The organism is Citroniella saccharovorans, assembly GCF_035481615.1.
Lineage (GTDB): Bacteria > Bacillota > Clostridia > Tissierellales > Peptoniphilaceae > Citroniella > Citroniella saccharovorans.
Genome location: NZ_JAYKOT010000003.1, coordinates 346028 through 403698 on the forward strand (window position 1 = coordinate 346028; position 57671 = coordinate 403698).

Sequence of the window (57671 nt, forward strand, 5' to 3'; positions counted from 1 at the left end):
GAATACACTTATCCATGTATCTTTAGCAAAGAAGATATAAAAATATCAAAATAAAGCATTCCACCATCAACAACAATAAAATAAAAATAAGCAAAGGGAAGTATAGAAAAATTAAATCCTATACTTCCCTTTTTTTAATTCAAACAAAGGAGATAAAACATGATAAACGAAGAAATAAGCAAAGAAGCAGGTCAAGCAGCACAAACCATCATAACATACACAATAAAGGCAGCAAAAGAATCAATCAACTTAGACAAAGAAATAAGAAAAAAGATGACTGATACCTTAGAAAAAGCAAATGGCAACCTCAAGAGTCTTATGGGAGATGAAATAAAAATAAAAGACCTCTACAAAAAAGGACAACTAGAAAATATAAGCATAGATCAAAGCGACCTCAAAGACTTAAAAAAAGAACTAAACAAACTTGGAGTAAGTTTCTCAGTAATGAAAAACAAAGAAAGCAAAAACTATGAAATATTCTTCCAAGCCAAAGACATAAAAGTAATGGAATATGCCTTTAAACAAGTCATAGCCAAAGAAAATAAAAAAGAAAAAGAAAGTATCCTAAAGCAAATAAAGAAATACAAAGACCTATCCAAGAACAAGGATAAGACAAAAGAAAAAGTCAAAAGAAAAGTAAAACCAAGCAAAAAAGATATGACCAGAGAAATCTAAGGGAGTAACGAAAAAGTTACACCCTTAAATAACCACAATAACAAGACTTCCGAAAATCGGAAATCAAGAATTTCGATTATCGAAAATCAAGAAAGGAGCAGATATGGCAACAAACAAAAGATATTATTGGATAAAACTAAAAGAAGAATTTTTCACAGACAAAAGGATAAAAAGATTAAGGAAAATATCGGGAGGAGATACCTACACGATAATCTACCTTAAACTTTTATTACTAAGTCTAAAAGATGAGGGCAAACTATATTATGACGGAGTAGAAAGTGATTTTATAAAAGAGTTAGCACTAACCATAGATGAAACAGACGATGATGTAATGGTCACAGTTAATTATTTAATCAATCAAGGCTTATTAGAAGTTGTAACAGAAAATGATGAATACTACCTAACTGAAATACCAAACTTAATCGGATCAGAAACAGCATGGGCAGAGAAAAAAAAGAAGATACAGACAAAATAAACAGAGGACATTGTCCTTAATGAGTCCAACCCATGTCCGACAAGAGATAGAGATAGAGAAAGATATAGAGATAGATAAAGAGAGAGAGGGAGAGATAGATAAAAAGTCCACCCCCATCTTTTATGGAGAATACAAAAATGTAAGGTTAAGCAAAGAAGAATATAAAAAACTTAAAGAAAAATTAAACTCACACACAGAAATAATGATAAATAAACTATCCAGATACATGGAAAGCAGTGGTAAGACCTATCAAAACCACTATGTGACAATCTTAAAGTGGTATGAAGAAGATAAAGAAAAACTAACACAGAAAAGTTTAAATAAAAAAATGAACTATGATGTAGGAGAATCTTTATAGATAAAAAGAGGTGGAAAGGCATTATTAAAGACTTTAAGTCTAAAAAGGTATAAAAGTATGCCAGAGATAATAAAAATGTAAATATGACACTTAAAAGGTGATTAGAAAATTAAAGAAATTCTAGAAGACTTTTAGATGACAGTTACTAAGAGGGTCTAATTTTCACTGCTACTTATGCAGTGGGAATTGGACCTTTTTACATAAGCAAATTCTATTCAAAATTGGTTACCAAGAAAGGCTTCTTTTCACTGTTAAGTATAAGAGAGTAATTTATAGAATTTTGTTTCATCAAGATAAGTATTTTCTGATGGTTAAATTTTAAAAAATATTAATAACTCTCGATAAATTTTGAACCTTAACAATTGAATAGACCAAGACAAGACGTTAATTATTTTTGGAGCGTAATAACCTAGCCGCCAAGATCTTTCTGCTGAATAATTCGGCAAAACAAGTACTGCTAAGCTAAAAGCAAGGGAATAAGAAAGTGAGCGATAAGTAAGAGTTTGAATATAGGGAGGGATACCCTATCCGCTATGAAGAAAATGAGGATAATGATACTTCTAAGGTTGAAGCCGGCTCATCCGGAATAGAGGCGGAGGTGAGATTCCTATGTTGCTAATCCAAAGCACTTGTCAATGTCGTAAAACTTAATTAAACAAATAATTATTAGATATAAAACTTTAGAGAGAGGAGGTATATATTGGACAATGACTGGAATGGATTGGCTGATTTAATAGCAAATCTGATTGCAAAATATGCTGGTGTTTTAGATTTAGATAATCTGCCCGATCCAACGCCAGCAAAAAATCAAGAGATGAAAAATAGTTTTGACATGGCAAAAACACAAATTGAGACGGACTAATAAAAGTGTTATAATATACTTGAAATGATAGTCCAAACTTAAATTCAAAAAATTATATATGATATAGAAAAATTATATTGAGGTTAATGCTATGTTAAAAGAAAAAATAAAAGTATACCTCTATACACGAGTATCTACGTCAATACAGATAGAGGGGTATTCGTTAGAGGCACAAAAATCACGAATGAAAGCTTTTGCTATTTACAACGATTACGAAATTGTCGGAGAGTATGAAGATGCCGGAAAGTCTGGCAAGTCTATTGAAGGTAGAAAACAGTTCAATCGAATGATGGAAGATATAAAATCTGGAAAAGATGGAGTGTCTTTTGTTCTTGTGTTTAAGTTATCAAGATTTGCAAGAAATGCCGCTGATGTTCTTTCTACACTTCAGATAATGCAGGATTATGGAGTTAATCTTATCTGTGTTGAAGATGGCATTGATTCATCTAAAGATGCAGGGAAACTAATGATTTCTGTTTTATCAGCTGTGGCTGAAATAGAAAGAGAAAACATCCGTATTCAAACAATGGAAGGTCGCATTCAAAAAGCAAGGGAAGGAAAATGGAATGGTGGCTTTGCTCCGTATGGATATAAACTTGAAGATGGCAAGCTGTTTATAAATGAGGAAGAGGCAGTTGCCATAAGAACGATTTTCGACCAGTATGTAAATACTACGATAGGAGCCAATGGGATATCTAAATACTTAGAGAATCATGGAATTAGAAAAATCCCAAGACAGAATGGTAAGAATCCTTTGTTTGATGCAGGTCTTATAAGAAAGATATTAAAGAATCCCGTATATAATGGGAAAATAGCATTTGGAAGAAGAACTTTAGAAAAAGTTCATGGTACAAGAAATGAATATAAGCAGGTTGAACAAGATGAGTATCTAATATCTGAAGGGATACATGAAGCTATAGTTTCCGATGAAGTTTGGCAAGCTGCTCAGGTTAAGCTAAAATCTCAAGCAAAGAAATATGAACATGTGAATAAAGGAAAGGATACACGCACGCACTTGCTTTCTGGAATTGTAAAATGCCCTATATGTGGAGCGGGAATGTTTGGAAACAAGTGTACCAAGAAAAAGAAAGATGGCACAAAGTATAAAGATTTTTATTACTATGGTTGTAAACATAGGCAGATGATAAGAGGTCATAAGTGTACATTCCGTAAGCAAATTAGAGAAGAATTGTTAGATGATGCTGTTGCAGAGGTGATTGTGAAGATTGTAAGTAATCCGAAATTTGCTTCTATGATGCAAGAAAAAATCAACATGAAGGTGGATACCTCTGAAATAGAAAAAGAAATAGATAATTACCAAAAGGAATTGAGGAAGAGTCATTCTACAAAGTTTAAGCTAATTGAGGAAATAGATAATTTAGATGTTGAAGATAAGCATTATAAGAGAAGGAAACAGGATTTAGATGATAGACTATATCGTATGTATGACAAAATAGATGAATTAGAATCATCACTAATTGATGCGAAAGCAAAGAAACAGACTATTGAAGCTGAAAAACTCACAGGAGATAACATATATAAGGTTCTGATCTATTTTGATAAACTCTATAAAGTCATGAATGATGTAGAGCGTAGGCAGTTAATTACAGCTTTGATTTCTGAAATTCAAGTTTATGAAGAAAAACAACCTAACGGACAATGGCTAAAATCAATTACTTTCAAGCTCCCAATTATAGACGATGACTTGAATATAAGTTTGGACAATGATGAACAAGTTGAAGCTATAGCGTTGATACAAAAGATGTAAATTTAGAAATCTTGCATTTTAAGCAGTTTTATAAGCATTTTGTCTTCGATAAAGATGAAGAAGGATACGTCAAAAAAGACTCAAAAAAACTACATGGACGTGAGAGTAGTTTTGAGACTAGTATGAGGAAACACAAAAAATATAATTAACTCATTTTGTACTTTCTACAAGAGTAGCTTAAAAGGCTGCTCTTTTTTTATTGAAGGGAGTAAGGATTCGTTACATCCTTTTCAATATAATAAAATATCCATAAGTCAACTTTACATATTCGCTTTTATAACATATAATAAAAGCGTAAACGAGAGGAGGCGGATTATGAATACACTTAAAGAATATATACAAGAAAATTTAGTAATAACTAACAAAGAAGCAGAAGAACTTGGATATACTAGGCATAATTTATCAGAATTAACCAAAATCGGACAATTAGAAAGATTAAGACCAGGACTATATCAATTAAAAGGAAAAGTAATAGATGATTTTGTTCTAATATCATCCAATAGTAACCGAATTATATTTTCCCACCAAACAGCCCTATACCTCCACGACCTATCCGATAGGACTCCAAATGTATTTCATATATCTGTACCCCAAGGCTACAATGCAAGTCATATCAAGAAAAGATATGAAGATCTGCAAGTTCACTATGTAAAAAAAGACTTATACGAAATAGGAAAGGCAGAAATAAAATCACCACAAGGCAACCTAATTCCAGTTTACGATATAGATCGAACAATTTGCGATATCATAATCGACAGAGAAAAAATAGATAAGCAAATTTTTACAGAAGCCATAAAAAGATACTTTAAATCAGAAAATAAAAATCTAAGACGACTCATAAAATACAGTAAATTATTTAAAATAGAAAATGAAATTAGAAAATACATGGAGGTATTATCGTGATTAATATCGAGAGTATAAAGGGCAAGATAAGAAGTCTGGCAGAGAAGAAAAATACGTTCTTAAAAGCCTTTCTGTATAACATATTTGGGCTTTTTATTTTTGGTGTTTCTTATTTTTTGAAATATGATATAAATAAGACTCATACAAAAGAAATATTATTAATATTATTTCTATGTGAGGTTTGTTATTGGTTAACGGTTGTAATTGGATTATTGGTTATTAAGAAGTTAAAAGTTAAAAAATAAATTTTGGCACCTATTTTACAAAATGATAGGTGCTTTTTTGATTTCAGGAAATCAATGATGGGATATTGGCTAATATAATATGAAGTTGTAGAAGAAATATAGCAACGACACGAATGAGAGACTTTTACGCCCTATACACCCTCTACAAACTAAAAAAAGATGAGATAAACTATGAAACTTTAAAAAAAGCAATAGAAAGAGCCTAAAAGAAAAGAGGAAGTCAGGAGATAATGAAAGACTATGAGGAAATAATCGAGGACATAAAAGAAGATTCATACCTAAGATCCTTGTGGGAAGTATATCTTAGTGAAAATAAGTACATTGGAGATCTGAAGTTTGATAAAGTTGTTGATGTAGTTATAATTTTATCAAATAGAATTAACGAGATGTAATTTAACAGACACTGTCTGGCAAATTATAGATAGGAGAAAAGATTTAGAATATTTAAAACAAGGAGATACTGTGAAATTTTGGGAAAAGTAAAACAATAATTGAGAACCTTATAAATACATAGGAATGTTCATATTTTGTCTTCTAAGCTCTTAAAAGCAAAAGAACAAGTAAAAAAAGTCAAGAAAAGATAAAAAGTCCATATTAGGGCAAATAAAAAGCTTTAAGACGGATGATAAAGCTAAGTCAAGTAAGATAGACCATAGCAAAGGTGAAGAGTGGTAAATATCGGCAGCCTTCGGACTGTCTTTATTTTTTATTTGATTTAACGCAGTGAACCGTACAATTGAAAGGAATCTGTGTTATATGCTATAATTAGGTAGTTAATCTATACATATAGAAAGGTAAAATATAGAATTGGAGAATGATATGGGATTTTCATATAATAAATTATGGAAGTTATTAATAGATAAAAATATGAAAAAAACAGACTTACAATGTGCAATAGCAACAACTCCTAAGACAATAGCCAAGATGGGAAGAGATGAAAATGTAAGTTTGGAAACATTAGGAAAGATTTGTGAGTATTTTCAATGTGATATTGGAGATATTATTGAATATAAAAATGGAGTTAAGATAAATGATAAATAATACTCTTACCTATATTTCTTTATTTTCATCAGCAGGAGTTGGTTGCTATGGATATAAACAAGAGGTGTTTCAAGGGGAGGTGATAATTTGATAGTAAGTCAAAATTCAAAAGATGTAATTAAGATATTTCAAAATATAAAAGATATACCTATAAGTACAAATTTAGATGACGGGAATTTAAATATTTTTATGTGTCCAATAAATGCTAGGAAATTTGATTATAATCAAATTTCCTTAGTATTAGTAGATTCTGTAATTGATTATGCTATATCCAAGAAAAATATAACAAAATATCAAAATAAGCCTGGAAGATTATCACAAATTGCACGTAAAAAGTTTAAAGAATACTTGAATAATACAGGTGAATTAGGTGAATTGCTTTTATATTGTTTTTTAGAGGGTCATTTAAATGCCCCTAAAATTTTAACAAAAATGGAGATGAAAACATCTAACAAAATGTATGTCAATGGATCAGATGGAGTGCATCTTTTGAGTAATTGTGACGGAACATATAAACTTATATTTGGGGAATCTAAGTTATATAAAAATATATCAGATGCTTTATATGAAGCATTTAAATCTATAAATGATTTTATTAATGAGATAAATACTAGTGGAGAAAATAAAAGTGGTATAAATTATGAAAAAGATTTAATATCATCAAATATTGATAATTTTGAGTTGAGTGATGAGGATAAGGCTATATTAGAATTTATAATATATCCATCTAAAAATGAGAAAAAATTGCACATAGACGATGCTTTTTCTATTTTTATTGGTTATGAAATAGATATATCAGAAGAGACGAAGAAATGTACTAGCAGTGATTTTATTGATGAAGTTAAGAAAAAAATTCTCTTGGAATTAGATTCTTTTGAAAATAAGGTATATAAAAAAATTAATGACAACAATTTATTAGGGCATACTTTTTTTGTCTACATTGTTCCATTCACTGATATAGATAATACAAGAAGAAAAATTTTAGAGGATATTTTAACATGAATAATCTTATTGCTGAACTTTCAGAAAAAGCATTTAAAGACGAATATTTGATCAATTTAATATACAATTTAGAAAAAAATTATTGTAATAAATTATTAGATGAAGAGTTTATAATTAAGTTATCAGACAAAGAATTGTTTGATTTAATGAGATTTGCCGATATACTATGTAGATCGTCTGAAGCTGAACATAAAAATTTATCATTAAAAATAGTAAGCCTTGTATATGAGTTTAAAGAACTTTTACAAAATCAGTTTATAAAATTAAGCATTATGAATGTGCTAACCAAATTAGGAAATTTTCCTTCTATTAATCTAATTTGGAATAAATTTGAGAATACTGGAATTGATGAAATTGATTTGGATTTAATAATTAAAAGATTATATAACAAATCACCAATTCAAGAAATTTTTACAGATGAGCAACTTAAAATATTTAATGAATTAAAAGATAATAATCACTTTAGTTTTTCTGGAAGTACGTCATTTGGAAAATCATTTATTTTTGAAGCTTTTACTAAATACTTAATAGAAGAACATAATCAGTCAGATAATATAGCTTTTATTGTTCCGACTAAAGCACTCATAAACCAAGTTTCTTATAAGATTAGAAATCTAGTTAAATCATACAGTTATAAGGTCATCAATTCTCCAGAAATACCTAAAATTTTAAAGAAAAAAAGATGGAAAATATATTTTTGTTTTTACACCAGAAAGGTTAATTTCTTACTTTTTAGATGGGACTAATCCTAAAATAGATTATTTATTTGTAGATGAAGCTCACAAGTTATTGAGTATAAAAGATACTAGAACACCATTAATGTACCACGCATTAGTTATGGCAAAAAGAAAAAGTATAAACATATTTTTTGCATCTCCAAATATTCCTAATCCATCAGTATTTTTAGAATTGGTAAATAATACTCCCGACGAAAGTTATGCAGTTAAAGTTGAATCAGTATCACAAAATAGATTTTTTATTAATTGTCATACAGACTCTAGTTATTTAATTAGTGATTATGGAGATAATATATTATTTCCTAAATTAAATTTTTCTGGTAATGTTATTACAGATTTGGGCACTATATTAAAGACTTTTTCTAGTGGTAGACAAAGTATAGTTTATTGTAATACTATAGAAAAGACAATATCAACAGCATTCGAATATGCAAAAACTTTAGAAGAAGTAAAAAATGATTATATAGATAAACTAGTTGATATAATAAACGAAAAAGTTCATGAGCAGTATTATCTTAAATATTGCTTGAAAAAAGGCATTGCATATCATTTTGGTGGAATTCCTGAAGAAATAAAAATAAAAGTTGAAGAGCTATATAAATTAGGATTTATAAAAATTATTTTTTGTACTTCAACACTCTTAGAAGGAGTAAATCTACCCGCAAAAAATATCTTTATTTTAAGTGAAAAAATTGGATTATCAAATATGACCAATGTTGATTTTTGGAATTTAGCGGGTAGGGCAGGGAGACTAAGTAAAGATTTATCGGGTAATATATTTTGTGTTAATCTTTATAATCAAGAAGGTTATTGGAAAGATGAAAAAAAAGTTCAAATTCTTAGGAATAAAAATATTAAAGAAGTTGAGCCAATTATATTAATGAAAAATAACAAGAATTTATATAAGAATATAGCCAACTACTATACAAAGAATGAGTATACTAACAAAAGTTTATCTGAAGATGACAAAAAAATCATAGAAATGTATGGTAATATTTTATTATATCATGATACAGTTAATAGCGATTCTATTTTAAAAGATAGATTTATAGATTCAGGAAATAACTCGTTAGATATTTTGAAAAAAATTAGGAATGAAAACTCTATACCTGGAAATATTTTAGCAGAAGGTATAGATATAAATATTGAGATTCAAAATAAGGTTTTTAATGGAGATAAAGAATTATTACCTATAGAAACTACTTATGAAGGTTGCTATGAAGTATTAAAAATATTATGTAAAGAATACGATTGGCTAAGAACTGAAAACAAGGGAAATAATCCACTGATAAGAAGCAAAGAACAACTAACTTATTATGCTACATTAATGGAAGGTTGGATAAATTCTAAACCTTTAAAATATTTAATTCAAAAAACGATTAGCTATTATTACAATTCTGGAGAAAATAAATATATAAGTTTACGTAAAGATGGAAATATGTATAACGTAAAGTTTGATAAAAATAACTCTCTTCATATTAATACGCTTATTAATAACTTGATTAAAAATTTAGAGAATAATATTAAATATAAGATTAAAACCTATGTAGGTAATTATCAATCAATATTACGTTCATGCGATTTAGATCTTGAGTGTGATTGGGAAGAGTATATTGATTATGGAACTACTAATCCAAAAATAATCGATATACAAAATTTAGGATTTTCAAGAACCATGGCAATATTTTTATTAGATAAATATCCTGATCTATTTATTAAAAGTGAAATAGGTGAAATTATAGGAATTGATGATGAAAAATTAAGAGCCTCTATAAATCAAGATAAATACGAAGAAGAATATAAGGAACTTAACACTCTATTTGAATGGGAATGATAGTAATTAAAGTGGAGTATTTTACCTCTCCACCTCTTTCCCATAATAATTTTCATAGTTTTTTCTATACAGAACAAGGTCAGAAAATTGTTCTTTATTCAAAGAATACTCTTGCATAAGGGTGTTCTTTTTTTCTTGCAATTTATCAAGTTTGGATAGTATTTCTTTTGTATTTGGTAGTTTTTTATAGTTTTCTAATATTTCTTTAGCAGCTATTTTATAAACTGAAAGTTCGCTATAATACTCATCTGCAAATTGATTATCTTCAGGATTTTTCTTGTGGTATTTATATATTTCACGATACTTATTTATAGTATTTATATTTTCCATATCTTGGGATAAACTCTTCATCTTAGTTTCAATTTTCTTTATTTTATCTAACAAGTCTTGTCTATCATTGGCAGATTTTTTTATTAGATCATCGAGTTGAGTAATTGAATTAATTCCTTGCTCTCTAAGCTTAATTATAGAGTCAGCCATTGTTTTTATATTATGTTTTCTTGCCCAAACTTCATAACCTTTAGAGGACTGAGCTTTTTTATTAGTAGATATATCAATAACATTTCCTACACGTTTTTTAATAGGATTAGCTTTGTTTTTAATAGCTAAATCTATTCTTTCTTTGATTTTTTCTTCGGCATAATCTTCTCCGATAGTCTTCGCTCTTGTAAACCTTTGCTTATCTTTATGGCGAAAAGCAATGTGTTTACCAAACTTAATTTCATAATCAATAGACTTCATATTTTCTAAAAACTCTTCCCAAGATTTAGACTTATTAATCATTCTATCTATATCAAATTGCAGTTTAGACTTCCAAGAATTTCCTTTCTTGTTTTGGTCATATTCGTACCAAGATTTACCAGCAGTTTTATATTTTCTTTTGTAAGCTTCATAATATTTATCAATGACTGAAAGCTTATTTTCTTTACACAATTCATCACTTTGATACCTGATTTTATGGTAAGTTTTTTTGTTAGATTGGTAGCATTTACCAGTCTTGTAATTAACATTATTAAAAATAATATGGTTATGGATATGCCCTCTATCAATATGAGTTGCAAGAACAAATTCATAATCTTCTTTTAAAATTTTCTTGCATAACTCCATTCCAATTTCGTGAGCTTTTATAGGATCAACCTCTCCTGGTAGAAAAGATTGGATTAAATGTCTAGCCAAAACTTTACCTTTAGTATCATTATCTTCTCGTGTTTTCATAAATTGTATGTGGGCAGTAGATGGATGACATTTAAATGAAGATATCAAGATTTTTTCATCAGTTTTTTCACTCTTAGTTATATAGTCTATTGCCAAATTTAGGGTTGATTTTATAGGATGTATTTTTGTAATTGCCATACTAATCACCAGAACTTTCTTTTGATTTATTTAGAAGTAGGGAATGGATTTGCCATATTTCTCTTGATAATTTTTCTATTTCTTTATTCATTGCTTCAATTTCATTTTTGTATATAATACCAGTTGTATTAGTAGCTTTTGCAATCTGGTTTATATTATTTGTTGCATTTGAAAGTAGCCATTGTAGGTTTCTAAATGGTTCTAAATCTACTACATAAATTTCTTTTTCTAATACACATTTCCTAAGAAAGTGGGACATTGTTTTGCAATTTGCAAGTTTCATTTTCTTTTCAAAAATTTCTTTTTCTTCATCTGTTAAATATATTTTTAGTTGATTATTTCTTTTTCTATTATCCATAGTAGTTCTCCTTATCATAAAATATTGGGGTCTTAGGGTTCTCCCTAACAAGGTAAAAATTAAAAAAATGGAGCATTCCGTAAAGGTCTGCTCCATTAATTTTTCGTAAGTGGGTACACACTTACTGTGCTTGCTATTAAAGTTATTAGCGTTAAGCGTGTTATTTAATTACTATCATTATACCATAAAATTGAAATGTTTGTATCTAATAGAAAAGCTTAAAATATAGATGTACGATTAATATGCTATAGTGTATTTTTAGTATAAAATCTAATTTTTGGGTATAATTTAATTAATTATTATGATGCATTAGGAGGTAGAGTTTTGGAATTAAATCATGAAGATATTATAGAAAATGTACTTGAAGGATATATTTTTTCTGAAAAAAAGGTTACTGATGAATGTAAAATTTATACAATTGAAAATTCTACTGGCTGTGGCGAAATGCGTTGCTACAATTTATTTGAAGGTGTTCAATTATCTTATAATAACCTAAATATGGAGACAGCATATCAAAAAATAAATCCTAAAAGCGGGGTTTTAGAAATAGATCATTGTTTAGAGGGATGTTATGAGTTTAAACTTGAAAATAATGAACGCGCTCTGATAGGTAAAGGCGATCTAAGTGTAATCGAAATAGGCAAAGTTCCTTTTGAAGATTCGTGCATACCAACAAAAAAATATGTGGGACTTTCAATATTTATTGATATTGAAAAGGCACAAAAATCTATTGACAAATACTTTCCGTATGCAAAAATTGATTTGTTAGAAATAAAAGATCGTCTGTGTAAAAATGGTGCAGCTTTAATTATTCATTCACGTCATGAGATAGACCATGTTATTAGTGAACTTTATAGAGTAGATTCTAGAATAAGACTTTCTTATTCAATTATAAAAACAATAGAGTTGTTATTATTTTTAAATTTAGTTGAAAGTTCAGATACTTTTAAGTTAACATCTTTTTCAGAACCAGTATATAAAGCAACTGTAGAATCATATAAGACGATTCTAAATAATCCTTTTGAAAGATATTCTATTTCTGATTTATCAAAAAAATATGCTATTTCAGAATCCAGTTTGAAGAGATGTTTCATATACATAACTGGAAGCTCAATAGGTAATTTTATTAGGGAAAATTGTTTAGAAGCCGCTGCTAAATTATTAATTCATAAACCCTTAATGTCAATAGGAGAGATTTCTGATTTGTCAGGATATTTGAATCCTAGTAAATTTTCTGAGTCATTCAAAAAACATTTTGGGCAAACTCCTCAAGAATATAGAAAAAAATCCATCTGACCTTTTTAGAGCAAATAAAGAGCTGTCAGGTTATAAAGGAAATATCCATCTTACTTTATAATAAAGTTGAGATGGATATTTTTTTGTAAATATTCTCTATACACATTCTATGTACATTTTATTAATTAACGGAGGTGTTTTATGAACAATAAAAAAATGACTACAAAAGATGTAGTAACAGTAGCTATTATGATTGCTTTATTTTATGCAATATCTATTGTTATTGGAATGAGTATGGTTGCTGTTCCGGTTGTATATATTTATGGTACTGCTGGAATTGAAATGTTTATAGGAGCTATTTTCTACTTAGTAGCAGCTAACAGACTTAATAAACACGGGCTATTATTTATATGGATATTAATTTATGGTCTTATCACAGCAGCTATGGGTTATGTGTTTATGCTTCCATATTTTATTGGATTTGCTATTTTGTGCGAAATAGTAATGATAGGCAAAGACACTTATATAAATCCAATAAGAAATATGATTGGCTGGAGTGTTTATGGTGCTGGTATGTTCATGGGAATAGGAGTTCCATGTTGGATAGCTTGGGAATCTTATCAAAAGCAAGCTTTAGAGAGTGGGTTTGCAGATAAGACATTAACATTGCAATATAATTTGGTATCTTCACCAAAACTACTATTATTAGGTGTAACAATAACCGTTATATTATCTGCTTTAGGTGTTTTGTTTGCACAAAAAATTCTTAAAAAGCACTTTAAAAAGGCGGGTATTTTAGAGTAAATGGAGATATATGGGAAATGAAAATAGAAAAAATAAGTGGAATAACTTGTCTTTTTTTAACTATTATTTCCTGTATGGTGTCAATATTTACAAAAAGTTACTATATGCATGCTCTGTTTGTAGGATGGCTTTGTATGCTTTTAGCATATTTTGGTTTTATCAAACAGAGCATAATTTATTTTATGATATATAGTTTTACTACATTTTGGTTATTAAAAATGATACCAAGTGGTGTAGTTATAATTTCACCAATGCTTTTGGGAATGTTGTATAAATTCATAGTTCCAATCATGGCAGGATTTTTAACTTTTAAGATACCATCAGGAAAATTAATTTCAATATTTCACAAATTAATGTTGCCACGAAATTTTGTACTTATATTAACGGTAATTATTCGATTTGTACCAACAATTGCTGGGGAATTTAGAACAATAAAAGAAGCTATGAAAGTAAGGGGATTTACAGGTAACTTTTTTCATATTTTATCAAATCCTTTGAGGACTCTTGAATATGCTATAGTTCCTTTAATTTTTCGTTCTATAAAAGTAGGAGATGAATTATCAGCAGCAGCGATTGTTAGAGGAATTGAAAACCCAATAAAAAGGGATTCATATTATAGTAACAAGTTGTGTAAATTAGACATAATTATAATAACTGCAAGCTTTGTTTTATTTATATTATGTCTTATATGAGAGGTGCACCATTGGATAATAAACTGGAAATTAGAAAATTATCTTTTTCGTATAATAGCAATAAAGATGAACAGTTGAAAGATATAAATTTAGACATTAAAGATGGTGAATGTTGTGTAATTATAGGGGAGTCGGGATGTGGCAAGTCTACTTTGACAAGGGCTATAAATGGATTAATTCCAAATTTTTACGAAGGAAATTTAGATGGAGAAGTATTTATTGATGGCAAATCTATCAGAAATTTAAAATCCTGGGAAATAGCAAAGTTAGTCGGTAATGTATTTCAAGATCCTAGAAGCCAATTTTTTTCCAATGAAGTTAATGGAGAAATTGCATTTGGACCGGAAAATTTGGGATATAAGCGTGATGAAATAATAAGAAGAGTAAATGAATCAACTGAGAAAATGAATATTGATAAATTGCTAAATAATAGGATATACAATTTATCCTATGGAATTAGGCAAAAAGTAGCAATTTGTTCAGCGAGAGCTATCGAACCATCTATTTATGTATTTGATGAACCATCTGCAAATCTTGATTTACAATCAATATATAAATTTTCAAAACTTGTAATGGACTTAAAAAATGAAGGAAAAACTATAGTAATTGTTGAGCATAGGTTATTTTATTTAAAAGGAATAGCTGATAGGTATTTATTGATACAAAATGGATCTTTAATAAATAGTTATAAAGCAGAAGAATTTGAAAAAATCAGTTCAAAAGACTTAAATGCATTGGGCTTACGCTCAATAAATCTTAATGATATTGTTATAGATGACCACAAAGTTAAAGAAAAAGAAATTAGTAGTGACAATTCTTTTGATTTTGAAGTGAAAAATATTAGTAAAAAATATAAAAATAATTTCGTACTAAAAGATGTGTCACTTAAATTTGATAGCAATGAGACTATTGCTTTAGTAGGAATAAATGGAACAGGTAAAAGTACACTCGGTAAAATTTATTCTGGGATTCAAAATCAGACTGATGGAGAAATAAAGATAAATGGACTCAAAGCTAATAAAAAGATGAGGTTAAGCAAAGTGTGGTATATTCCTCAAGATTTAGACTCTCAATTATTTGGGGAAGATTTGATGGATGAATTATTAACTGGGTTAAAAAATAGAGAAGATTATATCACGAAAGCAGAGGAACTTTTAAAAAAAGTTGGATTATTTGATATAAGAGATAAGCATCCAGCAACTTTATCAGGTGGTCAAAAACAGAGATTGGTTCTATGCGTAGCTATGTTGAGAGAAACACCTTTTATTATATTGGATGAGCCGACATCAGGGCTTGATTTCAGGAGTATGGATAAGGTGGGGAGATTAATCAAAGAGGAACAAAAAAAAGGAACAAAATTTTTGATAATTTCTCATGATATTGAATTTATAGCAAAGACGTGTGATAGACTTGTAAAACTAGAGAATGGGATAATAACAGAAGATTTTTATATTGATAATATAGGACAGCTGTTAATAGCTATGGAGGCTAAATAATTTAGGAGGTGCGTAATGGAAGTTTTAAAAAAGCATATAGGACAAATTTTATCATCAGTTATTATTGCAGTAATTGGTGTTTTTTGTAGTGTTGTACCATATTTTGCTTTAGCTAAGATTACTCAAAATATAGCAATTAGTAATACAGATTTAGAATTCTATAAAAGACCAATTTTGCTTATTTTAGGTGGGTTAATAGGAAGTGTTATTTTTCATGAGATTTCAACTTTAATTTCTCACAATTTAGCATTTCGCATAATAGAGGATGAGAGGAAGAAACTTGTAAGAAAAATTAATAGATTATCAATGGGAGAGATTGAAAAACGATCTAGTGGAGAATGGACTCAGTTTATGGTAGAAACTTTGAATAAAATTGAGCAACCGATAGCTCATGTTATTCCTGAAGTAATAGCTAATCTTATCATTCCAATCGCTTTAGTAGTTATTATTTTTATAATGGATTGGAGGATTGGAATTGCAAATCTTATTACATTACCACTAGGGGTGTTATTTTCAATTCTAATGATGGGTGGATATGAAGAAAAATCACGAAATTATCAAGAAGCCGCAAAAAACATGAATACAACAGCTGTTGAATATATTAGAGGTATTCAAGTTATAAAGGCATTCAATAAATCTGCATCATCATATGGAAAATTTGTAGATGCTGTAAATAGTAATAGAGACAGTATGCTAAATTGGTATTTAAGTGTTTGTTTCTATATGACAGCAGCAATGGAAGTTTTACCATCAACTTTATTATTTGTTTTACCAACTTCTTTATACTTGTATATGAATGGAAGTATTGAAGTAGGCAATCTAATAATGTGTGTTTTATTATCTTATGCCTGCTACAAACCTTTGATTAAAGCTATGAGTCATATGGATACTATGGCGAATGTAAGAGTTGTAATAGATGAAATAAAAAATGTTATGGAGTTACCAGAGTTAGAACGATGTAATGGAGAGGAAAAAATAAGATCATACGATATTAATTTTGAAAATGTATGTTTTGCCTATAATGATAAGAAAAAAGTTTTTGATAACTTATCCTTTAGTGCAAAAGAAAATAAACTTACAGCTATTGTTGGCTATTCTGGCGGTGGAAAATCCACTATTGCTAAGCTAATTGCGGGATATTGGAACATTAATAAAGGGAAAATATCTGTAGGAAATGTAAATCTTAAAGATGTTTCTCTTGAAAAGAACATGGAACTTGTAACCTATGTATCACAAGAAAACTATCTATTTAGGAAAAGTATCATAGATAATATGAGAATGGCAAATCAAAATGCTAGTATTGAAGAGATAAAAGACGCTTGTAAAAAAGCTTCTTGTCATGACTTTATTATGAGTCTTCCTAATGGATATGAAACCATAATTGGAGAATCTGGGAGCAACTTGTCTGGAGGAGAGAGACAAAGACTTACAATAGCAAGAGCTTTGCTTAAAGATAGCCCAATAGTTTTATTAGACGAAGCAACAGCATATTCTGATCCAGATAATGAAGCTGAAATTCAAAAATCGATAGATGCATTAGTAGAAAATAAAACTGTTATCATGATTGCTCATAGGCTTTCTACAATAATAGGAGCCGATAAGATCATAGTATTAAACAATGGGGAAATTGAAGCAGAAGGAACTCATAAAGAACTTCTTGGAAAAAGTGAAACATATGCAAAAATGTGGAAATCACACATAAGTTTATCAAACGATAGGGGTGAGTAAATGAAAGAATTAATTCACAAGTTATATTGGGTCGCTGGAAAAGAATCTTCCAAAATTAGCAAGATGTTTTTCTTTGAAGTATTAAAAAGTATATTTGAAGGAATATCCCTTGGAGCTACAATGTTGCTTTTACTTAAAATATTTCAAAATATATTTGAAGGAAGAAATATTACACAAGAAGACATCTATTTCGTATTTGCAATAGCTCTACTAAGTGTAGTAGGGAAAATATTATCTAGTTATATGGCTGATAGAAATAAATACATCGCAACTTACAATATGGGAGCAGAAAATAGGCTATATATAGGTGATCAGCTAAAAAAAGTGAATATGGGATATTTTAGCAGTAATCGCCTTGGAAACATTTCAGGCGGATTAACCACAGTTATAGGTGAACTTGAAACCGTAGGAGTTAATATAATAGAAACTTTATTTGTGGGAGTAATTCAAACTATAATAATGGCGATATTTATGATTCCGTTTGATATAGTTACAGGTTCTATAATTTTAGGAACTTTATTCTTAGGAATGTTATGCAATGTTATCTTTCAAAAGAAATCAGATGAGTTGACTAAAAAATTACAAGCGTTAAAAATAAATCTAAACGCATCTACTTTAGAGTATGTTAAAGGTATTAGTGTTATTAAATCATTTGGGAAAAGTGGTGAAATGACTAAAGAATTGGACAGAGAGATTTATAAAAATAGAAGAGGCTTTATAAATGTTGAAAAAACTGTAGCACCTGCTGCTTTGATATTTCTAATTATATTTAAATTAGGGATTTGTCTTATTATATTTTCAGCTATTTATAGATTTTGTATAGGAGAAATTGATCACTATAAAGCTGTAATGCTTGTAGTGTCTAGTTTTATTGTTTTTTCTGGTTTTGAAATGGCTGGAAGTATGCAAAACGTTAGAGGAATAGCTATACAAAACTTGGATTCAATTGCTAAACTTAGGAATTTACCAACAATTTCAGAAGGCACAAGAACAAGCTTCGAAAAAGGAGATATAAATCTAAAGGACGTTGACTTCTCATATGACGAACAGAACTTATTTAACCGTTTAAATTTAGATATTCCAAAAGGTAAGACTACAGCAATTGTAGGTGGTTCTGGAAGTGGAAAAACAACACTTTGTAATTTGATAGCTAGATTTTGGGATGTAGATTCTGGAGAAATATTGATTGATGATAATAACATAAAAGATTTTAGGTATGACAATCTGTTATCTAATTTCACTTTTGTTTTTCAAGACGTCTATTTATTTGATGACACTATAAAAAACAACATTAAGTTCGGAAATCCAGAAGCTAGTGATGAGGAAGTTATTAATGTTGCTAAGCAAGCACAGTGTCATGAATTTATTATGAAGTTGTCAGATGGTTATGACACAGTTTTACAAGAGGGTGGTTCAAATTTATCTGGAGGAGAGCGTCAGAGAATATCTATAGCAAGAGCTATGTTAAAACCAAGCAGAATTGTTATTCTTGACGAAGCTACTTCAAGTGTAGATCCAGAAAATGAACAACAACTTATAACTGCTTTAAACAATTTGTTAAAAGATAAAACTGTAATTGTGATTGCACATAAACTTGAAACTATTAAAAATGCTGATCAAATTGTTGTTATGGATAAAGGAAATATTGAAAGTATTGGTAAACATAAAGAGCTTATGGAAAAATCACACATATACAAGAGTTTTATTGAGAAAAGAGAAAAAGCTACTGGTTGGAAAATTGAATAAAATTTAATAGAGGATGATTTTATGAAACAAGATATGAAAGAACAATTATTAACAAAAAGACCCATAGATTTACTTTTTCAATTATCTGTCCCTGCTGTAATAGGAATGATAGTAATAGGTCTTTATCCACTAATGGATGGAATTTTTGCAGGAAATATTATAGGACAAACTGCAATGACAGCTTGTGGTGTAGCTATGCCACTTACCTTTTTTAATAGTGGAGTATCTACACTCATAGGTGTAGGTTCAGCATCAGTTTTATCAAGAGCTATAGGAAAGGGTGACCAAAAAACAGTTGATAAAATTATGGGGAATTTAATCTTTTGGGTTATCCTATTCTCATCAATTATTACAATAGGTGGAATTTTACTTGCACCACATTTTTTAGATATGGTTGGAGCAAGTGGAGAAATTAAAGAATATGGTATCAGATATTTACGAGTAATTTTCATTGGTTCTTTATTTGTAAACTTTACTCAATCAGCAAACATGGTTATGCGTGGAGAAGGATTAATGAAAAAAGCAATGCTCATTATGGGGCTAGGGGCTTTTTTAAACATAATTCTTGATCCAATTCTAATGAAATTAATGGGAAAATACGCAATAGAAGGGGCTGCACTTGCAACTATTACAGCACAATTTGTTCAAGCGATAATAACACTCCATTACTTCAAATATAAAAGTAAAGCAGTAAAAATAAATAAAATCAAACCTGATCAGGAAATAAAAAAAGAAATGTTTGGCGTAGGGTCATCTGCTATGATGATGCAAATTTTATTTATGATTCAACAAACAATGCTATATAAAATGTCATTTAAATATGGCGGAGATACAAATGCTATCTTGATGGCAGCAACACTTAGAATATATGCCTTTTCATTCATTCCACTTTGGGGAATGAGTCAAGGTTTACAACCTGTAGTTGGTACAAATTTTGGAGCGAAAAAATACGACAGAGTAAAAGAAGCTATGAAAGTATTTTCTATCGGAGGATTAGTTCTTGCATCAATATTTTGGATACCAGCATTAGCATTTTCAAAGAATATTCTGTCTTTATTTGGAGTAGAAGAAAGTATTATAACTCAGGGAATAGGAAACTTTAGACTATTTTATTCTATCTTTATCCTATATGGAGTAATGGTAATGACTATAACATTCTTCCAATCAATAGGAAACGCTAAAAAAGCCGGCATAATAGTAATGCTAAGACAGTTATTTTTATTCGTACCTGCCATGATTATTTTACCAATGATATTTGGAGTTAAAGCAGTATGGTTTGCAGAACCCTTTGTAGATTTAATTATGATAATAGCTGGTGTAGTAATGATGTTTGGGGAATTAAATAGGATGGATAAAATTGGTTTGAAAAACTAAATACAAATAACAATCGAAAGAGTTTCTTTCATTTTAGAGGATTTATGCCCAATAGCATAAGTCCTCTTTTTATGTTCAAATTAATCATTAAAATTCAAAAATACTATAAAAAAATAAAAATTCTGGTTACCAAAGAGGACAAATTTCACTTTATAAAGTGAGGGGTGTTTTATCATCTTTTTATAAAAATCCAAATACTTTGAAGTGTGAAGATTCTTGAAGTTGCTTAGGTGAGATTAGAATTTTTCAAATTTAATTCACTTATCAAGGTAAAAAAATAACTTACATAGGAGGTTAAAATGCAAGCAATAAAGATTTATAGCATGAGAGTTGCTATGTTATGTAGACTTTATGATCTTAAATTAATTAATGATAAGGAATATACAAAAATAAAAAATAGAATAGAAAATGATTATAAGAAGAGAGATAGAAAGTAGTTAATCTTGTGATATAATAACACTGTAGAAAGATACAAAATGGGAAGGAGGTAAAATGAATACTAAAGTAAAATTAATAAAAGCTTCAAATTCAGGAGCAAGAAATAGAAATGCACTACATTTAGATTTAAAACGTGTTGCAGCATATTGTCGAGTAAGTACAGATAGTAAAGACCAACTTGAATCATATAAATCGCAAGTTGAGTATTACACAAATCTAATAAAAAATAATAAGAACTGGACTTTGGCTGGTATATACGCAGATGAAGCAACAACAGGAACAACTGCTAGTAAAAGAGCTGATTTCATGAGACTAATTAGTGATTGTCAAAATGGAGATATAGACATGATAATTACTAAATCTATATCAAGATTTGCTAGAAATACATTAGATACTTTGAAATATGTAAGGCTTCTAAAGGAAAATAACGTTGGTGTAGTATTTGAAGAAGAAAATATAGATACTTTGACAATGGATGGAGAGCTACTATTAACAATATTAAGTTCAGTAGCTCAACAAGAAGTAGAAAATACCTCAGCCCATGTGAAAAAAGGACTGAAAATGAAAATGGAAAAAGGGGAACTTATTGGTTTTCAAGGTTGCCTTGGATACGACTATGATCCTACAACAAAAAGTATCTCTATAAATGAAGAAGAAGCTAAAATTGTCAGATACATCTTTAAAAGATATTTAGAGGGCAATGGTGGCTCAGTCATTGGTAGAGAACTAGAAGAGCAAGGATATCTTACTCCTAGAGGTAAAACAAAATGGTCTGATACTACAGTGTTAGGAATAATTAAAAATGAAAAGTATATTGGAGATATACTAATGGGAAAAACTTTTACAGTTGATCCCATAACAAAAAGAAGACTAGCAAACTTTGGTGAATCTGATAAATACCACATTGAAAATCATCACGAGCCAATTATATCAAAAGAAGATTTTGAAAAGGCACAGGAGATTAGACTCAGGAGAGCACAAAACAGAAACACTATTGCTAACAAGGATAGAAAAAGAGAGAAACTATCAAGGCAATACGCTTTTTCAAGTATGCTGGAATGTGGATTTTGTGGAGAAATACTGTCAAGAAGAACTTGGCACACAAGTTCAATTTATAAAAAAATTAACTGGCAATGTGTAAAGTCAACAAAAAAAGGTAAAAAATATTGCCCTCATTCAAAGGGAATACAAGAAGCAGCAATAGAAAAAGCATTTGTTGAAAGCTATAGGCAATTATGCCATGCAGATTCAACAGTAATAGATGACTTTTTAAAGATTGTTGAAGAAGAAATAAATGATAATACATTAGTCAAGGATCTGAAAAAGATAGAAAATCATTTAAATAGAATCATTAGTCAAGAAAGAAAGTTAGTTGATCTTCATTTAGAAGATAGCATAGATGAAGAAGTTTATTCTAAAAAGTATAAAAAACTGACAAAGCAAAAAGAAGAATTACTTGATGAAAAGAAAACACTAGAGCTAACTATCAAAGATGAAAACTCCATTAAAGAAAGACTAAAGCAATTTAAAAAGGTCTTAGAAAACAAAGAAATTATAGAGGAATTTAATAGAACAGTATTTGAAAGCATAGTTGATAAAGTCGTGGTTGGCAGAATCGACAAAGACGGAACCGTTCATCCTTATGACTTAACATTCTATTTCAAAACAGGGGCTAAAGATAGTCAAAATTCTAATAACTTTAAAGATAAAAGAAAAAATGCCAAAGGCAATGACATTAATAAACTGTGCTCCCGCAAGAATGCCGAGGATAAAAAATTATGTTCCCAAGCAAAAGACAACGCACGTGGAGACTGTCTGTTTGATGTATAGAATTAAGTAATTAAGTGTAAAAGGATATTTATTATCAATCTTTAGATTTTTATATTGGCCATCTCTAAAAACCTGTTCCAACAAGCGCTTCTTTGATGTACAGGGCATATGAAGACGATTAATTTTTTAGCTGAGAGCAATCACATAAAGAAGCTTGAACAGCTTAAAGACAGCCTGGTACGTCTGAATGAATCGGTGGAGTGGGAAGGGATGTTGAAAACAGAATCATGAAACTGGCAGTGAGGAATAGACCGCTAAGCGCAGAGCAGCAGGAAAGCAATCGACAGCGAAGCAAAATCCGCTGTCGGGTAGAGCATGTGTTTGGCGTGCGGTGCATGCCTTGTATAAGTCTACTCAAAATGAAGAAGAATGTGGTAAACAGCGATAAAAACAGCATAAACAGAGAATTGGAAAGCTCTTTTTTATGCAACTAAGTAGTTTTTGCCGAAGTATTTCCTCATTGAGAGAGAAAAAAAGGTTTTATAGAGGTTGCCAATAGAAAGTGACAAAAAACTTGACAAAACAGCTTTACAAGTCCCACTTGCCAAATCTATTGTAAAGTTATATACTTAAATAAAAGAGGAATGGAATGAAAAATAAAATAAAAGAACTTAGGAAATAAAAAGGAATTACGCAAGCAAAGCTTGTCGAAAATATGGATATTTCAAGGCAATATATAAGTTTGCTTGAAAAAAATGAAATAGAACCATCAATGAAAGTTGCAAATGAAATAGCAAGAGAACTTGGGACTTGTATTTATTTGGTTTTCGACTTGGATGGAATAGGAACGTATAAGTGTCGTTAGAATAATGCAACAGTATGTAGGTTCTGGTGGTAGGACTTATAGTGATTTATAAAATGGCTTAGACAATTATTTTAATGCGAGAAATGTTAACAATAGTGCAAACGCCATAACTAGTTTAAGCTTTTCGAGAGTAAAGACTCAAATAAATAAGAGTAGACCGATTATGATTGGAACGACTAATCATCCTAAATTTGGTGAACATTGGATTATTAGGTGTGGATATTTTACTAGCACTGTTGATGGTAATTATGTAATTGTAAATAATGGATGGGGAAATAATAATGTTTGGATTGAACCAAGCACTACCTATTTAGACGGAACAATCCATTTACTAATTAAATTGGGAGCGGTGGTTATGAAAAAGATATTTTATTTAATTGCTTTAATTGTACCCTTTGTACTTTTAGTGGGCTCTGCCTCAAATAATGCCGCACAGCGAGCAGCAAAAATAGATGACAGTATTCCTTATCTTTCTAATCTCGTCTTTTCTATCGGTGGATACTTTGATGGGCATGTAACGACAACCATCACATTTTATGATGAGTGCATGAAAGTTAAAAAAGAACATCCATACGATAAGGAATCCGTCGAGGAACAGACGGTTGATTATCCAGATAGCAAAGAAAGCTTTATGCAGGCACTGCAAGATTTGCACTTCGGGAAATGGAAATCACGGTATGACAACCCCGAGGTTCAAGATGGTACACAGTGGAGTCTGGAACTTCATTTTTCGAATGGACAAAGGACGGTTAGCTTTAGTGGTTCCAATGCCTATCCTGATAATTTTGACGACTTTTGTAGCCTGATTGGCGAAAGAAGCGATGGAGAAACAGCGGATAAATAATTCCCTATCTGAAATACATCAAACGCTGTTTTTACATTACGGCGACCTCCAATGGTGGCTGGCAAAGACACCTTATGAAGTGATGAACGGAGCTATTCTCACGCAAAATACGGCAGGGACGAATGCAGAAAAGGCCATCGGACAATTCGAGGACGACATGACGCCGGAACGCATTCATCATCTGCCATTGGAGAAGCTTCAAGACCTCATCCGCCAGTCAGGCATCTATAAACAAAAATTGCAGTATCTTAAAGTCTTAACCGAGTGGTTTATGAGCTACGACTGCGATGTGAAACGGATTCAAAATCTTCCTTTAAGCGATGTCCGTAAGGATCTGTTAGGTGTTCATGGCGTGGGCAACGAGACGGCAGATTCCGTTCTGCTCTATGCCTTCCATTTTCCAACCTTTGTCGTCGATGCTTATACCATGCGGCTTTTCAAACGTTATCCACTTGATGCGGGGAAAATCTTAATCGATGGCAAAGATATAAAAGAAATATCAACAGAATCCCTTTTTGACAAGGTGTCCATTGTTTTCCAAAATGTAGTTTTCTTTAATCAAAGTGTTATGGAAAATATTAGACTTGGAAAGCAAGATGCAAGTGACGAAAAAGTAAAAAGAGCTGCAGAGCTTGCCAATTGTATGGACTTCATCGAGAATATGCCGAATGGTTACGATACAGTTATTGGTGAGAACGGAGCTGAGTTATCAGGCGGAGAAAGACAAAGATTATCAATAGCCAGAGCCTTCTTAAAAAATGCACCGATATTGATCTTAGATGAGATAGCAGCAAGCCTTGATGTTGAAAACGAGAAAAAAATTCAGGAGTCTTTAAATAATTTAATGAAAGATAAAACTGTTGTCATCATTTCACACAGAATGAAATCTATAGAAAATGCAGATAAGATAATAGTTCTTGAAAATGGAAAAGTAGAAAGTGAGGGCAAACATAGAGAGCTTTTACAAAAATCAAAAGTTTACAAGAACTTAATAGAAAAAACAAAAATAGCAGAAGAGTTTATTTATTAGGAGGACAGAAGCAAAGCCTTGCAATAGTATCTCTTATGTGCAAGGATTCTCCGTTTGTCTATTTCGAAGAACCTGCAAGTGGTATGGATTATTTCAATATGATAAAAATTGGCAGTCTTGTACTGCCTTTATTTTTTTATTTAGTTTAACTCAGCAAATCATATAATTGAAAGGAATCTGTGTTATATGCTATAATAATATTGATAATAAATATCATTTAATATAAAAAGGAGTTAGACTTATGATCTTAAACAAATGTATCTTAATAGGTCTCTTGGGTTCATTCATGATGTTTTTGGGAGACATGATTTTATATTATGATCCAAATGATTACGATGGCAGAGATACTATAAATAATATTATTGGCATAATGAAAAATGTCAGCATAAAAAGATTATACCTTGGTGGTCTTTTAGGGCCAATATGTGCTTTTATTTATTGTATTGGGTTTTTTCATATTGTTTTGGCAACACAAGAAAAGTATTTAAATGTCGCTTGGTTTGTATTTTTAATAAATATTTTTGGCATGATACTAGGAGGCGCTTATCACATTCAATGTGCCTATCTAGGTCTTTTATCAAGGCACGAAAATAAGGGAGCCCTTGATGAATTTTTAAAATTTTTAAAATTTCAAGCAAAAATAGTTTTTGGAATAATGGCACTAGCAAATATAGGAATAGCATTGATAATTGTATTTGGATTTACAGTATTTCCAAGATGGCAAACCCTATTTACACCTATATTTCTTTTGATTTTCACTCCTCTTGCTGATAGGTTGCCAAAGGGAATTCATATGATTATTCGCGGAGGCTGGTTCAACTTACTATATTTTGTTTACTACCTAACCTTATTGATAACCTATACTAATATGAATTTATAAGATTATATGGTTAGAGATTAAAATTATTATTTTAGTAGACAAGACAAATTTTAGAAAATTTATTATTTACAGGAGGAAATTTTATGAAACAAGTAAATTTTATGGATGACGATAAAACAAAGGCTGACTACAAAAATTGGGTCCCTGCAAGCTTGTTAAAGAATTTAATATTTGCAAGCCTTGCAGCTTTCATCCTATTTATAGCCTTTGGTGTCAGTGATTTTGTATTTAGTGGAAGAACTCGTCTAATATGTGCCCTTATTCTTGGGCTTGCAACGTTGATACTTATTTTCTTTGCAAGCTGGATGAGATTTTTATATAGGGCTTTTGATTACAACGGAAAAAGAAAGCTTGCCAAAGTCATAATAGAGGGGACTGCCGACTATGTAAAGATCCCAGATGGTGGCGTGGGTTTAGATGTAGGATGTGGTAGCGGCCCACTTACAATTGCTTGCGCAAAGAAAAATCCAAAGGCGACCATGGTGGGTTGTGACATATGGAGAGGCTCATATAAAAGTGAATTTTCTAAAGAGCTCTGTGAAAATAATGCAAAATTAGATGGAATAGAAAATGCGAGATTTGAAGAAGGAAATGCAGTGAATCTTCCTTTTGAAGATGAAAGTTTTGATGCAGTAACAAGCAACTATGTTTATCACAATATAACGGGAAAAAATAAACAAAAACTTTTACTGGAAACATTTCGTGTACTTAAAAAGGGTGGAGTTTTTGTTATTCATGATTTGATGAGCAAGTCAAGATACGGTGATATGAATAAATTTATCGAACAGCTTAAAAAAGATGGCTACGAAGATGTGCAATTAATTGATACAACAAAGGATATTTTTATGAACCACAAAGAAGCTTTATTATTAGGACTTTACGGCTCAACTCTTCTTATTGGAAGAAAATAAAATTGTATATAAATTACTATAAAAAATTAGAAAGTTGATGGGGTGTGCAAGATGAAATACAAAGGTTTTTATTTCTTATTATTTAAAGGTCCAATGAAGAAAGTTCTTATAGAAAAATATGATAAAGAATATGCTTCAGAAATTATTAAAAATAGCAAAAAAATTTATCGAGAACTTGTAAAAAATATGGACGATATCGGCGAGGACAATCCCATGGCATACAATGAGATGTTCGCCCTGGTCTTTGTTGCTCCATATATAGCAAGTGAGAAAAAAATTCCACCGGAGACCATCCAGGAAATGATGCGCCAATCTCTTTATTTTGTCAAATGGTATTTTTCCTTGACTAATCTCAATACTGAGAAGGGCAAAAAAGCTAATAAGAAAAATATTCTTAAGTATTACAAGTGGTACACAGAGGAAAAAGAAAAGCTCTATCCAACGTCCTTTAAAGTTGATTTTGAGGGAGAACCCTATGAGGGTGCTTGCTATTACAGAATTACTCGTTGTCCCATTTGTGCTTATACAAAGAAGTTGGGGGTAGATGAATTAATGCCCCTATTCTGTGAACTTGATGAGCTTATGATAAGTCTTGAGCATGGAGTACTTCACAGAAAAGGGACCATAGCAAATGGAGCAGATTATTGTGATTATTTTATTACAGGCGATAGAGAATGAAAAAGTTACAAGAATAAGTATTAGTAAAATTTGAAAAATTGTGATTAATTGAGTATTGATGGGAACTGTGAAATGAGTTTAACTTATAAAATTGCATCGACAACAGTAAGACTTGCCGGTGTTAAAAAAATGTTTTTAAAGAACAAGGAAGAGATGCTAGAGTATGCAAAGAAAGAAAATGCAAAGGCGGTATTTGATTTATATAAGGCAAAGAAGAGAGCCAAGAGAAAAAAATACTATCTCATTGCAAGAAAGGTAATGGGTTACAGGCTCCTTTCATATCAAAAGAATGAGGATCCTGCAGAGGGAGCAGTCCTATATTTCTTCGGCGGAGGAATGATTACACCACCGGACAAATTGGATTTTGCTTTGGCAGAAAGAATAATGGAACAAACCGGCAAAGACCTTTGGTTTTTATTTTATCCTCTTTGCTCGGAAGATTTAAAGGTGGATAAAACCTATGAAGTTTGTTTTGAAACCTATAGGCTAATGACCGAAACTTATAAGGCAGAGAACATAAGTGTCCTTGGATTTTCATCAGGTGCTGGTTTAGCCCTTGGAATTTTTTTGCATAATAATGCATTAGGCAGACCTTTGCCAATGGCTGGGAAAATAATTTCAGTATCTCCTGGTGGACTTCCTGATGTAAGTCTTGAGGAAAATAAAGAAGTATGGGAAAAATTAAATGCCCTTAACCATAAAGACATAATGATTGAACCTACCTATTTTAAAACTGCAAGAGAAATCGTAAAAGGGGATGAAGACTTACCTGAATATATGTTAGACGGAACGAAGGGAGATTTTTCAGACTTTCCAAAAACTTACTTTTATTACGGAGGAAATGAATGCCTTTATGCTTTTGCAGAATACTTTAAAAAGGCAATGGAGAAATATAAGGCTCCATATAAAATCATCGTGGGTGAAGGAATGTGTCATTGTTATCCACTTTTAAGATTTTTTAGAGAGGGTAGACAGGCGCAGGATGAAATTATTGAAATATTAAAGTCTTAATATTACAAAGATATAAGAAAAGTTTAAAAGAGGGGAAAATGAACTTTATAACGTTTGGAAATAGAAATAAGAAGTCAATATTATTTATTCATGGACTTGCCTCTACAGCGGATCTATGTTTCAAACCTTTGCTTCCTTATTTACAAGACTACTATGTAATTTTCTGCGAATTGGATGGACATTATGGGACTAACCCAAAAGATTTAACTTCAATGGAGGAAACCATAGATTCAATAGAAAATTACATATTAAATGAAATGGGCGGGAGTGTCTATGGAATATGCGGATTTTCTATGGGAGCAACTATAGCTGTTGAATTAATTGGAAGAGGAAACATTTCTGCTTCTAAAGTCCTCTTAGATGGGGCGATTACTGCCGAGTTGGGCCTGATGGCAAGACCATTTACCTGAGCTTTTATCATTGGTACAAGTAGGATCAAGAATAAAAAGCCAATCCCTAAATTTTTATTAGATAAGATTATGGGCAAGGATAATCTAAGCGTAATAGAAATGGCCTATCCGCAAATTTCAAAAACCACTATTAAAAATGCCTGCGAGTTTATCTATCATTATAAGCCTCCAAAAAATTTAAGTAAGTTTTCAAATCCAGTAATGTTTTGGAGGGGGAGCGAAGAGCCAATCCCTGAAAAAAGTGAAAAGATATTAAGAGAGTATCTTCCACAAATGGAAACAGAAGTATTTGAAGGAATGGGTCATGGACAATTTCTCCATGAACATCCCAAAGAATACGCAGAGAAATTAAAAATCTTTTTGGAAAATAAATAAGGAGAATATTATGGATATAACAAGAGCAATATTAGATGGAATTGCAATGGCTGCTATCTTTAACGGTCAAGTGGCAGCTTTTGTACTGATTAACCCAAGATTTTTCTTCGATTCCTATCCAAAGGGAATACAAAATTCTGCTCCAGAAAAGATGACAAAAAAAGAAAAAAGAATAAATTTAATACTTACGATTATAATTTCAGGAATCGTATTTATATATGGAGTGACCTCTCTTTTATATACGGGAATAAGAGGACTTAGAGATCTTTTCTGGATGAGCTATATTCAGTGGATAATATTAAACTTTGGAGATTTCTTTTTATTGGATATACTTTTGTTCCAAGGAAAGTACAAGAATAAGATAGTAATACCTGGTACTGAAGGGAATGAGGACTACAAATTTGGAAATTGGATGAAACATTTGGCCATTAAAGAACATTTTATCTTGATGCCATTTTTACTAATTCCAATCATATCCATAATCCAAGCTTGGCTAGTGTTTCTACTCGGATTATAAAATAAAATTTGAAAGAAAGGAATAAAAGAAGCGGCAATAGAAAAAGTATTTGTTGAAAGCTATAGGCAATTATGCCATGTAGATTCAACAGTAATAGATGACTTTTTAAAAATTGTAGAAGAAGAAATAAATGATAATACTTTAGTCAAGGATCTGAAAAAGTTAGAAAACCAATTAAATAGAATCATTAGTCAAGAAAGAAAGTTAGTTGATCTTCATTTAGAAGAGACTATAGATGAAGAAATTTATGCTAAAAAGTATAAAAAACTTACAAAACAAAAAGAAGAATTACTTGATGAAAAGAAAACACTAGAGCTAACTATCAAAGATGAAAACTCTATTAAAGAAAGACTAAAGCAATTTAAAAAGATCTTAGAAAATAAAGAAATTATAGAGGAATTTAATAGAACAGTATTTGAAAGCATAGTTGATAAAGTCGTGGTGGGCAGAATTGACAAAGACGGAACAGTTCATTCATATGACATAACATTTTATTTCAAAACATGAATTAAAGATAGTCAAGATTCAAATAACTTTAAAGATAAAAGAAAAAATGCTAAAGATAATGGTATTAATAAATTGTGCTTCTACAAGAATGACGAGGAAAAAAATTTATGTTCCCAAGCAAAAGACAATGCACGTGGAGACTGTAGTATTTATGTCAAGAAAATAGAATAACAAGCTATAAAAGTGCTGAAATCAATGGTTTTTAGGATTTTAAAAGAAATCTTAAAAGCCATTTTTCTATTTAAAAAAATACCTTGTGGGAACATTTCAAGTGTAGATTATTGCAGGGTGTGTAGACATATGGATATTTTAGGTGGAGTGAACAGGATGGATATTAGGACTTGAAACATCGATTAATAAGTTGTAAAACATAAACAAGTTTGCAGATTAGCTAAATGTAATATACTAACTATATGAGGTCAATAGTAAAATAACAAATAACAATTAACAATTAAATAAAAATAAGCATGGCAAACAAGCCTAAGTAAATTATGCAAATTTTAATAATAAGTATTTAATTTTTGAGCATTAAATTTAAAATTAGTTTTTAGAAGCTTAAAAATAACTCTAATTAGTTTTTTAACAACATTGACAATCATCGATATGGGGTGTATAATAAATATGAAATCGAAATATATCGATATCATTGAAGAGTATCGATATATCAAATAAAGAAAGGGGGGAATTATGAAAAGATCATACGCAGAGTTCACGCCTATATTCAAGGTTTTGTCTGATGAAACCAGGCTGAAAATAATTGATATGCTCTCATGTGGTGAGATTTGTGCCTGTGATATTTTGGATGGTTTGAGTATTTCTCAATCAACTCTAAGCTATCACATGAAAAATTTAACGGATTCAGGCCTTGTTAACGGAAGAAGGGATGGGGCTTGGATGAGATATACTCTAAACCTTGAAAGAATAGGAGAGGTTAAAGACTTCCTAGATTATATTACTGAAGATAAAGAAGATTGTATTTGTAAAAAATGTAAGGAAAAATAAATGCTAAAGGAGTGTTAGTATGAAAAAAATGGTAATTTATGACCCAGCAATGTGTTGTTCAACAGGTGTATGTGGACCATCAGTAGACAAGAACTTATTAAGGGTATCCACAGCGATTAATAGGTTAAGCAAAAACAATGTAGAAGTAATAAGACATAACCTAAAAGAAGAACCACAGCTTTACGCTGAAAATGATAAAGTAAGCAAGCTGTTAAATGAAGAAGGAGTCGATGTACTTCCTATTACAATGGTTGATGATGAAGTAGTCAAAACAAGAGAATACCCTACAAATGATGAATTTGTTGAATTTTTGGATATACCAAAAGAATATATAATGTCTGGTTTAGCAGTTCAAAAAATGAAAAAGAATAAAGAAAACAAATAGACAGGATAGGAGGTCAATGTGTATACAAGATTCAACCCAGAAAATATTAAGCTAAATAAGTATCTTTTCTTTACAGGAAAGGGAGGTGTAGGTAAAACTTCTATAGCTTCAAGTCTTGCTATAAACCTAGCAGATCAAGGTAAAAAAGTTATCCTTGTAAGTACAGACCCAGCCTCAAACTTACAGGATATTTTTGATATAGACTTAGACAATAAAATAAGAGATATAGATAAGGTAAAGAATTTAAAGCTAGCTAACTTTGAACCAGAGAAAGCCCTAGAAGACTATAAAGAAAGCGTAGTTGGGCCCCAAAGAGGCAAGCTGCCAGATGAGGTTATAAAAGCCATGGAAGAGCAGCTTTCAGGAACATGTACAACTGAAGTGGCAGCTTTTAAGGAGTTCACAAGCTTTATAGCTGATGAAGAGCTTGCAGAAGAATATGACCATATAATATTTGATACTGCTCCAACAGGTCATACACTAAGAATGCTAGAACTACCTTCAGCGTGGACAAACTTTTTAGATAACAACAAGTATGGAGCATCTTGCCTAGGCCAGCTATCAGGGCTAGATGAAGAAAGAGGTATTTATAAAAAGGCTGTTGAAAACCTAGCTAACAGTGACTTAACTAGCCTTATACTAGTTTCTAGACCTATAGAAACAGCCCTAAAGGAAGCGGCAAGGACTTCAAATGAACTCCACGAAATTGGTATAGACAACCAAGTTCACATAATAAATGGTATGCTAGATTCCTATGATGATGATCTTTCAACAGCTATACACAATATGCAAAAAAAAGACGTGGAAGCAATGCCAGAAGGGCTAAAAGAGCTTGAAACTTATTATATTCCACTTAAACCATACAACACATCTAGTATTGAAAATCTTAGAAAGTTTTTCTCAGATGATATAGAAGAAAAAATGGAGTCTTCAGTTACCATAGATACTAGCAAGATATCTAGGCTACAAGATGTTGTTGACGACCTATATAAGAACGATAAAAAAGTTATCCTTACCATGGGTAAGGGAGGGGTAGGAAAAACAACTATAGCAGCTGCTATTGCCCTAGGCCTTAATAATAAAGGGAAAAAGGTTCATCTTGCAACAACAGACCCAGCCGACCATCTAAAATATATAATAAGCGAAAGAGAAAATTTGACTATTTCCTATATAGATGAAGATAAGGAGCTTGAATCTTATAGAGAGGAAGTCCTAGGAAAAGCAAAAGAAGAAGGGGCAAGCGAGGAAGACGTTGACTATATCGAAGAAGACTTAAGAAGTCCATGTACCCAAGAAATTGCAGTCTTTCGTGCCTTTGCTGAAATAGTAGACAAGTCAGAAGATGAAATAGTAGTAATAGACACAGCCCCAACTGGTCATACTATCCTTCTTTTAGAATCAACTGAAAGCTATAATAGGGAAATTTCAAGAAACCAAGGAGATGTACCTGAATCAGCAAAGAAGCTACTACCAAGGCTTAAGGACAAGGATTATACAGAGGTTGTAATCATAGCCCTAGCAGAAGCAACTCCTTATTATGAAGCAAAAAGACTTAAGGAAGATCTAGATAGGGCAGGAATCTTTAATAAATGGTGGATTATCAACTCAAGTTACTTTGCAAGCGGCAGTCAAAACGAGATTTTAAAAGCTAGAGCCGAGCAAGAAAAAGAGTGGATTAAGACAATAGATGAAACATCTCAATCTAACACAGCCCTTGTTGAGTGGATTCCAGAAGATTTAAAAGAAGACAATTTAAAAGACCTATTATAAGAATAGTCAGATTAATAAAGAGGTGAAATTGTTGAAAGAAACAAAGGATAAAATTAGTTTTTTTGAAAGATATTTAAGTATATGGGTTTTACTCTGTATGGCTGCAGGTATTTTGATTGCTAAATTTATGCCATCTGTCCAATCTTTCCTACAGTCGTTGGAATTTAAGGGTCAAAATATAATTTTAACAGTTTTAATGTGGCTTATGATATACCCTATGATGGTTAGAATAGACTTTAAATCACTAAAAAATGTAGGAAAACATCCCCAAGGTATAATTATTTCTACAATAGCAAGCTGGGCAATCAAACCATTTTTAATGTTTGGTCTATCTACACTTTTCTTCCATTATGTATTTAGCCAGTTAATACCCGCTAATCTTGCCAATGATTTTGTTATAGGTGCAGTACTCTTAGGGACAGCCCCATGTACAGCCATGGTCTTTGTGTGGAGCAGTCTTACTAATGGAGACCCAGCGCAAACCCTTGTACAGATATCGATAAATGACATCTTGATACTCTTCCTATTTGTACCACTTGTACAGCTCCTTTTAGGTTTAAAGGGAATAAGTCTACCAATGGATGTTCTATTAATGTCATTAGTACTTTTTGTTCTTATTCCTTTAGTGGGCGGGTTTTTATCAAGGTACTTTATAATAAAAAATAAGGGAAAAGATTACCTGGAAAATAACTTTATAAAAAAGTTTGACGGAGTAACTACAATAGGACTTCTTCTTACCCTCATTATTATATTTACTTTCCAAGGAGATATGATAGTAGAGCATCCACTTTATGTAGTTTTAATAGCAGTTCCACTAATACTTCAAAATGTGATTTCATTCTCTCTAACATATTTTGTAAGTAAAGTAAGCAAACTACCTCATGAGATAGCAGCACCAGCTTCTTTAATAGCAGCATCTGACTTTTTTGAACTTTCAGTGGCTGTAGGCATAGCCCTATTTGGTGTAGATTCTCCTGTTGTTCTTGCATCAACTGTAGGGGTTCTTACAGAAGTTCCTGTAATGCTACTTTTAGTAAGGATAGTTAATAATACGAAAAGCTCCTTCCCTAGCCTTGAGAGAGCTTAATAAAGTTAAGACAGTAGAAAAAAGTGCGACTACAAAATTAGTCGCACTTTTTGTTGTATGACGGGCATGTTCTAATGCTAGGGTGGAGATCCATACAGAGCGTAGTTACCGACGAATCTAATAGCGACTTGCAAGTTTTAGATGGCGACATCTAGGAGAGAAGAACGGGTAGCAAAATCGTGGCTTGACGAACAGGAACAGAATACAAGGCGTAAAAGGTGGCCAAGCTAGCAACAGATAGCAAAGACCCAAAAGGTAACCGTAAACCTAAGGCGTAAATTCTGCAAGTAAACGATGAAAGTATTAGGGCTTATCCCGTGAGGTCTCACTAGTGAAACAGCAGTAACAATGAATAGTGAGAAGTTAGCAGAAGTCATATTAGTTGGAAACACCGAAGGACTAAACAATTTGACAGCACGAGTAAAATGTATGTTGCATAACAAATCTGACAGAGAAAGTAGAAGAAACGTAAATGAAAGCGAAATCTCACACCTAAGAAATAAGTTATGCAAGCGGAAAGGAGCAAGTGCACACATGGAAGATAAAAGAATAAATCAAATCCTAAACCCGGAAAACATGCACCAAGCCAAACTAAAAGTCATCTCCAACAAAGGAGCATCAGGAATAAATGGCATAAGTGTAGAAGAAATAGATGAATACATCAAAGACAACTGGGCAGGGATAAGACAAGAAATTATCGGAAGACGCTATAAACCACAGCCTGTAATTCGAGTAGAAATTTCAAAACCAAACGGAGGAAAAAGAAAACTCGGAATACCGACAGTAATGGACAGAACAATCCAACAAGCAATCGTACAAGTCTTAACACCAATAATAGACCAAAAATTTTCAGAAACAAGTTATGGCTTTAGACCAGGAAGAAACTGCCAAATGGCAATAACAAAAATTTTGGAATACCTAAACGATGGATTTGAATGGGTGGTGGACATAGACCTAGAAAAATTCTTTGACAAAGTCCCACAAGATAAATTAATGAGCATAGTTCATGAACACATCCAAGCACCTGACACAGAATCACTAATCAGAAAATATTTAAAAGCGGGAATAATGAACAAAGGTGTATACGAAAAAAGTGAAATAGGAACTCCCCAAGGCGGGAACCTATCACCACTACTAAGCAACATCATGCTGGATAAATTAGACAAAGAAGTAGAATCAAGAAGACTTAGATTTACTAGATACGCAGACGACTGCTTAATATTTGTAGGGAGCAAAGCAGCCGCAACAAGAGTAATGCACTCAGTAACAAGATTCATAGAAGAAAAACTCGGCTTAAAAGTAAACGCAGAAAAAAGCAAGATAACAAAACCAAGTGGAATAAAATATCTAGGATTTGGCTACTGGAAAGACAATAAAACAAATGCATGGAAAATACGAGTCCACGAAACATCATTTAAAAGATTCAAAGATAAAATAAGAACTCTAACCACAAGAAAATGGTCAGTTTCTTTTGACTACAGAATCAAGAAATTAAATGAAGTAACAAGAGGCTGGATAAATTACTTTAGGTTTGCGGATATGAAAAGCAAACTAAAAAGATTTAGCGAACAACTTAGGACTAGACTCAGAATAATCTGTTGGAAAATGTGGAAAGTGCCAAAGAAAAGACAATGGGAGTTACAGAAGATGGGAGTAGGAAAAGACCTGGCAAGACTGACAGCCTATTGTGGAGATAGGTATTACTTTGTAGCAACAAAAACCTGCTTAGTAAGAGCAATTACAAAGGAGAGACTAACCAAAACAGGATTAGTCGACCCATACGATTACTATAAAAGCAGGTCATGTGTAAATTAAATTGAACCGCCGTATGCCGAAAGGCACGTACGGTGGTGTGAGAGGAGCTAGATTTTAGCCCCTATTCGATTGCAATTGATATATATATGGTATAATAAAGTAAAACAAGAGGAGAAAATCTGAAATACAAGAAATTTTTTATCACCATGCTTTTGATTGCAATTATTGGTGCGGTAATTACTTTGGTGCCGCCGGCCCTTATCCAATACTGGAAGGCCAACAACATCAACATTGACAACGCTATGATCTACACTCTGGCAGGAATTATTGTGGCCTCGTATTTGATCAGGGTGCTTTTGATTTATGTTAGGGAAAAATTTGCCCTGGAGTTTAACAAGAATAATTTCTTCAAGTCTCTGGGCCAAACCCACAAGATGCAATATGACGAGCCTACCAATCGCGGACCCTTAAACGTCCTTGAAAGAATTATAATGAGTGTCAAATCGACTTATTCAATTATGACTGGGGACTACATAAATATTTGGTCAAATATAATTATAGTTGTAGGTGCCCTTGTGATTTTGTTTAAGGTAAATTGGATCATCGCCTGTGCAATGGCCATGGTCCTCCCCATAAATATCTTGGGTTACAAGGCTTTAAACAAAAAGCTCTTTGAAAAATCCAAGGTCATGCAAGAACAAACGAGCGCTGGTTGGCAAAAAGTTTTGTCATTTATAGACAATGTGGATGATTTCAAACAGCTATCCAAGTTTTCCTATATAGAAAACTTAATCGATGACGACGTCCACAAGATTTTTAAATCTATGGCAGATGTAAATGTTTACGCCCAAAGCGTCAGCTATATAATCCACGGCTTTAACGAAGTTGTCAGGTCTATAATCATGCTCTACATGCTCTTTATGGCGACCAAGGACGACTACCAAGCAGGGGTTATTATGATAGTAATATTCCTTATCCCAGTTTATTTTTCAGCAGTTTCCTCAATTGTCTCTTCAAATTTAAACAAGAGAGACTACAAGGTTGCCACTGGATTTATTGACGAAGTCAAAAGCCTGGCATAGCCCAATGGCAAAAAGAGTCTGGACCCAGTTCAAAATATGGAAATCGACCTAGACTACATTGGCGCCGGAGAATTTTTAAGGACGGTAAAGATTAACGAGACCTTCAACAAAGGCGACATAGTTTGGGTCAAGGGCGACAGTGGAACTGGAAAGTCGACTCTGGTAAAATACCTGACCAAGTTTAGGCCAATTGAAAGCATCAAATACAACGGCGAGGACATGATGGACCTGGCCAACGAGGACTTAAGAGAAAGGGTAATCTACCTCAGCCAGCAATCTTCGATTTATAATGCATCCATCCTTGACAATATAATCATTGATAAAAATAAGCAAGGGCAAATGAAGAATAAAGTTCAAAATGAAAAACTCCTGGCCCCAATCTTTGCAAACAAAAGTGTGGATACAATTATAAATCCAGCAGTCGCCAATTTTTCTGGCGGGGAAAAACAAAGAATAGCCTTCGCCAGGGCCATATATAGAGATCCAGATGTCTTGATTTTGGACGAAATCACATCCAACATAGACGACAAGTCAGCTCGTGAAATCTACGCACGCGTTAACGAAGAGAGAAATAAGAGAATAACCTTTATAATCTCCCATGATGACTTACCAGGAGAAATATCCAATAAAGAAATCACTTTGTAAAAATATAAAAATAAAGTTGTGGAGAAATTGTACTGCCCCCTTAAATCCGGACACGGAAATAAGTGGGTATTGTAATGAAAAAATAAAAATTGCAGTATTTACTCATGTAATCTTTTTTAACTCATGTTAGAATAAAAAATGTTAAAGGAGGTTTACTATGAATAAAATAATTAAGAACCATTGGTTGACATATATTTTGGCGGTGATTTTAAGTATAGGGTCAGCGGTTTTATTTGCTATGTTTTCTGTTAGGCTGGGAACAGTTGTTGACGTTGTGATCAACCAAGATGTAGACTTTGCTTCAAAAATATTAGCATGCCTTAAGGTTGTCATTGGATGGTTTATTGTTTCTCTTTTATTTACATATATAAAGAGTAAAAATGTATCAGATATAATTAGAGATGTCAAAAAAGACCTTTATGTGTCTGTAAATAAAAAGGAAATGAAAGATTATGTATCAAAGTCAAATGAATACTATTTGAATAACTTTACAAAAAATATTGACTTATTGCAAACAAACTATTTGTCACCTAGATGTGAGATTGTTGCGAACTTTATATCGGCCTTGGTTAGTATTGGAACAATATTTTTTATTAATTGGAAATTGGGCTTATCATTCGTAGGAGTTTCACTTGTTACAATAGCTTTATCCCAGTTACCAGGGGTAATAATGGCTAAAAAAACCAATGAATTTTCAGAGGAAAGCGCGAACTATTTAAAGGTAATAAATAATCATCTAAAAGGCTTTGAACAAATAAAGCTACTTGGTGTGTCTGATATTTTTTTAAGAAAATACCTAGATAGGGATAATCAATATGAGAAAAGCAGGTTTTCATATATATTTGTATCTAGACTTGCCAATGACCTTGGACTTTTTTTCAGTTTTTTTGCTCAGTTGGCCTGCATGTCAATTGGGGTATGGTTTGCTCTTAGAGGAGATATTACAGTTGGCTTATTAATTTCTGCAATAAACCTGTTAAATGGTGTGTTTAATCCCCTGCAACAATTAGCCTATAATAAAAACTTGATGGGAACAGTTAGCGATATCATGAAAAGTTTTGATGAAATTTTATCAAGAGAGAAAAATGAAGGTCAGCTAATTCAAAATAGTATTTCAACCATAAGCATCAAAGATTTGGATTTTAAGTTTGGAGAAGATAAGATAATCTTTGAAGGTTTTAATGCAAGATTTGAAAAAGGAAAAACCTATGCTATAGTAGGGGAATCCGGACGAGGAAAGTCTACCCTTGCTAAGTTAATAATGAAATATTATGGTTCAGACCAGTATAGAGGCGAGATCCAGGTGAACAACCAAGATATAAATACAATTTTGAGCGATGACCTATATAAGAAAGTTGCTTATATACAAAGAAACGACTTTTATATTGACGGATCTATAAAAAACAATATAGAACTCTATAGAAGATTAGAAGCTAATAATAGTCTTTATGGGAAATTGAAATTTAAGGACAGCTTTTTAGATAAGCCTATTGAGGAAGGAAGCAGGAACCAAGTGTCCACAGGTGAAAAACAAAGGATAGACATTGCAAGATTCTTAGTAAAAGATTATGATGTTATGATTTTTGATGAACCTACAAGTAACTTGGACAAGGAAACAAGTGAAATTATTTTTGATTTGATTTTTGAAATCAAAGATAAAATTGTTATTGTTATTACCCATGTAAATGATGAAAGTACACTAAATAGATTTGATCAAGTTATAAGATTATAAATTTGTCTTATTTTTTTAAAAGGCTGTGATAACTACTTTCTATATGGTAAAATAAAACTATAGAGAGGTTGTGGTGGAAATATGTACAAGAAAATGCTAAAAAATATTAGCATCCATGCTTTTATACTGATGTATTTTGCTATTCTTCAAGCAACTGGGCTTTTGGTAAAAGACTATGCAGTTCTAGAAAAAATATTAAATTTATCCAGGCGTGTAATTATTATTTTTGTTGCAGTAGAGCTATCTAATAATAAAATTTCTTTTAGAACTTCTTTAATATATAGCATTTTATTTATGGTGCCCATTGCTATTGGTGCCTTGGACCTTGTTAGTTTTAATATTAAAATTATTTATCTATTCTATGCTTTTATTGGCATTTATATTTTGAAATTTTTAAAGATAAAGAATTTTAAAAATATTAATATATTACCATTGACATTGAGGTCTTTGCTAATTTTGGGTCTGGGCTTTGGAGTATTTGCTGGTGTTACGGTTTATATATTTGGCATTGATCCAAAATCAATAGACCTGATGTATCATTTTACCTATTTGTTTTTTGAATTGGTTTTGACCTTATATTTTAAAGAACAAGAAAATATTTACGACAAGATTTACAAGCTCTATTATCTATCTGACCACATTGGTCAAGAGAGGGAAGAGTTTGCCCGCGTTATCCACGATGATATTGTCCAGGATATTTTTGCTTCCAAGAATTACCTGTCGACCAAGGACCCTGACTTAGGCTTCGTAAAAGAGATTTTGACCGACCTGGAGGACAAGGCCAGGGGGATTATGAAGTACTACCAGTCCAATGTCTACGATGACCTTGATGTGGGCGCTTCCTTGGAGGATGTTTTTCACAATATTGCCAGCCTTTACAAGGGCAAGGACTTGGACTTAAAGATGGATATAGATCCAGAGGCTGCAAATCTTAAGGATAAAAAATTAAAACGCCTCTTGCTTTTGGTCTCCAAAGAGCTGGTCAACAATATTTACAAGCACTCGGAGGGAAGATATTTAAATTATAGTCTTAGCATGGAGGATAATAAAGTCCTTATAAATTTGGAGAGCGACGGGGCGACCAAGGAGGATTTTAAAAATATTCAGGAATCCAAGAGGGGGATTTTGATCCTGACCCTTTTGGTTGAGTTCAATTCTGGAAAGATAAATTATGATTTGAAGGGGGACAAGTTGTTTACCCAAGTACTCATGGAGGTGTGGGAAAATTAAAATTTTACTCTTAGACGATCACAAGATTCTGGGCCAATCTATAAAGGTCCTCTTGGAAGAGCAGGAGGGGGTCGAAATGTGCACCTATATATCTGATCCTAAAGACTTGGACGCAAATTTAAAAAATGCCTATGATATTTTGCTCCTGGATATAAATCTACGGGGAGAAAAAACTGGATTAGAGATGATAGGTGGAATCTTGGAAAAATTCCCCGACCAAAAGATAGTCATCTTGACCTCTTATGATTTGGAAAATTATAGGCAGCGGGCTTTTGAATACGGGGCCAAAGATTTTATCAACAAGTCCATAGAAATCGGAGACATGATGGGAAGGCTAAGGAAGGTGCGCGAGGGCAAGACCCAGGCCATGGCTGTCGAAATGGTAAACGAACTCAGCCCCAGGGAAGTGGAAGTCCTCACGGAACTCGTCAAAGGCGATAGCAAAAAGGAAATTGCCGAAAAACTCCACATCAGCGAACGCACCCTCTACAACCATATAGCCTCAATCTATGAAAAGTTCGGCGTGAAAAATATAGTTGAAGCCTACAATTCCGGCATGGAAAAAGGCTACATCAACCCATATGCAAATAAAAAGGAGCATTAAGCCTCCTTTTTTTTGGTATGACGGGCATGTTCTAATGCTGGGGTGGAGATCCATACAGAGCGTAGTTACCGACGAATCTAATAGCAATCCCGAAGTTTTAGATGGTGACATCTAGGAGAGAAGAACGGGTAGCAAAATCGTGGCTTGACGAACAGGAACAGAATACAAGGAGAAACAGGTGGGCAAGCTAGCCATAGATAGCAAAGACCCAAAAGATAACCGTAAACCCAAGGCGTAAATTCTGCAAGTAAACGATGAAAGTATTAGGGCTTATCCCGTGAGGTCTCACTAGTGAAACAGCAGTAACAATGAATAGTGAGAAGTTAGCAGAAGTCATATTAGTTGGAAACACCGAAGGACTAAACAATTTAACAGCACGAGTAAAATGTATGTTGCATAACAAATCTGACAGAGAAAGTAGAAGAAGCGTAAATGAAAGCGAAATCTCACACCTAAGAAATAAGTTATGCAAGCGGAAAGGAGCAAGTGCACACATGGAAGATAAAAGAATAAATCAAATCCTAAACCCGGAAAACATGCACCAAGCCAAACTAAAAGTCATCTCCAACAAAGGAGCATCAGGAATAAATGGCATAAGTGTAGAAGAAATAGATGAATACATCAAAGACAACTGGGCAGGGATAAGACAAGAAATTATCGGAAGACGCTATAAACCACAGCCTGTAATTCGAGTAGAAATTTCAAAACCAAACGGAGGAAAAAGAAAACTCGGAATACCGACAGTAATGGACAGAACAATCCAACAAGCAATCGTACAAGTCTTAACACCAATAATAGACCAAAAATTTTCAGAAACAAGTTATGGCTTTAGACCAGGAAGAAACTGCCAAATGGCAATAACAAAAATTTTGGAATACCTAAACGATGGATTTGAATGGGTGGTGGACATAGACCTAGAAAAATTCTTTGACAAAGTCCCACAAGATAAATTAATGAGCAGGACTCCGCAAAGCAAGGCGAGGCTGTATCTGAGCGGTATAGTCTGGACCACTGAGGCTATAGTATTGATGATACGCACCTAACCAGGCGAGTGTAGAGTTTCATAGGTAGGTGCTATTCCAGGAATTCCTAAGAAGTTTACTGAAGGAAGGCTGATTAGTGAATTCTACATCCAAGGGAAAATGAGTAATTAGGATTTGAAAGCCTTGAAATCAATAGGTTTATGAATTTTGAATTTAATATTTAGGTACTAAAATTTTAGAAATAGTAGGTGAAAAATATCTTTCAAATAATTGCTTTTATCAACACTATAAATTTTATAAAAAGATCGTAGCATCAAGTAGGTAAGCATTTTTAATAATTTTTGATTCACCTTGATAGTGAAAAATAAGAAAATGGCTTAACATTATGTATGAACCATGTGGCTTGAAATAGAAAAATAAATTTTAAGATTGAAAAGCAACTTAAAGCATGAGCTAAAATATTATATTTAATGAACTTAGTTTATCATTTAAGTTCATAAGTTCTCCTAAAAATTACTATCTCACAAAAACTAAGAAATAATGAGCTCGCATAAAATTTTTTAATAATAAGCTAATTTAAATGCTAAAATAAAAAAGGTGGTGTGCTGCTTAGAGTATCCAATTTAATAATGTGAATGTGAAATAAAAAGAGATAAGGAAAATGAGGAATACAAGGATGAGTATCAATAAAAATGCAGTTTTTAGGAAGGGAGTATGGGCAAGGATTTATGTCAAAAATAGAATCTAAAATACAAGAAAAAGTCATGTCTTTTCTGTTTCGGGGAAAAGAATTATTTAAGCCCTTAAATACAGGACATATTGATGAGAGAGTAAGCTGTGTTAGAGAATATGTTGCCAATATTTATTTTTACAAAAAAGACGAACATAGGATTATGATAGACGCAGGGTATAATTATGATAGGTTAGCAGAAAAAATGAAGTGGCTTGATATCGATCCGAAAGATATTCGGGAAATTTTAATTACCCACCAAGACACAGACCATGTGGGAGCTATTGAAAAAGGCAGCGATGAATTGTTTAGGGAATCCACTATATATATTGGAAAAATCGAAAATGAATATTTAGAAGGTCGTAAAAAGCGTAGAGTATTTGATGGATTAGTTAAACTACCACAAGTTCACATAGAAAATAAAAAAGTATTAGTTGATGATGGAGAGGTTTTCTATATTGGCAATATTAAGATAGAAGCATTTCTTGTACCAGGGCATACTTGGGGACATCTCGTCTATCTAATCGATGATGCATACTTATTTACAGGTGACACGATTTCGTTTGGACCAGATGGGGGCTACGCATTTTTGAACATTCTTGCAGAAGATAAAAAATTACAAGTTAAATCCCTTAAAAAGTTAGAAGAAACACTTAGAAGGAGAAATTTAAAGTTAAAAATTATAACAGGTCATACAGGTTGGACTGATGATATAGATTTTGCTTTTTCTCACACAGATGAGGTCTGCAATGGGTTAAAAAGAAAACCTAAAGTCCATGACCCCAAGGCACCCTATGATGGCTATGATGAAGAAGACGATACAGAAGACAAGGCCAGAAATCTTCTACTATAAAAGTGCTAAACAGATATGCTTATGGATAAAAATAGCAAAGCAAGAAATTTCCTAAACTTAACTATCCGATAAAAAATGGTCTTCCAGTCTATAAACACCCATTCTTTAATACCAGCTTTTTCCTTCTTATAAATCTAAAGAAATTTACATATGTGTTAAAATTATCAAGAGCTTGACAAGATGAGAGAATTAAACCTTATATTTTTAAATAAATTAACAATTTTAAAGGCAGGGAAGAAAATGAAGAAAATATTTTTTAGAATTTTTTCAATAGTTATTATTTTAGTAGTTTTAGTTTTTATTCTTAGAATATATAATGACCATAAGTATAAAGATATCAACGCTTTGAAATTTCCTGAATATTATAAGGATGTTGCTAATATAAGTTTATATCCTACAGACATTGAAGGAGTTGATGTAACTTATGTAGATGAGGGTAGGATGCAAGGCTTTAGATTTGTACCTAAGGAAAAATTACACAGGGGCCTTGTAATTTGTTTTGGAGGTTCTGACGGAGGTCCAAATTTTGAAACTGCTAAAAGATTGGCTGAAGAGGGATATGAGACCTTTGCACTATTTATGTTTGGTATGAAAAACCAGGAACAAACTCTAACAAAAATTCCCTTAGAACAATTTGAAGACGTTATCAATTATATAAATAAAAATATAAAAGACAATAAACCGATAAGTGTTTTAGGAGCGTCAAAAGGTGCAGAATACGCACTTAATTTAGCTAACAAATATCCTGAAATAGATAGTCTGATTTTAATGGCGCCTACATCTTATAATTTTGCCGGTTTAGATTTTAAAGACTATGGTTCATCTTGGACCTACAAGGGCAGGGAGCTTCCGTATATAGATATTAAAAAATCATCATTTAAGTCATTTTTAAATCATATTATCCTTCCGACTCTTATTAAAAGCCCTATTAGCTTTAAAGAAACCTATGAGAGTGCAATAGAAAAAGACCCAGCAAGTCAAGAAAAACTAATATCAGTCAAAGACCTTAAGGCAAAGATATTATTGCTTGTAGGGGAGGAGGATTTGATGTGGGATAGCCTGGCCATGGCAAATAAAATAAAAGATCAAAACCCTAAAGCAAGGATCTATTCTTATAAGGAAGCGGGGCATATATTTGCTGGCAATGGTATTTTAGATTTAGGAAAAGCTAGAATTGCAACGGGTGGATCAACTGAAGGCAATAAAGAAGCAAAAAATGAATCTAAAAAAACTATTGATGACTTCTTAAAAGAAAACCATAAATAAAAGATTTCTTGGATATTTAAAGATGGTAGAAATAATAATCTATCGTCTTTTTTAGTGTCAAAAAGTAAGGAGAAGAAAATGCAAGTAAATGACATTAAGAATATACAAGAAACAATAAGGAGAATAATTTAGAAATTTGAAAAATTTTAAAATCCATATCATAGATAGAAAATACCATAAAGAAGGTAGACCAAGGTCAAACGTCTACTTTTTTTCTGCCAAATCAAGAAATTCTCTAAACTTCCATGTATTTGCTATAATTAGGAAGAAAAAGAAAATTCCGGAGGGAAACAATGACCAGGACACAAGAGCTTTACCAAAAACTTTGGGACTCTGCTGACATATTAAGATCGAAAATGGACGTCAATGAATATAAATCATATTTGTTAGGCCTTATTTTTTATAAATTTTTATCAGACAACATGGTCCTCAAGGTAGTAGATCTTATCGGCCAGGAGACAGAGGACATAGACCAGGCCAAAAGATTTTTGAAGGCTATATGACAGAGGTGAGCCTATAAGATAGGGAAGAACTCCTATAAGAATTAAAATACGAAGACTCCTTTAACCTCAAGGCAGAACTAACATTTGGCGCCATTATAAAGGGAATCAAAAACAAAAGCTTCCAAACTATAAGACCTGCAACAAGGCTTTCGCGACCCGGAACAATCAGACCCAGCCTACGAAAACTTATTCGAGGACATAAATCTTTACTCAAAAAAGCTAGGCCAAACACCATAAAGGCAAAAAGAAACCATTTCGAAAATAATGCTAACCCTATCTCCCCTTAACTTTGCAAAAACAAAAGGCGACATCCTTGGAGATGCCTACGAATATTTAATAGGACAATTTGCATCAGAGTCGGGAAAAAGGCAGGAGAATTCTACATCCCCAATCAGTTTCCCATTTGATGACAAGAATTGCCATTGAAGGCAAGGAAAATAAAAAGGGACTGTTAGCCTACGACCCGACCATGGGAAAATCAAGCATTATGTCAATAAGCCAAAAAAGGTTGCAAGATCAAGATGATAAGGCTTTGATTGTTAATTTCAACGCATGGTTGTTTGAGGGTTACGATGATATTAAAACAACAATTATTAACTATCTTTTAGACTCAATAGAAGAAAAGAAAAAGTTGGGGGATAAAGCAAAAGAAATCTTGCAAGGATTGAGGAAAAGTTTGTTAAATATAAACTTAATACCAGTCATATCAAAAGGTTTTTTTGCTGCACTATCTACATTTAGTACAAATCCATCTGCAAGTAAATCAGAATTAATCCTTGGACAGTCTGAGAATATAAAAGAGTTTATTATCACGGTTAAAGATAATTATATTGAGGCAACATCTGATGAGAAAATTAGAAATGAAATCTCAATGTTCAGAGAAAAGTTTGGAGAATTAATTGATACAACAGACATTACACGTGTAGCAATTTATATAGATGAAATTGATAGATGTTCCACTGATACGATTTTAAAACTTTTTGAGGCGATGAGACTATTTATGTTTTCTGGTAAAGTAGCTTTTATCTATGGAGCAGATGAAAGACAAATTGCTTATGCAATAAAGCAAAAATACTCGGAAGATATATCAGATAATGGTTCAAAAATAGATATTGGTAAAGAATATTTAGAAAAAATCATTCAATATCCTGTGCGTATTCCAAGAATGAATGTTGCTGAAACAGAGATTTATATAACACTATTATTAAGCGAGAATATAGTAGATGGAGATGAATTTTCATCATTAAAAATGGATTTGATCAAACAATATAGAGAAAAATTATCAAGGGTATCTTTACCAGAAGAAAGCAAAGACAATGAACTTATAGTTAAAAATTTTACATTAGCAAAAAGGATAGCAGAACTTTTAAATTCGGGATTAAATGGTAATCCTAGACAGTTTAAAAGATTTTTAAATGAATTTGAATTAAGAAAAAGAACTGCTGAATTAAAAAACATTGAGATTGATGATCAGGTTTTAGTTAAGGTAATGGTCTTACAATATGTCAAACCATCAATATTTACAGATTTTGTTCAGCTACAACAAGAGAACAAATTAGATGAGATTTTGAGCTATTACCAAGAGATTGATAATGAAAAAGAATCTGATGAAGATCAAAATATTAAATCTAAAGCAAACAATCTAAGAAAAGAGAAAAAGATAGATAAAAAATGGAAAGATGAATGGTTTGAGCAATGGGTTAGAATAGAGCCCAATCTTATAGATCATGATCTCAAACCTTATTTCTACTTATCACGTAATAAAGGGTTAGACTCAATTACATTCGGAAAAGAATTATCTAACGATGCTGTTCAAGTTATTAGAGCTTATTTATCAGGGAATGACATTGCTAAATTAAACGCTGAGGAAAATATTAATAATCTTTCTTCTGTCGAACTTAACTTAATGGTTGAGCAACTTTCTGAGGAGTTTATTAAACAGCCTGAAGATAAGAGGTTAGGCGTATTTAAAGGTTTAATCGATATAAGTACGATAAGAAATGAATGTGCAGACTTTGTAGTAAGAAAAATATATGGTTTACCTTCAAATTATATGAGCAAACCAATGAAGATATACGCTAATAATCTAATAAATTTAAAAATACCAGCAAGTAGCAATATGAGCACAGTTATTAATAGCTGGGATGATAAATAAAAGTGGAGGTAAGTATTGGGTACATTGGAAGTTCGAAGAAAGTTGTCAGTAATTATATTGGGGCAAATGGTGGAGCTAAAGCTTTCTCATCAAGGCAAGGGATAAGTTCCGCAGGGAGTAATTTTTCTAATTTATTGAGTAGTATAACAAAAAATGGATTCACTACTACGATTGCTTCATTAGGGAATCAATTTAAAAATAAATCCACCGTAGAGTCTATATCACTTTTGGTAAATTATGTTTTAGAAAATTCTATATCAAAAGATGATATAGCTATAAGGAGTGCTACAGTAAACACTTTGGAAGAAATGAGTTTATTGTTAGGTGACAATAATTCTTTAACTGAAATTGAATCAAAATACTTACTTCAGTATTTTACTAGGGAATTAATTTGGCAATTAATGTTAGTTGATTACGTATACTCATTTGAAAAAAAGGGTAGCAATATTTAAGAAGCTATTAGGATTGAAAGAAATATTAAGGAATATATTCAAGCTTGCGTTGAGGTGGGATTTAATTCATATAAAGATGACTACTTCACAGAAGATTCATTTAATAAGATTTTAACTTCTTGCTTAGAGATTATGGAGGAATAAAATGAGAATATATTGTACAAATGAATCAATTGATAATATTCCTGAAGGATTTGATGAAAAACTAGATATAACAAATAAAAAAGATATTGGTTTTAATTTTTGGGATAATTACATTAAGTTAGAGAAAGAATTTTCAAAATCAGCCATTGATTTATTATATTTATCTATTTTTGTTTTTGTAGCTGATCGAATAGTAAAAAGAGATACTCAAAATGATGGTTGGACTAGGACTATCAAACTAAATGTTCCTGTATCTGACATTGATTTTTGGAACTCTCAAAAAATATTAGTAACTGATATGTTGAATTTTTTAAGTGGTTACAATTGGACTTTTGAATTTAGACCTAAAACTGTGTATCAAGAGCAAATATACTATTCATCTAAAAAGTATCAAGAGTTGGATAAGAGGAGCTATGACAAAATTTGTATGTTTTCAGGTGGTTTAGACTCTTTTATAGGAGAATAGACTTACTCGAAGATTCAACCTCTTCAATATTACTAGTTAGTCATTACGGTGGAGGAAAAGGAACTAAAAGCTATCAAGATGATATTTTTAAAGCTGTAAAGAATAAATATGAGTTAGATGATAGAGATCAGGTTCAATCATATGTTGTTGCTAGGAATGGTAAAGAAGATACAACTAGAACAAGATCTTTTATGTTTTTTTCGCATGCAATTGTTTATGGCTCAGCTTTTGGTAGAAAAACTCAGCTATATATCCCTGAAAATGGTTACATCTCATTAAATGTTCCCTTATCTGGATCAAGGTTTGGGAGTAGCAGTACAAGAACTACACACCCATACTACATGAAAAAACTACAAACTTTAATAAATAATATGAATTTAGATATTAAAATCATTAATCCATATCAATTCAAGACTAAAGGTGAGATGCTGAAAGAGTGTAAAAATAGTAGCTTCCTAAAAGAGCAGTATGTTAAGACTATGTCTTGCTCACACCCAGATAATGGTAGATTTAAAAAAGAAAAGACATCAAAACACTGTGGAGATTGCATACCTTGCATAGTTAGAAAAGCAGCTATAATATCAGCTTATGGGAAAGATGAAACGGAGTATAGACATAAAACCTTAGAAAAATCTGAAGCTGGAATCTTAAACAAAAATGCTTTTTTACAAATGCTTGAAAAGCATAATCCTAAAAGAGCGGTATTTGAGATACAGAAATCTGGTCCGTTAACAGATAACTTATTAGAGTTTGCAGACGTTTATAATAGGAGTATAGAAGAATTAAATAAAGTATTTAATGAGGTAGATTTGAATGAAGTTGATTGATTTTCATTGCCATCCAGATTTATATAATGACAATTTTAAAATGTTAAACAATGCTAATAAAATAGTTTTTGTGACAAATTTACCAGTTTTGTTTGAAAGATACTATCCAAAATATAAAGATTCTAAAAATAATTTTTTAGCTTTAGGCTATCATCCAGAATTGATTGAAGAGTACCCTAATTATTTTGAAAAATTTAAACGAAATTTGTATAAGACAAGGTTCGTAGGGGAAATAGGTCTAGATAATTCTGAAAGAAATAAAGAATCTTTTGGAAAACAACTAAGAATATTTCGAGAAATAATGGATGAGTGTAATAAAAGTGATGGTAAGATTATATCAATTCACTCAAGAAAAGCTGAAAGTTCTATATTTGAAGAACTAATTAACAACAATAATATATATATTCTACATTGGTACACAGGAACTCTTAAAAGACTACTAGATGGTATGATGAAAAATCAAAACATATATATATCTGTCAATTTAGATATGACAACAACAAAAAAAGGTCATGATTTAATTCACAGTGTACCTATAGATAGAATTGTTTTAGAAACAGATGCTCCTTTTACAAAAGAAAGTAAAAAAAGATATGATTATAAAATCTTAGAAGATACTATTACTCAAATAGCAAAAATAAAAAAAAGTAACTTAGAGGATATTACCATTCAAATTCAAGCTAATTCAAAGAAGATATTAGGATAAGAAGTAGTTACCTCTCTACATCCTTTCCATAATAATTTTCATAGTTTTTCCTATATTGAACAAGGTCAGAAAATTGCTCTTTATTCAGAGAATACTCTTGCATAAGGGTGTTCTTTTTTTTTGCAATTTATCGAGGTTTGATAGTATTTCTTTTGTTTTTGGTAGCTTTTTATAGTTTTCTAAAATTTTTTTAGCAGCTAATTTATAGACTGAAAGCTCACTATAATATTCTTCTGCAAATTGTTTGTCCTCAGGATTTTTCTTGTAGTATTTATATATTTCACGATACTTATTTATAGTATTTATATTTTCCATATCCTGGGATAAACTATTCATTTCAGTTTCAATCTTCTTTATTTTATCTAACAAATCTTGTCTAACATCAGCAGATTTTTTGATTAGATCATCGAGCTGAGTGATTGAATTAATTCCTTGTTCTCTTAATTTAATTATTGAATCAGCCATTGTTTTGATATTATGTTTTCTTGCCCAGACTTCATAACCCTTAGATGAGTGTGCTTTTCTATCAGTGATAGTTTTCAAATTAGAAAAGAATAGATATTATTGGGATAAATAGCAAATTGCAGATAAAAATCAGGATTATAACTAATATTCGCGAAAAAGAGATTAATTAATAAAACTTCTTAAATGATAATAATTATTGATATCAGGAACGAAATATGTTATAATCTATAAATGAATGATAATATCATTCATTTAACCAAATATAAATGTGGCAGTTAAGACTAAAAAACAAATGTAGATACTATTATTTAAGATAATACTTGTAATTTAATAAAAGGAGGTGCGTGGAAATGACAATAAAAGTGAACAGCGAAAAAAAATGTTAACTATAATCAATCAAGTGTTGATTCTTGTTCTCACACACTGAGATCTAATTAATAAAAATTAAATCTTAAATCTTAAATGCCACAAATTAACTATTATATTAGGAGGTTAGGTGTGAATCTTAAAGTAAATGATACAATTTTGTTATCTAAAATTAACAATAATTAAATCACTATTTATCAAGATAATTGTTTCAAAACTCTTGAATGCGATTACGAGATACTGAATGAGGTATTCAATTTAGTAAAAGAATTTGGCAATAGAGAAAAAATACACAAGAAATTTAGTAAACATTATTCGATAGAGGAAATAGATCAATTTATTAATGTGCTAATTAGTGAAGGTATTCTCTTGAGTTCCAAAGAACTTAGCTCGACATACAATCATGAGAAATCTCATATTTTACTTATCTCTGATATGGAGATAGATAAAGAAATTAAAAATATTCTCAATCTTAAAAATATTCCATTCTTTAAAAAAAACTGGGAAATTGATTTGAATTTTCAATTTTCTATCTTATAATGATTAAGAAGATAATAATCAAATTCAAATAGTAATTTATTTTAATAAAATTAAAACTATAAACGAGTGGTTAAATGCCTAGCTTAGTAATGGCGCCCTTAAATGTTAATTATAAGATTTTAAGGGTTAAGTCTTTAGGAGATAGTAATGTAACTGAGTCCCACCTGGCAAGTCTTGGTTTTGTCAAAGATGCAGTTATAAAGGTTGTTAATGAGAATGATGGTAATTTAATTGTTTCAATTAAGGATTCCAGAGTTGCAATCGGAAAAGATATAGCAAAAAAATATTGGTAGAGGAGATGTAAGACTTGCAAACTTTAAGAGATGCAGTTGCAGGAAAATACTACATCGTAAAAAAATCAATGGTTCTGGTCCTTTGAAAAGAAGGATAATGGACATGGGAATTACAAAAAATTCAGAAATTTACACAAGGAAGGTGGCGCCACTTGGCGACCCCGTGTAAATTAATATTAGACATTATGAACTTAGCATTAGATAAGCAGATGCTGAATTAATTGCAATTGAAGAAATAGAAAAGAAAGAGGACTAAGATGGCTATTACTATTGCAATTGCCGGCAACCCCAACAGTGGTAAGTCAACACTTTTTAACGGCCTCACTGATTCCAACCAATATGTTGGTAACTGGCCAGGGGTAACTGTTGAAAAAAAGACTGGTAAGTATAAAAAAATAAACACGTTTTTATATTACAATGTTATTAATAAAGATAAGTAGAAAGGATAATTAAAATGAGTAGAAAAAAGATTTTAGGATATATTTCTGCTATTGTAGGTCTCTTGTTAGTGCTTGCACCAAAATTTATAACACCAGTTTGTCCTCCTATGGAAAATGGGATGTTCATGAAATGCCATTGGATGGGAAATATGACTATGGGTATTGGCGCAGTCATTTTAGTATTAGCAATCATTCTTATTGTAGTTAAAGATTCAAAAATATCTTTAGGATTATCTATTTCAAATATAGCAATTGGTATTTTAGAGATACTAAACGCTCATGTGCTTATTGGTGGATGTATGAAAGCCGATATGGCTTGCAGAGCAAAAACCATTCCATTTTGCACATTGTTGTCAGGCATATTGGTTTTAGTTAATATTTATTATTGCATGAAAGAAAGAAATTCATAATGGAATCAATAATTAAAACTGAAAATTTAAGTAAGAGTTTTAAGAGAGGTTCTAATACACTTTTTGCAGTTAAAAATGTAAACTTTACCTTGGAGGAGGGAGATTTTGTCAATATAATTGGCAGAAGCGGTTCAGGGAAGTCAACTTTTTTAAATCTTTTGTCTGGTTTATTAAAACCGACTGAAGGTAAAATTTTTGCTAAGGGCAAAGATATGAGTGATTTTTCTGATAGAGAAATTAGCAAATATAGGAATGAAATCATAGGTTTTGTGCCACAAAGTCTAGGAACACTTCCAAATTTAAATGTTTTAGAGAATGTGTCTCTTCCTTATTATCTATTTAAAAGAGATGACTCTGCTTATGAAAAAGCAGCTATACTTCTTGATGAGATGGGAATTTTGCATTTGAAAGATGATTTTCCTAAAAATTTATCTGGAGGAGAGCTAAAAAGAGTGCTGATAGCCAGATCTATGATTAATTCGCCGGAACTTTTGATTTTAGATGAGCCTACAAGTGATTTGGATAAAAATACTACTATGGAGATAATGGATTTATTAAAAAAAATAAATTCTAAAGGTACTGCACTTATTATAGTTACTCATGAGCTTGATATTTTAAAATATGGCAATACACTTTGCCAAATGGAAGATGGAAGTTTAATAAAAAAAGAGGGATAGAGATGAATTTATTAATGAAAAGGACTAGCATTTTCGCAATGATAGTAATCATGATTAGCCTCACTTTCATGTCTGCTTTTGCAGCAGAAACAAAGGAAGAAGAAACAAATTATGGTAACTGGGTTGAAGTTGCTGATGCTATGTCAGAACATTTACAAAAAGCTGTGGAAGTTTACAAGCCTGGAGATAAGGATGCTAAAAAAGCAGCCACAGATGCAATTAATGTTGCTTACTTTAAATTCTATGAAAAAATTGGATTTGAAAAAACAACTATGTCTGCAATTTCAGGCCAAAGGGGTTCAATGGTTGAACATCAATTTTACAGAGCAAAAAAATCTATCAAAGAAGATGCAGACCCAAAAGAAGTTAAAGATGAAATTGATGCACTTATAACTTATCTTCATGAAGATGCTCATACTCTTGATGGAACCTCTGGAGATTCTAAGTCCAGTGGTCAAAGTCAAGAAGATGCAAACAGCCTTTCAACAGGTCAATTGTTGGGAGAGCTGCTAAAAAGATTTGGCACATTTTTTGCAGTTCTTGGACTTACACTTCGTGAAGGACTTGAAGCCATTTTAGTTGTAGCTGCCATTGCTGCATATTTATCAAAGACTAATAATAGAATTTATTTAAAAGGTGTATATATTGGAGCCTTGCTAGGCATTGCCTTTTCAGTAGTCCTAGCTGGAGTATTTAATATCATCGCCAATACAGTGGGAGAAGTTGAGTCTGGAATGGGACAAGAAATATTCGAAGGAATTGCGATGTTTCTTGCTGTTATCGTACTATTTTATGTATCCAATTGGATGCTTTCTAAATCTGAAGTTGAAGTTTGGAATAGATACATTAAAAACAAAGTTGAACAATCTGTTTCCAAGGGTAATTATTTTGCCTTATCTTTCACTTCATTCTTAGCAGTAGCAAGAGAGGGTGCAGAACTTATTTTGTTTTTCCAAGGTATGAGAACAGGCATTTCTGATAATCCAATGCATATGTGGATTGGACTTTTAGTTGCCGCCATAATACTTGCAATTGTATATTATTTAATTGCTAAAGTTTCTGTAAGGCTACCATTAAAACCATTCTTTACATTTACTTCTTGGCTAATGTTTATACTTTGCTTGTCTTTCTTAGGAAAGGGCATAGGAGAATTACAAGAAGCAGATGTAATTGGTAGAACGATAGTTCCCTGGATGAATGGATGGTCTGCTGAAGTTATAGGTATATATGATAGGTATGAAAATCTTATTCCACAAATTATTCTATTAGTAGTAACCATTGTTTCTGTTATCTATCAAAATAATAGAAACAAAAAAATTAGAGCTGAGCTTGAAGCCAGCCAAGAAAAAAAAATAGGAGGGTTTTATGTTAAAAAATAAAAGTTTAATTCTTGTTGTTATGACGCTTGTGTGTGCATTAATGTTTACAGCTTGTGGTAAAAAAGAAGATACCAATGCTAATAATGCAGCTAATAATTCTACTGAAGAAAAAGCACCAGATGAAGAAAACAAAAAAGAAGCAGGAGATGCAAAAACTGCAGCTCCAGGAGAAGATGCAGGATTTGAAGAATTTCCAATTGGTGATGATCATACTGAAGGACCTCTAGTAATCTCAGGTGTATATTTCCAACCAGTTGATATGGAACCAGCAGGAAACTCAATTCCTAAAGAAGAAGCTGACTGCCATATTGAAGCTGACATTACAGCATCACAAGAAGGTTCAACATTAGGTTATGGTGTTGGTGATTTTGTTCCATGGTTAAAAGTAAAAGCTTATTTACAAAAGAAAGGTTCAGACCATGTTCAAGAAGTAGCTTTCATGCCAATGAACGCATCTGATGGTCCGCACTATGGTGCAAATGTTAAATTTGAAGAAGGTGTTGGTGTTTATGATGTAAAATTCGAAGTAACTGCACCAGGCAATGACTACTTACTACACGTAGATAAAGAAACTGGTGTAACAGGTAGATTCTGGACAGAACCACTTGTTGCAGAATGGACTGACTTCGAATGGAACGGACCACAATGGTAAAATTTTGAAAATTTTTAATACTTTTAAGGGGAATTCATGTTCCCCTTATATGCATTTATGGGGGGTGAAATTATTTTAAAAATTTTTATTAAAGTTATGGAGGCAGGAATAGCCTTTTCTCTAATGATTTCTTTAATACTTGCCTATTATACAACTAAAGAGAGCAAATATAAAAAGTATGTTATTATAATTTCTTTAGTTTTAGGGGTAATTGCAGCAATTGTTTCAATAATTATAAGAAATATACCTAATTTTATTAATAGAACAGAATTGAATTTCTGGTCTATGATACCCATAGTTATCTCAGTATTTTTAATATTAATTTTTATGATATTTGAAGATAAGATAAATGCTAAAATTTATGATAATTTAATTTCAGCATCGGTTGTTGTTTATCTTGTAGGAATTTGTTTTTATTATTTACCATATGTATTTAACCAATCAAACAAATTTGTATATTATGGCGAAAGTGCTGTTTCAACTATTGTACTTTTTAGGATTTTAGGCTTTGTTTTTGGGATAATCATGATGATTTTATCAGGACTTGCCGTATATAAGTCTTCAGTTAAACTTGAAGGTAAAAACTTAAAGATTATTGTTTTTTTGAGCTTGATATGTTCGGGTATCAGCCAATTTAATATCATAATTCAAAGGTTTTATTCTAAAGGGATTATTCCTAGAAATGTTAACTTTTTTAGAGTTATTGCATTTATAGCTAATCACGAAAATGTGTTTTTATTTGCAACAATGTTAATTATGATAGCTATTCCAGTAATTTTATATAAGCAAAATATTAAAGTTAATGAAGATTATAGCAATAGGGCTCAGTTAAGAAAAATAAAGTATAGAATGAAGAATAAAAGACATTGGGCAATTTTTTTCCTTGTCGTTCTATTTATTAATACTTTTTCATTAACGGTTGGAAAGGCATATGCTAATAAGGAACAGGCCCTTTCACCACCTGAAGATTATCAAACTGAAAATGGAATGATTGTTATTCCTTTAAGTAGCTTAGAAGATATGCATTTGCACAGATATTTGTATAAGGCAAAGGATGGTGCACAAATGAGATTTTTCTGCATTAAAAAATCAGAAGGTTCCTATGGAGTTGTACTTGATGCCTGCGAGATATGTGGTCCATCTGGATAT

At 31.7% G+C, this 57671-nt stretch carries 52 protein-coding genes and 8 pseudogenes (2 of these 60 running past the window's edge); 57 read left to right on the top strand and 3 right to left on the bottom strand.

Annotated elements, in window-relative coordinates:
* The 11 genes and pseudogenes from VLK81_RS04205 to VLK81_RS04255 all read left to right on the top strand — a co-directional run.
* Nucleotides 1-45 (top strand): annotated as a pseudogene (locus VLK81_RS04205) (nucleotidyl transferase AbiEii/AbiGii toxin family protein); its annotated part reaches 60 nt to the left of the window's first position; the annotation flags it as partial.
* 114 nt (nucleotides 46-159) lie between these two features.
* Nucleotides 160-675 (top strand): PcfB family protein, encoded by a 516-nt coding sequence (locus VLK81_RS04210; protein ID WP_324619446.1) that lies wholly within the window; start codon nucleotides 160-162, stop codon nucleotides 673-675.
* Nucleotides 676-778: 103 nt separating this feature from the next.
* Nucleotides 779-1508 (top strand): annotated as a pseudogene (locus VLK81_RS04215) (phage replisome organizer N-terminal domain-containing protein).
* A 700-nt stretch (nucleotides 1509-2208) separates the two neighbouring features.
* A complete protein-coding gene (locus VLK81_RS04220; RefSeq protein WP_142956343.1) occupies nucleotides 2209-2370 on the top strand; it encodes a hypothetical protein in 162 nt (53 codons plus the stop codon).
* A 91-nt stretch (nucleotides 2371-2461) separates the two neighbouring features.
* Nucleotides 2462-4138: a recombinase family protein gene (locus tag VLK81_RS04225; RefSeq protein ID WP_324619447.1), complete on the top strand. Its 1677-nt coding sequence runs from the start codon at nucleotides 2462-2464 to the stop codon at nucleotides 4136-4138.
* Between the two features lie 315 nt (nucleotides 4139-4453).
* A complete protein-coding gene (locus tag VLK81_RS04230) occupies nucleotides 4454-5041 on the top strand; it encodes a type IV toxin-antitoxin system AbiEi family antitoxin domain-containing protein (protein ID WP_142961803.1) in 588 nt (195 codons plus the stop codon).
* Between the two features lie 334 nt (nucleotides 5042-5375).
* Nucleotides 5376-5678, top strand: a pseudogene (locus VLK81_RS04235) (nucleotidyl transferase AbiEii/AbiGii toxin family protein); the annotation flags it as partial.
* A gap of 427 nt (nucleotides 5679-6105) precedes the next feature.
* The gene (locus VLK81_RS04240; protein WP_070606340.1) at nucleotides 6106-6327 is read left to right on the top strand and encodes a helix-turn-helix domain-containing protein; all 222 of its coding nucleotides are present in this window, start codon (nucleotides 6106-6108) and stop codon (nucleotides 6325-6327) included.
* Between the two features lie 87 nt (nucleotides 6328-6414).
* On the top strand, nucleotides 6415-7329 hold the full coding sequence (locus tag VLK81_RS04245) for a HamA C-terminal domain-containing protein (RefSeq protein ID WP_072537657.1): 915 nt from the start codon (nucleotides 6415-6417) through the stop codon (nucleotides 7327-7329).
* Nucleotides 7326-8075, top strand: coding sequence for a DEAD/DEAH box helicase (locus tag VLK81_RS04250; protein ID WP_324619448.1), 750 nt, complete (start codon nucleotides 7326-7328; stop codon nucleotides 8073-8075). The genes VLK81_RS04245 and VLK81_RS04250 overlap by 4 nt, the downstream gene beginning before the upstream one ends.
* Before the next feature lie 43 nt (nucleotides 8076-8118).
* The gene (locus tag VLK81_RS04255) at nucleotides 8119-9900 is read left to right on the top strand and encodes a hypothetical protein (protein WP_324619449.1); all 1782 of its coding nucleotides are present in this window, start codon (nucleotides 8119-8121) and stop codon (nucleotides 9898-9900) included.
* A 21-nt stretch (nucleotides 9901-9921) separates the two neighbouring features.
* On the opposite strand, the gene VLK81_RS04260 is transcribed toward VLK81_RS04255, so the two are convergent.
* Nucleotides 9922-11253 carry a relaxase/mobilization nuclease domain-containing protein gene (locus tag VLK81_RS04260; RefSeq protein WP_142961805.1) on the bottom strand — a complete coding sequence of 444 codons (1332 nt, stop codon included), beginning with the start codon at nucleotides 11251-11253 and terminating at the stop codon, nucleotides 9922-9924.
* A gap of 1 nt (nucleotide 11254) precedes the next feature.
* A complete protein-coding gene (locus tag VLK81_RS04265) occupies nucleotides 11255-11611 on the bottom strand; it encodes a plasmid mobilization protein (RefSeq protein WP_142961806.1) in 357 nt (118 codons plus the stop codon).
* 324 nt (nucleotides 11612-11935) lie between these two features.
* On the opposite strand from VLK81_RS04265, the gene VLK81_RS04270 reads away from it, so the two are divergent.
* The 38 genes and pseudogenes from VLK81_RS04270 (at nucleotide 11936) to VLK81_RS04455 (ending at nucleotide 51300) form a co-directional block, all read left to right on the top strand.
* Entirely contained in the window at nucleotides 11936-12907 is a 972-nt protein-coding gene (locus tag VLK81_RS04270) for a helix-turn-helix domain-containing protein (RefSeq protein WP_005953739.1), read from the top strand.
* Between the two features lie 141 nt (nucleotides 12908-13048).
* Complete coding sequence (locus VLK81_RS04275) at nucleotides 13049-13651, top strand: MptD family putative ECF transporter S component (protein ID WP_324619450.1); 603 nt, start codon at nucleotides 13049-13051, stop codon at nucleotides 13649-13651.
* 17 nt (nucleotides 13652-13668) lie between these two features.
* Nucleotides 13669-14343 carry an energy-coupling factor transporter transmembrane component T family protein gene (locus VLK81_RS04280; RefSeq protein ID WP_000687642.1) on the top strand — a complete coding sequence of 225 codons (675 nt, stop codon included), beginning with the start codon at nucleotides 13669-13671 and terminating at the stop codon, nucleotides 14341-14343.
* Nucleotides 14331-15839, top strand: coding sequence for an ABC transporter ATP-binding protein (locus VLK81_RS04285; RefSeq protein ID WP_142961808.1), 1509 nt, complete (start codon nucleotides 14331-14333; stop codon nucleotides 15837-15839). The genes VLK81_RS04280 and VLK81_RS04285 overlap by 13 nt, the downstream gene beginning before the upstream one ends.
* 15 nt (nucleotides 15840-15854) lie before the next feature.
* The gene (locus VLK81_RS04290; RefSeq protein ID WP_142961809.1) at nucleotides 15855-17567 is read left to right on the top strand and encodes an ABC transporter ATP-binding protein; all 1713 of its coding nucleotides are present in this window, start codon (nucleotides 15855-15857) and stop codon (nucleotides 17565-17567) included.
* On the top strand, nucleotides 17568-19313 hold the full coding sequence (locus VLK81_RS04295) for an ABC transporter ATP-binding protein (protein WP_142961810.1): 1746 nt from the start codon (nucleotides 17568-17570) through the stop codon (nucleotides 19311-19313).
* Nucleotides 19314-19334: 21 nt separating this feature from the next.
* The gene (locus VLK81_RS04300; RefSeq protein ID WP_142961811.1) at nucleotides 19335-20687 is read left to right on the top strand and encodes an MATE family efflux transporter; all 1353 of its coding nucleotides are present in this window, start codon (nucleotides 19335-19337) and stop codon (nucleotides 20685-20687) included.
* Between the two features lie 299 nt (nucleotides 20688-20986).
* Nucleotides 20987-21124 (top strand): hypothetical protein, encoded by a 138-nt coding sequence (locus tag VLK81_RS04305; RefSeq protein WP_004838640.1) that lies wholly within the window; start codon nucleotides 20987-20989, stop codon nucleotides 21122-21124.
* Nucleotides 21125-21179: 55 nt separating this feature from the next.
* On the top strand, nucleotides 21180-22955 hold the full coding sequence (locus VLK81_RS04310; protein ID WP_324619451.1) for a recombinase family protein: 1776 nt from the start codon (nucleotides 21180-21182) through the stop codon (nucleotides 22953-22955).
* A gap of 628 nt (nucleotides 22956-23583) precedes the next feature.
* The gene (locus VLK81_RS04315; RefSeq protein ID WP_324620457.1) at nucleotides 23584-23760 is read left to right on the top strand and encodes a helix-turn-helix transcriptional regulator; all 177 of its coding nucleotides are present in this window, start codon (nucleotides 23584-23586) and stop codon (nucleotides 23758-23760) included.
* 163 nt (nucleotides 23761-23923) lie between these two features.
* Nucleotides 23924-24604, top strand: coding sequence for a hypothetical protein (locus VLK81_RS04320; protein WP_324619452.1), 681 nt, complete (start codon nucleotides 23924-23926; stop codon nucleotides 24602-24604).
* 82 nt (nucleotides 24605-24686) lie between these two features.
* On the top strand, nucleotides 24687-25634 hold the full coding sequence (locus tag VLK81_RS04325) for an ATP-binding cassette domain-containing protein (RefSeq protein WP_324620459.1): 948 nt from the start codon (nucleotides 24687-24689) through the stop codon (nucleotides 25632-25634).
* Nucleotides 25628-25756: pseudogene (locus VLK81_RS09775) on the top strand (ABC transporter ATP-binding protein); the annotation flags it as partial. The gene VLK81_RS04325 and the pseudogene VLK81_RS09775, both read left to right, overlap by 7 nt.
* 119 nt (nucleotides 25757-25875) lie before the next feature.
* Nucleotides 25876-26514: a DUF6796 family protein gene (locus tag VLK81_RS04330; protein ID WP_324619454.1), complete on the top strand. Its 639-nt coding sequence runs from the start codon at nucleotides 25876-25878 to the stop codon at nucleotides 26512-26514.
* Nucleotides 26515-26597: 83 nt separating this feature from the next.
* Entirely contained in the window at nucleotides 26598-27425 is an 828-nt protein-coding gene (locus tag VLK81_RS04335) for a class I SAM-dependent methyltransferase (protein WP_324619455.1), read from the top strand.
* 51 nt (nucleotides 27426-27476) lie between these two features.
* Nucleotides 27477-28103: an L-2-amino-thiazoline-4-carboxylic acid hydrolase gene (locus VLK81_RS04340; RefSeq protein WP_324619456.1), complete on the top strand. Its 627-nt coding sequence runs from the start codon at nucleotides 27477-27479 to the stop codon at nucleotides 28101-28103.
* Between the two features lie 72 nt (nucleotides 28104-28175).
* Nucleotides 28176-29114 carry an alpha/beta hydrolase gene (locus VLK81_RS04345; protein ID WP_324619457.1) on the top strand — a complete coding sequence of 313 codons (939 nt, stop codon included), beginning with the start codon at nucleotides 28176-28178 and terminating at the stop codon, nucleotides 29112-29114.
* Nucleotides 29115-29152: 38 nt separating this feature from the next.
* A pseudogene (locus tag VLK81_RS04350) lies at nucleotides 29153-29899 on the top strand (alpha/beta fold hydrolase).
* A 10-nt stretch (nucleotides 29900-29909) separates the two neighbouring features.
* Nucleotides 29910-30416, top strand: a complete 507-nt coding sequence (locus VLK81_RS04355; RefSeq protein WP_324619458.1) for a hypothetical protein — start codon at nucleotides 29910-29912, stop codon at nucleotides 30414-30416.
* Nucleotides 30417-31610: 1194 nt separating this feature from the next.
* The gene (locus tag VLK81_RS04365) at nucleotides 31611-31925 is read left to right on the top strand and encodes an ArsR/SmtB family transcription factor (RefSeq protein ID WP_324619460.1); all 315 of its coding nucleotides are present in this window, start codon (nucleotides 31611-31613) and stop codon (nucleotides 31923-31925) included.
* Between the two features lie 19 nt (nucleotides 31926-31944).
* Complete coding sequence (gene arsD, locus VLK81_RS04370; protein WP_324619461.1) at nucleotides 31945-32310, top strand: arsenite efflux transporter metallochaperone ArsD; 366 nt, start codon at nucleotides 31945-31947, stop codon at nucleotides 32308-32310.
* An 18-nt stretch (nucleotides 32311-32328) separates the two neighbouring features.
* Entirely contained in the window at nucleotides 32329-34080 is a 1752-nt protein-coding gene (arsA, locus tag VLK81_RS04375; RefSeq protein WP_324619462.1) for an arsenical pump-driving ATPase, read from the top strand.
* 31 nt (nucleotides 34081-34111) lie between these two features.
* Entirely contained in the window at nucleotides 34112-35167 is a 1056-nt protein-coding gene (arsB, locus tag VLK81_RS04380) for an ACR3 family arsenite efflux transporter (protein ID WP_324619463.1), read from the top strand.
* Between the two features lie 348 nt (nucleotides 35168-35515).
* Nucleotides 35516-36982: a group II intron reverse transcriptase/maturase gene (gene ltrA, locus VLK81_RS04385; RefSeq protein WP_324619464.1), complete on the top strand. Its 1467-nt coding sequence runs from the start codon at nucleotides 35516-35518 to the stop codon at nucleotides 36980-36982.
* Between the two features lie 431 nt (nucleotides 36983-37413).
* A complete protein-coding gene (locus VLK81_RS04390) occupies nucleotides 37414-38004 on the top strand; it encodes an ABC transporter ATP-binding protein (protein WP_324619465.1) in 591 nt (196 codons plus the stop codon).
* A 36-nt stretch (nucleotides 38005-38040) separates the two neighbouring features.
* Nucleotides 38041-38649 (top strand): ABC transporter ATP-binding protein, encoded by a 609-nt coding sequence (locus VLK81_RS04395; RefSeq protein ID WP_324619466.1) that lies wholly within the window; start codon nucleotides 38041-38043, stop codon nucleotides 38647-38649.
* 157 nt (nucleotides 38650-38806) lie between these two features.
* Nucleotides 38807-40381, top strand: a complete 1575-nt coding sequence (locus VLK81_RS04400; protein ID WP_324619467.1) for an ABC transporter ATP-binding protein — start codon at nucleotides 38807-38809, stop codon at nucleotides 40379-40381.
* A gap of 162 nt (nucleotides 40382-40543) precedes the next feature.
* Nucleotides 40544-41611: a sensor histidine kinase gene (locus VLK81_RS04405; RefSeq protein ID WP_324619468.1), complete on the top strand. Its 1068-nt coding sequence runs from the start codon at nucleotides 40544-40546 to the stop codon at nucleotides 41609-41611.
* Nucleotide 41612: 1 nt separating this feature from the next.
* Nucleotides 41613-42215 carry a response regulator transcription factor gene (locus VLK81_RS04410; RefSeq protein WP_324620460.1) on the top strand — a complete coding sequence of 201 codons (603 nt, stop codon included), beginning with the start codon at nucleotides 41613-41615 and terminating at the stop codon, nucleotides 42213-42215.
* Nucleotides 42216-42523: 308 nt separating this feature from the next.
* Entirely contained in the window at nucleotides 42524-43258 is a 735-nt protein-coding gene (locus VLK81_RS04415) for a reverse transcriptase domain-containing protein (protein WP_324619469.1), read from the top strand.
* A 668-nt stretch (nucleotides 43259-43926) separates the two neighbouring features.
* The gene (locus VLK81_RS04420; RefSeq protein ID WP_324619470.1) at nucleotides 43927-44781 is read left to right on the top strand and encodes an MBL fold metallo-hydrolase; all 855 of its coding nucleotides are present in this window, start codon (nucleotides 43927-43929) and stop codon (nucleotides 44779-44781) included.
* A 240-nt stretch (nucleotides 44782-45021) separates the two neighbouring features.
* Nucleotides 45022-46047 (top strand): alpha/beta fold hydrolase, encoded by a 1026-nt coding sequence (locus VLK81_RS04425; protein WP_324619471.1) that lies wholly within the window; start codon nucleotides 45022-45024, stop codon nucleotides 46045-46047.
* 293 nt (nucleotides 46048-46340) lie between these two features.
* Nucleotides 46341-46550: a type I restriction-modification system subunit M N-terminal domain-containing protein gene (locus VLK81_RS04430; RefSeq protein WP_324619472.1), complete on the top strand. Its 210-nt coding sequence runs from the start codon at nucleotides 46341-46343 to the stop codon at nucleotides 46548-46550.
* Between the two features lie 346 nt (nucleotides 46551-46896).
* Nucleotides 46897-48705 carry a KAP family P-loop NTPase fold protein gene (locus VLK81_RS04435; RefSeq protein WP_324619473.1) on the top strand — a complete coding sequence of 603 codons (1809 nt, stop codon included), beginning with the start codon at nucleotides 46897-46899 and terminating at the stop codon, nucleotides 48703-48705.
* A gap of 2 nt (nucleotides 48706-48707) precedes the next feature.
* Complete coding sequence (locus VLK81_RS04440; RefSeq protein ID WP_324619474.1) at nucleotides 48708-49157, top strand: hypothetical protein; 450 nt, start codon at nucleotides 48708-48710, stop codon at nucleotides 49155-49157.
* A gap of 145 nt (nucleotides 49158-49302) precedes the next feature.
* On the top strand, nucleotides 49303-49767 hold the full coding sequence (locus tag VLK81_RS04445) for a hypothetical protein (protein ID WP_324619475.1): 465 nt from the start codon (nucleotides 49303-49305) through the stop codon (nucleotides 49765-49767).
* Nucleotides 49725-50594, top strand: coding sequence for a Qat anti-phage system QueC-like protein QatC (gene qatC / locus VLK81_RS04450; RefSeq protein WP_324619476.1), 870 nt, complete (start codon nucleotides 49725-49727; stop codon nucleotides 50592-50594). The genes VLK81_RS04445 and qatC overlap by 43 nt, the downstream gene beginning before the upstream one ends.
* On the top strand, nucleotides 50581-51300 hold the full coding sequence (locus VLK81_RS04455) for a TatD family hydrolase (protein ID WP_324619477.1): 720 nt from the start codon (nucleotides 50581-50583) through the stop codon (nucleotides 51298-51300). Before qatC ends, VLK81_RS04455 begins: the two co-directional genes overlap by 14 nt.
* Before the next feature lie 7 nt (nucleotides 51301-51307).
* Here the strand turns inward: VLK81_RS04455 and VLK81_RS04460 are convergent.
* A pseudogene (locus tag VLK81_RS04460) lies at nucleotides 51308-51831 on the bottom strand (relaxase/mobilization nuclease domain-containing protein); the annotation flags it as partial.
* Between the two features lie 929 nt (nucleotides 51832-52760).
* Between VLK81_RS04460 and VLK81_RS04465 the strand changes: the two are divergent.
* From VLK81_RS04465 to VLK81_RS04500, 8 genes and pseudogenes are all read left to right on the top strand, one after another.
* Nucleotides 52761-52964, top strand: coding sequence for a FeoA family protein (locus VLK81_RS04465; protein ID WP_324619478.1), 204 nt, complete (start codon nucleotides 52761-52763; stop codon nucleotides 52962-52964).
* A 14-nt stretch (nucleotides 52965-52978) separates the two neighbouring features.
* Nucleotides 52979-53169 (top strand): annotated as a pseudogene (locus VLK81_RS04470) (FeoA family protein).
* Between the two features lie 52 nt (nucleotides 53170-53221).
* Nucleotides 53222-53359, top strand: a pseudogene (locus VLK81_RS04475) (FeoB small GTPase domain-containing protein); the annotation flags it as partial.
* A 59-nt stretch (nucleotides 53360-53418) separates the two neighbouring features.
* Entirely contained in the window at nucleotides 53419-53814 is a 396-nt protein-coding gene (locus tag VLK81_RS04480) for a DUF4418 family protein (protein WP_324619479.1), read from the top strand.
* Nucleotides 53814-54491 (top strand): ABC transporter ATP-binding protein, encoded by a 678-nt coding sequence (locus VLK81_RS04485; protein ID WP_324619480.1) that lies wholly within the window; start codon nucleotides 53814-53816, stop codon nucleotides 54489-54491. The genes VLK81_RS04480 and VLK81_RS04485 overlap by 1 nt, the downstream gene beginning before the upstream one ends.
* Nucleotides 54492-54493: 2 nt before the next feature.
* Entirely contained in the window at nucleotides 54494-55870 is a 1377-nt protein-coding gene (locus VLK81_RS04490; RefSeq protein WP_324619481.1) for an FTR1 family iron permease, read from the top strand.
* Nucleotides 55857-56522, top strand: coding sequence for an iron transporter (locus VLK81_RS04495; protein ID WP_324619482.1), 666 nt, complete (start codon nucleotides 55857-55859; stop codon nucleotides 56520-56522). Before VLK81_RS04490 ends, VLK81_RS04495 begins: the two co-directional genes overlap by 14 nt.
* A gap of 57 nt (nucleotides 56523-56579) precedes the next feature.
* Nucleotides 56580-57671: the 5' portion of a DUF2318 domain-containing protein gene (locus VLK81_RS04500; RefSeq protein ID WP_324620462.1), read on the top strand. It continues 171 nt past the right edge of the window; the window shows 1092 of its 1263 coding nt (coding positions 1-1092); it begins with the start codon at nucleotides 56580-56582; its stop codon lies beyond the right edge, outside the window.

What these genes read in the sequence shown, in the direction of transcription:
- VLK81_RS04210 (WP_324619446.1), top strand. Translation starts at nt 160, where the DNA reads ATGATAAACGAAGAAATAAGCAAAGAAGCAGGTCAAGCAGCACAAACC.
- VLK81_RS04225 (WP_324619447.1), top strand. Translation starts at nt 2,462, where the DNA reads ATGTTAAAAGAAAAAATAAAAGTATACCTCTATACACGAGTATCTACG.
- VLK81_RS04230 (WP_142961803.1), top strand. Translation starts at nt 4,454, where the DNA reads ATGAATACACTTAAAGAATATATACAAGAAAATTTAGTAATAACTAAC.
- VLK81_RS04240 (WP_070606340.1), top strand. Translation starts at nt 6,106, where the DNA reads ATGGGATTTTCATATAATAAATTATGGAAGTTATTAATAGATAAAAAT.
- VLK81_RS04250 (WP_324619448.1), top strand. Translation starts at nt 7,326, where the DNA reads ATGAATAATCTTATTGCTGAACTTTCAGAAAAAGCATTTAAAGACGAA.
- VLK81_RS04260 (WP_142961805.1), bottom strand. Translation starts at nt 11,253, where the DNA reads ATGGCAATTACAAAAATACATCCTATAAAATCAACCCTAAATTTGGCA.
- VLK81_RS04265 (WP_142961806.1), bottom strand. Translation starts at nt 11,611, where the DNA reads ATGGATAATAGAAAAAGAAATAATCAACTAAAAATATATTTAACAGAT.
- VLK81_RS04275 (WP_324619450.1), top strand. Translation starts at nt 13,049, where the DNA reads ATGAACAATAAAAAAATGACTACAAAAGATGTAGTAACAGTAGCTATT.
- VLK81_RS04280 (WP_000687642.1), top strand. Translation starts at nt 13,669, where the DNA reads ATGAAAATAGAAAAAATAAGTGGAATAACTTGTCTTTTTTTAACTATT.
- VLK81_RS04285 (WP_142961808.1), top strand. Translation starts at nt 14,331, where the DNA reads ATGTCTTATATGAGAGGTGCACCATTGGATAATAAACTGGAAATTAGA.
- VLK81_RS04290 (WP_142961809.1), top strand. Translation starts at nt 15,855, where the DNA reads ATGGAAGTTTTAAAAAAGCATATAGGACAAATTTTATCATCAGTTATT.
- VLK81_RS04295 (WP_142961810.1), top strand. Translation starts at nt 17,568, where the DNA reads ATGAAAGAATTAATTCACAAGTTATATTGGGTCGCTGGAAAAGAATCT.
- VLK81_RS04300 (WP_142961811.1), top strand. Translation starts at nt 19,335, where the DNA reads ATGAAACAAGATATGAAAGAACAATTATTAACAAAAAGACCCATAGAT.
- VLK81_RS04305 (WP_004838640.1), top strand. Translation starts at nt 20,987, where the DNA reads ATGCAAGCAATAAAGATTTATAGCATGAGAGTTGCTATGTTATGTAGA.
- VLK81_RS04310 (WP_324619451.1), top strand. Translation starts at nt 21,180, where the DNA reads ATGAATACTAAAGTAAAATTAATAAAAGCTTCAAATTCAGGAGCAAGA.
- VLK81_RS04320 (WP_324619452.1), top strand. Translation starts at nt 23,924, where the DNA reads ATGATTGGAACGACTAATCATCCTAAATTTGGTGAACATTGGATTATT.
- VLK81_RS04325 (WP_324620459.1), top strand. Translation starts at nt 24,687, where the DNA reads ATGAACGGAGCTATTCTCACGCAAAATACGGCAGGGACGAATGCAGAA.
- VLK81_RS04330 (WP_324619454.1), top strand. Translation starts at nt 25,876, where the DNA reads ATGATCTTAAACAAATGTATCTTAATAGGTCTCTTGGGTTCATTCATG.
- VLK81_RS04335 (WP_324619455.1), top strand. Translation starts at nt 26,598, where the DNA reads ATGAAACAAGTAAATTTTATGGATGACGATAAAACAAAGGCTGACTAC.
- VLK81_RS04340 (WP_324619456.1), top strand. Translation starts at nt 27,477, where the DNA reads ATGAAATACAAAGGTTTTTATTTCTTATTATTTAAAGGTCCAATGAAG.
- VLK81_RS04345 (WP_324619457.1), top strand. Translation starts at nt 28,176, where the DNA reads ATGAGTTTAACTTATAAAATTGCATCGACAACAGTAAGACTTGCCGGT.
- VLK81_RS04355 (WP_324619458.1), top strand. Translation starts at nt 29,910, where the DNA reads ATGGATATAACAAGAGCAATATTAGATGGAATTGCAATGGCTGCTATC.
- VLK81_RS04365 (WP_324619460.1), top strand. Translation starts at nt 31,611, where the DNA reads ATGAAAAGATCATACGCAGAGTTCACGCCTATATTCAAGGTTTTGTCT.
- arsD (WP_324619461.1), top strand. Translation starts at nt 31,945, where the DNA reads ATGAAAAAAATGGTAATTTATGACCCAGCAATGTGTTGTTCAACAGGT.
- ltrA (WP_324619464.1), top strand. Translation starts at nt 35,516, where the DNA reads ATGAATAGTGAGAAGTTAGCAGAAGTCATATTAGTTGGAAACACCGAA.
- VLK81_RS04390 (WP_324619465.1), top strand. Translation starts at nt 37,414, where the DNA reads ATGAGTGTCAAATCGACTTATTCAATTATGACTGGGGACTACATAAAT.
- VLK81_RS04395 (WP_324619466.1), top strand. Translation starts at nt 38,041, where the DNA reads ATGGAAATCGACCTAGACTACATTGGCGCCGGAGAATTTTTAAGGACG.
- VLK81_RS04400 (WP_324619467.1), top strand. Translation starts at nt 38,807, where the DNA reads ATGAATAAAATAATTAAGAACCATTGGTTGACATATATTTTGGCGGTG.
- VLK81_RS04415 (WP_324619469.1), top strand. Translation starts at nt 42,524, where the DNA reads ATGAATAGTGAGAAGTTAGCAGAAGTCATATTAGTTGGAAACACCGAA.
- VLK81_RS04420 (WP_324619470.1), top strand. Translation starts at nt 43,927, where the DNA reads ATGTCAAAAATAGAATCTAAAATACAAGAAAAAGTCATGTCTTTTCTG.
- VLK81_RS04425 (WP_324619471.1), top strand. Translation starts at nt 45,022, where the DNA reads ATGAAGAAAATATTTTTTAGAATTTTTTCAATAGTTATTATTTTAGTA.
- VLK81_RS04430 (WP_324619472.1), top strand. Translation starts at nt 46,341, where the DNA reads ATGACCAGGACACAAGAGCTTTACCAAAAACTTTGGGACTCTGCTGAC.
- VLK81_RS04445 (WP_324619475.1), top strand. Translation starts at nt 49,303, where the DNA reads ATGAGAATATATTGTACAAATGAATCAATTGATAATATTCCTGAAGGA.
- VLK81_RS04455 (WP_324619477.1), top strand. Translation starts at nt 50,581, where the DNA reads ATGAAGTTGATTGATTTTCATTGCCATCCAGATTTATATAATGACAAT.
- VLK81_RS04465 (WP_324619478.1), top strand. Translation starts at nt 52,761, where the DNA reads ATGGCGCCCTTAAATGTTAATTATAAGATTTTAAGGGTTAAGTCTTTA.
- VLK81_RS04480 (WP_324619479.1), top strand. Translation starts at nt 53,419, where the DNA reads ATGAGTAGAAAAAAGATTTTAGGATATATTTCTGCTATTGTAGGTCTC.
- VLK81_RS04485 (WP_324619480.1), top strand. Translation starts at nt 53,814, where the DNA reads ATGGAATCAATAATTAAAACTGAAAATTTAAGTAAGAGTTTTAAGAGA.
- VLK81_RS04490 (WP_324619481.1), top strand. Translation starts at nt 54,494, where the DNA reads ATGAATTTATTAATGAAAAGGACTAGCATTTTCGCAATGATAGTAATC.
- VLK81_RS04495 (WP_324619482.1), top strand. Translation starts at nt 55,857, where the DNA reads ATGTTAAAAAATAAAAGTTTAATTCTTGTTGTTATGACGCTTGTGTGT.